Genomic DNA, 57,671 nt, shown 5'->3' with positions numbered 1-57,671 from the left:
GCGTCGGTGCGTGCCCGGCCGGATCACGCCGGCAACCGGGTCTACGAGGGCGGCCGAGACATGGCTGCCGCCGAGTTCGAGGACGGGGATCTCCGCGGGGAGTCTCACCGGAGCAGCGCCTTCACCACCCGGGCGCCACCCGCCCCCAGCGGTGTGAGGGTGTAGCCCCCCACCGTGGCCGGCAGGACCACCGTCTCGGCGTAGGCCAGTCGCAGGCGGTGCCCGCTGTGGGTCTCGATCAGGGCGCCGCCGCCTTCGACCACGTTGAGGATGTGAAAGCGGTCCATGGTGTCGTCCTCGACGCGGCTGCCGGGGCCGAGCACGGTGCGCCGTACCTCGAAGAACATCTCCGACAGGGAGCCGATGACCTCCTCGCGCCACCCGTGGCCCTCGCGCAGGGTCCGTGGGCGCTGGATGAGGGTGTCGGGGACGGCGGCGCCCGAGCGCTCGCGGTCGAGGTTACGGAAGGCGTGGTCGACGTGGACGGGGCGCTGCGCACCCTCGGCGTCCTTGCGGAGCCAGTCGTAGAAGCGCAGCGAGTACAGGTACGGGGTGGCGCTGATCTCCAGCACCACGTTGCCGCGCCCACTCCCGTGCGGTGTGCCGGCGGGGATCAGGAACAGCTGGTGTGCCTCTGCGGGGAAAGCGCCCACATAGCGCTCGATGTCGAAGGGCCGGCCGTGCTCGTTCGCCGCATGCGCCTCGCTCTCGAAACGCTCCAGGTCGGCGCCCTCGCGTAGTCCGAGATAGACCTTGGAGTCCTGGCCGCCGGTCATCACGTAGTAGGTCTCGTGCTGGGTGTAGGGCCAGCCGAACACCTCGCACATGTACTCGGACCGGGGGTGGCAGTGGACGGAGAGGCTGCCGCCGTCGACCGTGTCCAGGTAGTCGAATCGCAACGGGAAGGAGGTGCCGAAGGTGCGGTGCCCGGGTTCGCCCATGATCTCGCGGGGGTGCAGGCCGACCAGTACCTGGAAGGGAACCTCCACCTGGGCCTCGGGGCCGTCACCGATCAGCACACCGGATTCGGGGGCGATGAGTTCGTAGCCGAGGGCGGTGTTGCGGGCGTGGGGGTTCATACCGAGGGTGCGCTGGGCCCAGTGGCCGCCCCAGGAGGTGGAGTTGAAGGTGGGGCGGGTGCGGAAGGGGCGGGTGGCCAGCTGGGCGGCGGTGCGGCGCAGGGTCTCGCCGTCCAGGGAGGCAGGGCTGTGGGCGTCCTGCAGGTCGAGCCAGCGGTCGATGCGGGGCGCGAGGGTCTCTCGGTGCCGGTCCAGCAGCGGCCAGTCGATGTAGAACAGCCGCTTGGTGGTGGCTGGTCCGGTGCCCTCGGGCTGGCCCAGGTTCCGGCCGGTGCCCGCGGTGATGGCCGCTTCCGCGTGACGTTTGGGCAGGTCGGCGTACCACAGGACATCGTGCGGGAGGAGCGCCGCGCCGGGGCCGAGGACGATGGCGAAGCCGGCGCCGGGACGCGGAGGGCGGGGAAGGCCGGCGAAAAGGTCGGCGAGGGTGCCGTCGGCGAGGGGAGCGAAGTGGGGGTCGTCGGGGAGCCGGGCGGAACGGGTCGCCTTGTCGATCACCTCCCATGGAGCGAAGTGGTCGCGTACGTCCAGGAAGGCCAGGGGCAGGCCCAGTTGTGCCGCCGCTTCGCGCAGGCCCCCGGCGACGGCGCTCCAGTCCAGGATGGCGGGCCCGTCCAGGGCGAGAACGCCCGGTCCGTCCGGCAGAGCGGTGAGGGCGGGGGCCCACCCGCGGTCGACCGTGCCGCCGCAGGGGGACTGGCGGGGGGTGGCGTCGTAGGTGGGAACACCGGCGGGAGGCGTCATGGTGGGGTCTGCTGCTTCCTTGATCATGGGGCGGATCGCGGGACGGACCACGGGGTGCTGCCGGGGATGGCCGCTGAAGTGCCGAAGGTCAGGGGAACTGTCGAAATCGCCGCCCAGTCCTCCGGGCTCAGGTCCTCTGCCGCCCGGCGGGCGGCGGACCGTGCCTGCGCCGCCGAGCGGGCGCCGGCCACGACGCAGGCCACGGCCGGGTCGCGTAGCGGGAAGCGCAGGGCGGCGTGCGGCAGGGCGACCTGCCGTCTTACGCAGACCTCGGCCAGGGCGCGTGCGTCGCCGAGCACCGCCGCGGGGGCGGGTCCGTAGTCGAAGAACGCGTCGTTCGATGGCCAGGGGGTGGCAAGCACGCCGGAGTTGAAGGGAGCGGCGGCGATCACCGAGACTCCGCGTTCGGCACAGAGGTCGAGCAGCGGCCTGGCGGAGCGGTCCACGAGTGTCCACCGGCCGGCCACCATGACGGCGTCCACGTCGGTCTCGGTGACGATCCTCATCAGGGGGGCGACGGTGTTCATCCCCGCCCCGATGGCACCGATCACGCCCTGGTCGCGCAGCTCCGCCAGGGCGGGCAACGCCTGATCGATAGCGGTGTCCATGTGGTCGTCGGGGTCGTGGACGAGGACGAGGTCGACCCGGTCCAGCCCGAGCCTGCGCAGGCTGCCGTCCAGGCTGCGCAGGACTCCGTCGCGCGAGTAGTCCGGCTGCCTGGTGAGCGTGTCGGGTACGGCGAAACCACCGACGGGGACGTCGGAACCGGTGCGCGCGGGGTTGGGCACCAGCAGCCGCCCCACCTTGGTCGAGACGGTGAACAGCGCTCGTGGCCGGCCCGCCAGGGCGGCGCCGAGGCGGCGTTCCGACAGCCCGAGGCCGTAGTGCGGCGCGGTGTCGAAGTACCGAACGCCGCACTCCCAGGCGGCGTCGACGGTGGCCTCGGCCTCCGCCTCGTCGAGTGGGGAGTGGAGGTTGCCCAGGGGCGCGGCACCGAGGCCGAGGCGGCTGACGTGGACGTCGGTGGCGCCGAGGCGGCGGGAGTCGGAGTGTCGGCGGTGCGGATCGCGGGGTTCGCTGGGGTGGGCGTAGTGCTTCAACGGCTGCGCCTCTCGGTGGCGTTGGAGCCCGATACTTCCGAGGCATCTGCTTCATCCGGCGCGAGGACGATACGTATGAGGTCGCGATCGACGCAACGGCCGGAACCAAAGAATCGATTCTGTCTGCGAATACGGCGTCACTCGACCACAAGCGGAGGAATTCCCTCGACCAGATGCTTCCCATCCAGTAGGCCCGGTGCCATAGTTGCCGCGCCGATAGATCTGAAGCATTCGAGCCGCGAGGAGATCGTCCGGTGCCAGACGTGCCCGCCCCCGGTGCCGCAGGAGCGAGTGACCCGACGGACCGCTACCGCCCCGGGTACGAACTCGTCGCGGAGCAGTTGCTGACGTACATCGCCGAGCAGAACCTGCTGCCCGGCGACCGGCTTCCCACCGAACAGGGCCTCGCGGAAGTCCTGGGCGCATCCCGCAACGTCACCCGTGAGGCCGTCAAGGTCCTGGCCGCGATCGGCCGGCTGAGCGTCCGCAAGGGCGCCGGTATCTTCGTCGCCGCCTCGGCCAGCGCGCTGGCCGACGACCAGCTCGCTCACTTCCAGCCCACCAGCATGGAGCACCTGCTGATGCTCCTCGACTACCGTCGTCTGATCGAGGCCGAGACAGCGCGGCGCGCCGCGGCGCTCGCCACCCCGATCGAGGTGCGCGCCCTACGCGAGCACGCCCAGGGCTCACTCGCGGCCGCCCGGACCGGGGACGTTCAGGCGTTCGCCCGCGCGGACGCCCAGTTCCACGACGCGGTCGGCGTCGCCGCGCACAACGTGTTCCTGCGTTCGAGCGTCGCCAACATCCGCCGCTTCGCTTCCCAGTCGGACGTGCTGCTCTTCCACGGAGACGTTCCCGGGTCGATCGAGGTGGCCGGGAACCAGCACCTCGCCATCGCCGAGGCCATCGCGGCGGGCGAGGCCGAAGCCGCTGTGGAGCAGATGACCGCCCATATCGAGACCACCCAGGCACAGTTCGAGCGCAAGATCCGCGACCGGCTCTTCAACATGTCCGATCGCGCCGGCGCGCAGCAACCGGCACCTGCCCCTGCCTCCGCGCCCGCACGGCCGTCGCGGGGCGCGACCCCACCCCCTGGTACGCAGACCTCCGCGTCCTGACCGGTCCTCACGTCATCGAGCGACCCAAGCGACCCACCCGTACGACGGGCGGAGAGCCACCTTCCCCCCGGCACGTGATTGGAACTTTCAGTGTCGAGAATTCCTGTCCTTCTCCGCGCCCTGGTGCGGAGAACCACCGCCATCGCCGCCATATCCCTCACTGTCACCGCCCTCGTCCCGCCGGGCACCGCCTCGGCTCGAACTCCCTTTGTGCCCCCGGCCGTCAGCGTCTACGTCTCCCCTTCCCAGGGCCGCGACAACTGGCCCGGCACCCAGGCACGTCCGCTGCGGACCCTGCAGGGCGCCAGGGCGCACGTCCGCCTGATCAACCGGGACATGCACCGCGACATCCATGTCGAAATGCTCGGCGGCACCTACCAGCTCACCGACACCTTCGAGCTGACCAGTGCCGACTCCGGCACCAACGGGCACCGCGTGGTCTACGAGGCGGCAGCGGGCGCGCACCCGGTCATCAGCGGCGGCACCGCCGTCACCGGTTGGAAACCGGCCGACGCCGGCCACCGGATCTACAAGGCCCATGTCGGCGACCTCGACTTCCGCCAGATGTACGTCGACGGCGCACTGCAGACCCGGGCCCGCGGGCCCGAGAACCCGTCGGGCTTCTCCAAGACCGCGACCGGCTACACCATCACCGACCCGTCCCTCGCCGGCTGGAAGAACCAGTCCGACGTGGAGGTCGTCAGTGCCTGGGGCTGGATGCTCTACCGCTGCCCCGTGAAGTCGATCAGCACCACGACCATGACGATGCAGCAGCCCTGCTTCCACAACGCCAACCTCCACCAGGGCGAGGAGATCCAGACCCCGACCTGGCTCGAGAACGCCCGCGAACTGCTGGACACCCCTGGGGAGTGGTACCTGGACAAGAGCGAGGGTGAGCTCTACTACATGCCAAGACCCGGCCAGGACCTCGCGACCGCGACCGTGACGGTGCCCCGCGTCCAGGATCTGGTGGACCTGAACGGCACCATCGACCACCCCGTGGCCGATGTGACCTTCCGGGGCATCACCTTCTCCTACTCGACCTGGCTCGCTCCCAGCTCCGACGACGGTCTCGTCGAGGGCCAGGCCGGTTTCCGCATCGTCGGGAACGACAACCCCGACTTCGACTCCACCCGCCTGAAGTGGGTCAAGACCCCCGGCGCCGTCAACGTCGGCTACGGACAAGGAATCTCCGTCGAGGACTCCGTCTTCACCCACCTCGGTGCGGTGGGCCTGAACCTCGACACCGGTACCCAGGGCACCACGATCACCGGCAACGTCTTCAAGCAGATCGCCGCGACCGGCATCCAGATCGGCGGCACCGACGTCATCGACCACCACCCGAGCGACCCCCGGTCGATCACCAAGGACAACACGGTCCGCGACAACGTCGTCACGGGTGTCGCCGACCAGTACCGTGGCTCGGTCGGCATCCTCGCCGGCTACACCGACCACACAGTCATCACCCACAACAAGGTGTACGACCTGCCCTACAGCGGCATCTCCGTCGGCTGGGGCTGGGGCCTCACCGACCAGGGCGGCGACAGCAACTATCCGGGCAACTCCGGGGTCCCGGTGTACGACACGCCCACCACCAGCCGGGACACCCTCGTCACCGACAACGAGATCAGCGACATCATGAAGCACCAGGCCGACGGGGGCGCCATCTACACCCTGAGCGCCGACCCCGGCGGCGTGGTCTCCGGCAACTACATCCACAAGATCCCGGCACTGGCCTACGGCGCCATCTACCAGGACGAGGGAAGCCGTTACTGGCACACCACAGGCAACGCCATCTGCGAAGTGTCGTACCAGTGGCTGCTGATGAACCACGGCCTGGACATCACCGCCGAGCACAACTTCACCTCTCAGCCCGCCTACTCGGCGCAGTTCAACAGCACCGGCAGCACCGTCCGCGACAACCCGACCGTCGACGGCTGCGATCAACTGCCGGCCTCGATCGTCGACAACGCGGGCCTCGAACCCGCCTTCCGTCACCTCGACCCCGGTCCCATCTCCAAGGACCGGACCGCGCCCACCGCGCCCGGCGCACCTGCCGTGGACACCGACTTCCCGACCGTCGCCCGTCTCAGCTGGGCTCCCTCCCAGGACGACAGCGGCGTCACCGGATACGCCGTCTACTGCGACGGTGAGCTGCGCGGCGCCTCCACCGGTGCCCGCGCCCTGATCACGGGCCTCAGCCCGGGCACCACCCACACCTTCATGGTCACCGCCCGTGACGCGGCCGGCAACGAATCCCGCCCCGGACCCCCCGTCACCGTGACCATGGCCCCAGGCGTGAACATCGCGGAGGGCAAAGACGTCACCGTCTCCTCGTACTCCGGGCCCAACACGCCCGAACTCGCCGTCGACGGCGACCCGGGCACCCGCTGGGCGCAGGGCCTGGGGCTGCCCGACCCGTCCTGGATCCAGGTCGACCTCGGCGCCCAGTACGACGTGAGCGGCGCCCTCACCACCTTCGAGAAGACCGACGGCTACCGGTACCGCATCCAGGTCTCACCCGACGAGGCCCACTGGTCCACCCTGGACGACCACACCGGCAGCGCCACCACCGAGGCCACCGCCTCCTCCCCTGCCGCCACCCCCATCGCCGGACGCTATGTGCGCCTCACCCTCACCAATTCCAACCGGAACGGCGGCAGCATCTATGAACTCGCCGTCTACGGAAAGGCCCTGGCCCCCAGCGGCGACCACCAGGCGCCCGGTGCCCCCGGACAGCCCACCGTCACCCCCGTGCTGCCGACCGCCGCGTATCTGAGCTGGCCGACCGCCACCGACGACACCGGCGTGACCTCCTACGCGGTGTACCAGGACGGCACCCGCGTCGCCGTCACCGACCGCACCAGTGTGCACGTGGAGAACCTCGAACCCCGCACGCACTACACCTTCACCGTCGTCGCCCGTGACGCCGCCCTGAACGCCTCGCCACCCAGCCCCGCCGCCGCCCTCACCACACCCGACGACATCGATCTCGCCCGCGGCAAGGCCGCCACCGCCTCCTCCGTCTTCTCCGCCGACTACGGACCCGAACGCGCCGTGGACGGCGACCCGAACACCCGCTGGGCACAGGGCAGGAGCCTGCCCGACCCGTCCTGGATCCAGGTCGACCTCGGCGAGGTCACCAAGGTGTCGGGCGTGGTGACCACCTTCGAGCTGAGCGACGGCTACCGCTACCGCATGGAGTACTCCGTCGACGGCGTGAACTGGTCAACGCTCGACGACCACACCACCGACGCCACCACCACCTCGGCGAACACCTCCTACGCCGACTCGCCGGTCTCCGCGCGCTACGTCCGGCTGACCGTCACCGACTCCAGCTCGAACGGCGGCAGTGTCTACGCACTCCAGGTCTACGGCGGTTTCTGACCCGCAGCCCTCGCTCCTGCCCCGCAGCTCCCCCCTTTCCTCCCTTTTCCTCCCCTCCGTCCGAGCCGAAAGGCAGTATGAAGATCACCCATGTCCAGGTCCACCGCGTCGGGGTCCCGGCCGCCGACCCGCCGTTCCGCTGGCGGGACGGACTGAGCGGCAGCGCACCGGTGGGCGACGGCGCGGTCCTGCACATCGGTACCGACGCGGGCGCCGAAGGTGTCGCGCTGTTCGCCCGCCCGGGAGCGGCCGCGATGCTGGAGGACCTGGTCGACCGGGTCTTCCGCGAGGAACTCCTCGGTCAGGACCCACTCCAGCGGGAATGGCTCTGGCACCGGGTCTGGGAACTCGACCGCATCCAGGAACTGCCGCTGCCCGCCTTCGGCCTCGTCGACACCGCCCTGTGGGATCTCGCGGGCCGGATGAACGACCAGCCGGTCTGGCAGCTCCTCGGCGGCTTCCGCACCGAGATCCCCGCCTACGCCTCCACGTCCACTTTCGCCTCCACCAAGGAGTTCCTCCACGTCGCCGACCAGTGCCTGGCCGCCGGGTACCGCGGGATCAAACTGCACGCCTGGGGTGACGCCCGCAGGGACGCCGCCCTGTGCCTGGCCCTGCGCGAGCACGTCGGCCCCGACGTACCCCTGATGTACGACGGCTCCGCCGGATTCGACCTGCCCGATGCCATACACCTGGGCCGGGCGCTCACCGAGGCCGGCTACCTCTGGTACGAGGAGCCGATGCGCGAGTTCAGCATCACCGCGTACCAGCGGCTCGCCGAGTCCGTCGGTGTCCCCCTCCTGGTGGCCGAGACCTCCGACGGCGCCCACATGAACTCGGCGGACTTCATCAACGCGGGCGCCGCCACCTTCGGCGTAAGGGTGGGCGCCGCTCTTCGCGGCGGCATCACCGGGGCCATGCGCACCGCCCACCTGGCCGACGCCTACCGGCTCCGTGCCGAGGTGCACGGCTCCGACATCCCCAACCACCACCTGTGCATGGCCATCTCCAACACCACCTACTACGAGTCGCTCGTCACCGCCACGACGGTCGTGCGCGAGCGCCACGTCGACGACCGCGGTCTTGTGCACGCACCGACAGGACCGGGCATCGCGCTTCCCCTCGACTACGCCTACGGCAAGGAACTCAGCCGCTTCGTCGAGCCCGCCGCCGGCTGAACTACCTCGCCCGCAGTGAGAACAGAAAGGCAAGACAATGACGTCTTCCGCAATCCCGGGCCCCGCCCGCACCCGCCGCAGAACTCTGAGAACCGCCGCCGTCCTCGCCCTGTGCGCGACCACCGCACTGGCCGGCTGCGCCAGTGCCGACACGTCCTCCTCCAAGGAGGCCGGCACCGGCAAGTTCACTCCGGTCAAGCAGGACGGCACGGCGAAGATCACCGTGTGGGCGGACTCCACCCGGCTGCCCGCCGTGCAGGCGTACCAAAAGACGCACCCCGACGCGAAGTTGGACATCGTCACCTACGACGGCGGCGCCGACGGCTCGACCTATCTCCAGACGAAGGTGCAGCTCTTCGACCGTACGGGCAAGGGCTGGCCTGACGTCGTCTTCGGCACCCCCACCGACGTCACCTGGGCGACCACACCGACCAAGTCCGGAGCCACTCCCTTCGCAGCCCCCCTCGACCAGGGACTGGTACCGCAGCAGACTCTCGGCAACTTCGCCCACGGTTCCCTGGCACCCTGCCAGGCCGGCGGGCACACCTACTGCCTGCGCAACGACATCGCCCAGGTGGTGCTCTGGTACAACAAAACACTGCTGGACAAGTGGGGTTACCAGGCCCCCACCACCTGGCCGCAGTACCAGGCGCTCGGCCTGCGCATCGCCAAGGAGCATCCCGGCTACCTCGTCGGCTCGATCGGGGACACCAACTCCCAGGAGTCCTACCTGTGGTCCAGCCGGTGCCCGGCCTTCGACCTGCAGGGAACCGACCGACTGCGGGTCGCCCTGCAGGACGAGAAGTGCACCCGCATGAGCAAGCTGCTCGACTCCCTGATCTCGGCCAAGGCGGTCAGCACGCAGGGCTTCTTCAGCCAGGGCTTCGCCAAGACCAGCGGCCGCAAGGTCGCCATGGCCTACGGCCCCTCCTGGTACGGCCAGTACCTGTTCAACGCCGCCTTCAAGGTGCCCGCGGGCCAGATCGCGGCGGCCCCGCCACTGTCCTGGCCCGGCGAGACGACCCGCGCGACCGGCAACGTCGGCGGCGGCGTGTGGATGGTCTCCTCGCACAGCGCCAACCTCAAGGCGGCCACCGACGTCGTCACCTGGCTGACGACGTCCGACGCGAACCAGGCGAAGGCCCCGACCTACCCCGCCTACGCACCCGCGGCCAAGGCCTGGCTGGCCAACCCCGACATCAAGAAGTACTTCGCCGGTGACGTCGGCGATGCCTTCCAGCAGGCCGCCGACGAGGTCTGGACCGGCTGGGGCAACACCCGTTTCAGCGACGCCACCGCCTGGTCCAGCGTCGTCCTCCCGGCGCTGACGTCCGGCAAGTCGCTCACCGCGACACTGCCCGCCTGGCAGTCCGCCATCGCCGACGAAGCCAAGGCCCGCGGCTACCAGGTGACCACGCAGTGACGCTGCTCGACACCCGGCAGACCGCCGGCCCCGTCCCCCGCCCCGGTGTCGCATCGCGGCGGGGACGGGCCGGCGGCCCGGCCGGCTACTTCTTCGTCGCGGGCTACACGATCCTGCTGCTCACCTTCGGCGTCTTCCCCACCGGCTACGCCCTCTACCTGTCGGTGACCAACGATCGGGGCCAGTTCACCGGCATCAACCAGTTCGTCAAGGTCGCCCAGGACTACCGCTTCGCGCCGGCCTTCACCCACATCGTGGTCTACCTGGCGATGTGGCTGGTCCTGCTCGTCGTACTGACGGTCGTGACCGCCGTCGCGTTGCGCGGCCGCATGCGACCCGGCCTGTCCGCGCTGCTGCGATTCCTCTACTACATCCCGGGGGCGCTGGCCGGCGTGGCGAGCGTCCTGGTCTGGCTGTTCATGCTCGATCCCGACGTCAGCCCCGCCTCCTGGCTGGTGGAAGCGCTCGGCTTCCACACGTTCGCCGCGGTGCTCGCCCCCGGCAACCTCCCGGTGATCTTCGTCCTGATCGCCTTCTGGACAGGCGCCGGCGGCTGGATGGTCGTGATGTACGGGGCACTCAACAACATCCCCGACGAGGTGCTGGAGGCAGCGCGGGTGGACGGTGCCGGGCCGTGGCAGACCGCCTGGCACATCCAGATTCCCATGATCAGGCAGTGGATCGCCTACATGACGATCCTCGCCTTCGTCGGCGGCACCCAGTTGTTCGTCGAGCCCCAGCTCCTGCAGACCGCGAGCCTCGGCCGGGTCGACCCGACCTGGTCACCCAACCAACTGGCGTACACCTTCGCCTTCCAGCAGGGCGACTTCAACGGTGCCGCCGCCATCTCGGTCTTCCTGCTGGCGCTCGGCCTCATCTGCGCGGGCCTGCTGGTGTCGCGTACCAACATGTTCACGATGGACGAGAAATGACGCTTACCGCTTCCGCCGCTGCCCGGTCCTCAACCGTACGACGCCGGGCGCCCTCCCGTGCCCTGTCCGTGCTCGTCATCGGGGTGCTGCTCACGGCCCTGGTGGTCTTCTTCGTCCTGCCGGTGCTGTGGCTGCTGCTCGCCCCGTCGAAGACCGCCGATCAGATGATCCGCGACGCGCCGCTGTCCTTCGGGTCCTTCTCCCGCATCGGTACCGCGTGGCGGCACCTGTTCGCCTTCCAGGACGGCGCCATGCTGGTCTGGCTCCGCAACTCCGCGATCTACTCGGGCGCTTCACTGCTGCTCACTCTGCTGACCAGTGTGCCGGCCGGTTACGCGCTGGCACTGACCCGCTTCCGAGGCCGCCGGACCCTGCTCACCATCACGCTCATCACCATGATCATGCCTTCGGCGACGCTGGTCCTGCCGATCTTCCTGGAACTGAACCGCTTCCACCTGATCGGCACGGCCTGGTCGGTCATCCTGCCGTTCTCGTTCTACCCCTTCGGCGTGTACCTGGTGTACATCTACTTCGCGACCAGCCTGCCGCGCGAACTCCTGTCGGCCGCACGCATCGACGGCTGCTCCGAGTGGCAGATCTTCGCCCGGATCGCCCTGCCGCTGGCCAAGCCCGTGGTCGGGCTGGTGGCGTTCTTCAGCTTCGTCGGCAACTGGAACAACTTCTTCCTGCCCTACCTGGTGCTGCCCAACAGCGATCAGTTCCCGGTCCAGGTCGGCCTGAACCAACTACTGTCCTCCACGCCCTCCTTCAACCCGGTCGCCGGCGCCGGCCTCGACATCACGGTGCCGGAGCTGGCCCTCGCCATCATCGTGGCGATTCTGCCGGTCCTTGTGCTCTTCCTCTTCTCGCAGCGCACCCTCGTCTCCGGCATGCTCGCCGGCTCGACCAAGGAATGACCCGCGGTGCTCGACGTGTTCAACACATCCCAAGGGAGGCGAAGGCCGGCGGACACCCCGCGTGGTCGAGCCGGTCGTTGTTCATCCCGCAGGCGTGGCCCTCGGCGTGGGCAGCCGGTTCAGTGGGTCTCCAGAGGCGGGATCGCGGGGACCTCCGGGGCGTTGTCGATGTCCGCGGGCGTCATCCGGAACTCCTGGGGATAGGCGTCGCGCCGGGTGCGGCGGGCGGGTTCGGTGGTGCGCCACATGTAGAGACAGCGGCCGCACTGGAGCACGTCCCAGGCGCCGGGGACCGGGGAGGTGGTGACGGTCTCGATGATGTCATGTGCACAGCGGGGGCAGATCACGGTGGCTCCTGAAGGGGTTTCAGCGGGCGGCGATCAGGGACTGGAGGCGCTTGGTCCACTCCTTGGCCTCCGGCAGATCACGGACCGGCGTACTGAAGTTCCCGCGGTTGTCCGGGGAGACGGGCGTCGTGGCGTCGATGATCATCTTGCTGGTGATGCCGACCGGGGAGGCGGCCGGCGCCAGTTCCATGACGGACAGGTTCGGGATGATGACGACGTCGTCCCCGGGGTTGACCTTGGCCGACATCGCCCACATCACCTGGGGCAGGTCGAAGGGGTCGATGTCCTCGTCGACGACGATCACCTGGGTGACGTAGCCGAGGCCGTGGGGAGTGGTCATCGCGCGCATGCCGACCGCCTTGGCGAAGCCGCCGTAGCGCTTCTTCGTGGAGATGATCACGGTGAGGCCGTGGGTGTACATCGCGTTGACCGCCTGCACCTCGGGGAACTCGGCGCGCAGTTGCTTCAGCAGCGGGACACAGGTGTTCGGTCCGACCAGGTAGTCCACCTCGGTCCAGGGCATGCCCAGGTAGAGCGATTCGAAGATCGGGTCGGTGCGGTGGGAGACCCGGTCGACGCGGATCACCGGCATCCGCCGTCCGCCGGAGTAATGGCCGGTGAACTCGCCGAAGGGGCCCTCGATCTGGCGCTTGCGGCTCTCGATCACGCCCTCGATGACGACCTCGGAGCCCCAGGGGACGTCGAATCCGGTGAGCGGCGCCGTGGCGATGGGCGCGGGCGCGCCGCGCAGGGCACCGGCCATCTCGTACTCGGACCGGTCGTAGCCCATCGGCATACCGGCCGCGATGGTCATCACCGGATCGTTGCCCAGAGTGATCGCGATGGGCAGGTCCTCGCCGAGGCTCTCGGCCTTGCGCAGATGCAGGGCCACGTCGTGCATCGGAACCGGCTGGATGGCGAGCCGACTGCGGCCGATGACCTCGATCCGGTAGATGCCGACGTTCTGCTTGCCGAAGTCGTTCGGGTCCTGCGGGTCGCGGGAGACCACGGCGGCCTTGTCGAGGTAGAAGCCGCCGTCGCCGTCGTTCAGCCGGAACAACGGGAGGATCTGGAACAGGTCGACGTCCGTCCCCTCCACGGTGTTCTCACGCCAGGGCGCGTCCCCGCGTCGCTCGGGCGCGACGGGGAAGGCGTCCCAGCGGCGCGCGAACTCCTCGACCTGGTCCTTGACCGACGTGCCCGCGGGCAGTCCCAGCGCGAGCGCGTGGTTGCGCCAGGAACCGTGGACGTTCATCGCGATCCGGGCATGGGAGAAACCCGTCACGTTGTCGAAGTAAAGGGCGGGGGCTCCCTCGCCGATCCGGCCGGCCGCGTTGGCCGCGGCGGCCAGGTCGGGCTCGGGCAGGATCTCCTCGGTGATCTTCAGCAGCTGGCCCTCCGCCTCCAGCGTCGTCAGGAAGCTGCGCAGGTCGTCGTATGCCATTTCCGGCTCCTTCTCAGGCGGCTGGGTGGATGGGGGCGGTCCGGGCGGCGCGCATGCCCTCCCAGCGCTTGGCGGCGGGGGCGGGCAGTGCGAGCTGGTCGAGGACACGGACGGTGATGTGATCGACGATGTCGTCGACCGAGGCGGGGTGGTTGTAGAAGGCGGGCATGGGCGGCACGATCCGCACTCCCTTGCGGGCCAGGTCGAGCATGTTCTCCAGATGGATCTCGCTCAGCGGGGTCTCACGCGGTACGAGCACCAGAGGACGCCGCTCCTTGAGCACCACGTCGGCGGCGCGGCCGACCAGGCCCTCGCCGTAACCCGCACGGATACCGGCCAGCGTCTTCATGGAGCACGGCACGATGACCATGCCGTCGGTCCGGAACGAGCCCGACGCGATGGTCGCCCCCTGATCCTCGGGGTGGTGCACCACGTCGGCGAGATCCGAGACCTCGCGGACACTGTGACCGGTCTCCAGTTCGATGGTGGTCCGCGCCCAGCGGCTGAGGATCAGATGGGTCTCCACCTCGGGCAGCTCCGCCAGCCGCTGCAACAGGCGAAGCCCGAGCACAGCGCCCGTGGCTCCGGTCATCCCCACGATCAGTCGCACGTCGATCAACTCCTTGCTTCCGGGCTTCCCCTCGCCTTCGACGCTATGGGCCGCGCGGTCGGCCAGGGCGGTAACCTGGGGACCTGTCATGGGAAAAAACCGACAGCCTTCCGTTGCCGAGGTGTCGTACCGGCCCTCACTGAGCGCGCCGATAGGGATGGACATCCTCGACTTCGCCGAACTGTCCACACGCGGAGACCGGCGGGGACTGGACCTGTCCAGGCCGCTCCGGCCCGCCTTCCACCACCTGATCCACGTCAGGAAGGGCCCGGTCCGGCACACCGTGGACTTCCAGGACCACACACTGGACTCGGGCGCCTGGCTCTGGGTGCGGGCCGGCCAGGTCCACCAGTACGTCCCCCGGGATCACCTCGCCGCGCGGGGCACCATCATCATCTGGCAACCCGGTTTCGTGCCTGCGGAGCCCCTCCACGACGGCTCGCCCATACTCCTCACCGGCCGACACGCCCGCTCTGCCGGCCTCGCGCTGCACCACCTCGCCCACGAATACGGCGACCTGGCCTCCCTCCCCCTCGACGCCCACATCGAGACGCTCCGCCACCTCCTCAGCGTCCTGCTGCTGCGTCTGACCCACGCCTGTCCGGGCCCCGCGTCGCCCGGGTCGGGCGGCGATGTCTTCCGCGACTTCCGTGCCGCCGTCGAAGACGACTTCGCCGACTCCCACCACGTCAACGACTACGCCGCCGCGCTCGGCTACAGCGTCCGCACCCTGTCCCGCGCCGCCCGGGCCGCGACCGGCTCCACCGCCAAGCAGTACCTCGACGCCCGTATCCTCCTGGAAGCCCGGCGGCTTCTGGTCCACACCGACGCCACCTCCGCGGAGATATCCCGCCGGCTGGGCTTCCCGGACCCCAGCGACTTCACGAAGTTCTTCCGGAAACGTGACGGCGGGACGCCACTGCGATTCCGTGCGGTGGCCCGAGGAAAGGCTCCGGGGATGATCTCCGTCCCGGCGTCCGGCGAGTAGATCCTCCGGACCCGCTCCGACGCGTCCGCCCACCCTCTCTCCGTCGCTTGGCGGCCGCCCGTTACGGTGAGGTGCCCGATGTGGCCGAGACAGGAGAAACGTATGAGCAGTGCCCCGGCCGCCGCTGCGCCGTTCGACCAGTTCCTCGCGCAACTTGGCGCCGGCCTGGCTGCCTCCCGCCCCGACGACGACTCGGCGACCAGCCCCGAGCCGCCGACCTGGCTCCGACAGGTGATCGCCGTGCTGTACGACGGCCAGGATGCCGCCGCCGCGAAGGGCTGGGCGCTGCGCCTTCATGGCGAACTGGAACGCCTCGGTGGCCAGGTACCCCTCGCTGTGGTGCACGACTGGCACGTCCACGGCGTGGTACCGATGCTGGCCGAGGCGAATGCCCGGCATGGCGGGTCGGCGGAGCCGCAGCAGGTGGTAGGACGGCTGCATACCCGGGCGCTGGCGGGCGAGCACATCTCGGAGGCCGAGTGGAACGCGGCGCTCGTACCGGCGCTGCGGGATGTCTACCGCCTTGCCTACGCCTACGGAGACGCCTTCTCCAAGGCCTACGCCGGCGCCCACGCGTACGCGATCGACAACGACTACGGCCAGGAGCGGGCCGCCGAGTTCGCCCGCACCTACGCCGAACTCAACACCACCGCCAATGCCCGGTCCTTCGCTGACGCCAACGCCCTGGCCCACGCAGGTGCGGCGGCGGACGCCTTCACGGCGGCGGACGCACAAACCTATGCCGAAGCCTGGCCGTTCGCCCATGTGCAGGTTTATGCCCACGCCTGCGCCCACCAGGGCGGGTCGGCGGCCGACGGCCGGACGGCCGACCAGGACGAGCGGCTCCGGGCGACTTACCGACACCTCGCCGACCGGCTCACCGACAGCCTGGCCCGGGCCGCTGCCTGAGCTGGGCGAGTCCGCTCCGGGGGGCCGGTGCCGCCCTGTGGCACCGGCCCCGAAAAACGTTCCCGATGCCGCTTCGACAACCTCACATGCGGTGTCCGGCGAACTCCCGGGGTTCCGCCGCTCAGGCCTGCGGCGGCTGGCCCTTGATGGCAACCCGCTGCCCATAGCGCGCGTGCGGGTAATAGTCCCAGATGGCGTGGTGTTGGACGCAGCGGTTGTCCCAGAACACCAGTGTGTTGGGGGTCCAGCGGACACGGCAGCTCAGCATGGGCCTGTGCGCGACCACGTCGAACAGCATGTCGAGGAGCGCCCTGCTCTCGTCGCCGGACAGCTGCACGATGTGCGAGGTGTAGGCCGGGTTGACGAACAGCAGCTTGCGACCGGTCTCAGGGTGGCGTATCACCACCGGGTGCTCGTTCCTGGGCAGGACATAGCCTGCCGGCGGGGTGTGGCCCTGCCAGGCGACGGCGTCGTCATGGATCGCGGTCAGGCCGTCCAGGAAGGTCCTCATGGCCGGCGACAGCATCTCGTAGGCGAGATGCATGTTGGCGAACATGGTGTCGCCGCCGCTGCCGGTCTCCGGGATCCGGGTGATGTAGAGCATCGACCCCAGTGCGAGTTCGGGGTTGGAGGTCCCGTCGGCGTGCCACCCGTGGCCGTCGACGTCGGTGGAGTCCTTGCTCGCGCTGATCTCCAGGATGACGGGGTCGCGGTCCTCGGGGACGGCCACCGGCAGCGGGCGGAGCTCGCCGAAGTGGGCGGCCACCCGCTTGTGCTCCTCGGCCGACAGCGCCTGGTCGCGGAAGACCAGCACATGGTGCTCCAGGAAGGCGTGCCTGATGTCGTCCAGTTGCTGGTCCGACAGCTCCCTCGACAGGTCGATGCCGGACACCTCGGCGCCGATGACCGGGGTCAGCGGATCGATCGCGATGGTTTCGTAGACCGTCTTCGGTCTCGTGGTGATGCGCTCGAGCGCATCGAGTACGAACTTCTCCATGTCATCCTCCTGCGGGGGTCGGTTACCGCTCGCCGCACTCCATGACGGGGGCGGCAGCGGTGGTCTGACGGCGGGCCGGTTTCACAGTCCGCGCGCCAGCAGGTCAGCCAGGATCATCCGGCCGAAGGCCAGGTTGCCGTGGATGGAGTCGTTGGTCTCGCACAGTTCGGGGCGCTGGAACCCCGTCTCGTCGGTGGATCGGCTACGCAGGTCGACGACCTCGGTGCCGAGTTCGAGGAGCGCTCGGCGGATGGTGTCCTGCGCTGCCATGAAGACCTCTGGATCGGAGTGCCCGGGCACCCGTTGAGGCGGCATCACCGCGAGGACCCGGAGCCCGAGTTCGTGTGCCAGGCGGTAGAAGTCGAGAGCCCCGCGGGTCATGGCCCGGACTATGCCGTCGAACAGCCGACTCGACAGGAAGCCCGTCGGGAACTCACCGCGGACCCGGTAGACCTGCCAGTTCTCCAGAGTGGCGACGAAGTGGGCGCTGAAGCCGAGGGTCGACACCAGCGGGACGGTCAGCCCGCCGAGGGCGGATACGCCCAGCTCGTCCAGGAAGCCCCGGTAGTACCGGTCCGCTTCGGGCTTGCGGAACACCACGTCGTCCTCGCGGACGTCGAAGAACTCGGCGGTGAACTCGCGTCCGGCGCCGATCGGGCCGCCGTGGAAGGGGATGCCGCCCTCCTTCGCGGCCCGGCCGATCGGTCCGGCGTGCGAGTCGCCCAGCAGCAGGAACCTAGCGGACGTTGTAGTAGTCGAGTACGGCGTCATCGCACCAGAAGTCCTCTCCGTGGGAAGGCCCGGCGCCGCGGTCCCGCCGCGGTTCGGCCGGGCGCTGGGCAAGTGCGCCGAAGAACTGGCGCATGACGAAGGCGACACCTTCGGGCGTGACGGTGCGCAGGTTGGGCTCGAAGAACGCCGCCTTGAAGGGGAATCCGGCGATGATCTCGTACGCGGGGAAGTAGTCGATGTGGTCGTACTCCTGGGCCAGTTGCCCGGCGACGGCCCGCAGCACGGACTTGGAGTAGGTGGTGGCGGTCAGCGCGTGGCCGCCGGTGGCGGTGGCGGTCAGCGGCACCGGCGACACGGTGAGCAGGATGCGCAGCTCCGGATTGGCGGCGCGAGCCAGCTCGACGGCGGCCGACAGATCGCGGTACACCTCGGCGAAGGTGAAGTTACGGAAGGCGTGACGTTCGGCGTCGAAGGTGCCGCGCACGGTGCCCGGGCAGGCCGGGTAGACGGTCCCGTCGGCCCGGTTCTCCCATGCCTCGGTCAGGCCCAGGGTGAAGATGAGGCAATGCGCGTCGGCGAGGGCGCCACGCATCACCGCAAGGGTGGCCCGGCGGGCGGCCAGGGTCGCCTCGACCGAGTCGTAGCCCTCAGGTTCGATGGAGGGGCGGAACGGGTCGAAGAAGCGCCCGCCCTCGCTCCAGACCTCATCGGGCGGTGTGGCCTCACCGTACGCCCAGGACAACCACTGCAGCAGCGCGGCGGCGGTGTAGATGTTGCCCGTACGGAACGAGAACACGCCGTAGTGGCGGGCCTGGCGCTCGGCCTCGGTGAGTCCTGGCGGGGCCGGCTCGGAGTCACGCCAGTTCATGCCCTGGTCGAGCAGGGCGCGGCCGATGTGGCGGGCGAAGCAGGAGCCCGCGGTGAGGATGGGGTCGTCCTGCCCGAGGGAGAACTTGGGTGTCCAGAGGTCGCCGATGGCGGTCGGTTCCGGCTCGGCCACGGCGGTGCGCCAGAACGAGCGTGGTGGCAGGGACTGATACGGGTTCATGGTGGTTGCCTCGGCTCATCAGTGACGCGGCCTGCGGCCGACGGCAGGTGCGGCCGCGGGTCGGCCGGTGGGGGCGGCTCGGTGGACGGGCGCGGCGACCTGGTCGCCGGCCCGGGAAAGCGGGATCGGACGGGGGTGGCCCGTGCCGCCGGACAGGCCGGAGCGGAGGCCGGCGGTGTTCACGTGGGGTTCCTTCCGAGGACGCGTCAGCAGGTTTCGGGGACCGGTAGCGATGCCGCGTTGACAGCCTCGGCCACCGCCTGAACGTGCGGCGGGCGGACGACGTCGTAGTGCGTGGTGTCCAGGACCTGGCAGACCACCGGCTTGGGCAGGTGCTCCTGCCACAGCCGCTGCTGCTCCTCGGGAGAGCCCAGCGCGGGCAGCCCGGCGACGGGGCGGCTCGCCAGCCACAGCCGGCTGGGCGTGCCGGCCAGGCGAGGCGGCTCGTACTGCGCCATGCCGACGAGGTTGGCCCGGCAGCGGTGCGCAAGCCGCTCCGCGTAGTCCTTCGCCTGCTGGCCCACCGCCGCTTCCGCGCCGCCCTGGCCCAGCTCATGGGCGAAGACGGCCTGGAGCTGGGTCTCGTCGTAGTTCTGGAAGCGCGGACCGGAACCGGGCGGCGGCGGGTCGATCAGGAAGAGTCCGCTCTCCGGGAGACCGACCGCCTCCCCCTCGGCGGCCATGGCCAGTGCCACCCAGGCTCCGAAGGACCAGCCGGCCAGATGGCGGCGCCACTCGCCGTGCGGGAAGCGTTCCTGCAGCGCGGCGCGGTAACGCCGCGCCCGTTCCGCTATCGGCCAATCTCCCGACTCGGGCTGTCGCAGTGCGGGGTCGGCGATCAGACACACGGTGAGCCGCGGGTCGAGCGAGGACACCAGCGCACGGTAGGCCTGGATGTCACCGCCGACTGGATGGATCAGGCACAGCAGGTCGCGTCCGGTGCCCTCCTGCCACACCTCCACGGCCACCGGGTCCCCCGTGGTCAGGGCGGCGGATGCCGGTTCACCCACCCGCGCGAGCACCTCCCCCAGGCTCACCCGGTGGCTGAGTTGGGAGAGCTCGAGGTCGATGCCGAAGCACCGTTTCACCTCGCTAATCAGGTCGAGCAGGGTGAGCGAGTCGGCGCCCAGGTCGTAGAGCGAGGCGTTCGGGTCCAGCTCCTCAAGCCCGAGCCAGCGGCACAGGTACTCGGTGAGCTCCTGGGCGGCCGAGGCCGCCTCATCGGCGGGGGCCACGAGCTCTGCCGGTTCTTCGGACGGCGCCGCGTAGAAGCCGCGGGCCTGCTCCAGCGGGGTCGTGGACACCAGCAGTTGCGGCAGCTGCAGCCGTAGGGCCTGCTCGAACAGCCGCGCACCCTCCGCCACCCCGAGGCCGACCGCGAGGTGGGCCTGGTGGCGGGCGTCCGACTGCAGGGCCCGCCGGGCCATGCCGACCTCGTGCCAGATGTCCCAGTCGATGCCCAGCCGCAGCGTGGTCTCGGCCGGATCGGCCCGGTGGCGGGCGAAACCGTCCAGCAGGCCGTTGCCGGCGGCGTAGTCGAGCTGTCCGACACCGCCGAACAGGGCTGACATCGACGAGCAGTACGCGGCGAGGGCCGGTCGGTAGCACCTGATCAGCAATTCGACCAGCAGGGCGCCGTGCAGCTTCGCCGCCGTGGCCTGCCGCATCGCTGCGGCCTCGCGTCGGACGATCAGGCCGCCGGCCGCCACGCCCGCGGCGTGGACCACGCCGTCGAGCCGGTCGGTGTGCCGCTCGATCAGGGCCAGCACCGCCTGCGGTGTCTGCTCGGCCAGGTCGGCCTCGATCACCTGGACGCGGTCGGCCCACCGTTCCAGACCGACCGGCAGGGACGGCCGCCGGGCCAACAGGATCACCCGGGAGTCGGTCTGCTCCAGGAGCCAGGCCGCGATGCTGCCGCCGATGCCGCCGGTGCCGCCGAGGATCAGGTGGACGCCCTGTTCGGCGGTGAGGACGGAGGGCGCCTGCGTGGCGGGCGGCGCCACCGGCAGCAAGGTCGGCTGCCACCAGTAGCCCTGCCGCAGTGCCAGCCGCCGGGGTACGGACGCGGGGGCATCCGTCTGGACCAGCGCCGACGTCAGCTGCGGTGCCCAGTCGGCCAGTTCGCCTCCGGGCAGGTCCAGCCAATGGCCTTCGACGGCGGATTCCTGCGGTACCACCTCACAGGCTCCGGCCAGCAGGCCCAGTTCCGGCCGCTCCACGGTGCCTTCCACGGGCTGGGCCTGGTGCGAGAGCCACCAGACACGCGCTCGTGCGGCTTCCGGCCTGCCGGCCAGTGCGTGGATCAGCGCGGCAGGGGTGTCGAGGCAGGCCCAGCGGGCGCGGGCCAGTGTCTCCTCGCCCACCGCCCCGTCGACCGCCAGCGGCAGTGCGTGCATCCAGTCGATGCCTGCCTGGCCCTCGTCGGCGGATGCGTCGGCGAGCGCGTCGAACAGCAGCCTGAGCGAGTCCGCGTCGGCCGGGTCGACCTGGTAGGCGTCATCCGCCAGTCGCGCGAAGGTACCGGCCGCGCTGACCCGTACCACCCGGGCGTGAGCCGCCCGCAGGGGCCGCACCGCCCCTTCCGCCAGCGGCTCGGCCGTCATCACCACCAGCAGGCCGCGTGTGGGCGACCCGCTGTCGGCGGGGACGGCACGCCGCAGCCGTACCCAGTGCGGCTGGTGCAGCCACTCGGCCTCGGGCAGCCGCTGCGGATGCCCGTCGAGGGCCGACGAGGCCGGCTCGGCCGCCGGGGCGGCGCGCTGGAAGTCGTAGTCGGCCAGCTGGAAGGCCGGCGGCGGGAAGTCCCACGGCGCCTGCGCCGGTCCGGTCGGCCAGTGGATCGACCGACCCGCCAGCCAGGCGTCGGCCAGTTCCTCGGTCGTACGGCCCTCGGCGGGGCAGGTCGCCTCGTCCGGTGCCACCTCGACGCCGGCCGCCGTACGCAGCCAGGCCACCGCGGCGGCGGCATCCGGGCAGGCCGCGGCCATCCGCCAGGGCCGCGGCGGGCGGCCGGCCTGCAGATGCCGCAGCACCTGGCCGTAGGCCTGGGGCCGGGCCTGAAGGTAGTCGGCGATGCGCGAGGCGTCGCTGCGCAGGCCCTCGGCGCTGCTGCTGGACAGGACCAGGCAGGGCACGGTGGCGGAGGGGGCCGCCGGGCCCTCGGTCTTCTCGAGCAGCAGATGGGCGTTGGTACCGCCGATGCCGAAGCTGCTCACGGCCGCCACGCGTGGCCGGTCTGCCGGCCAGGGCCGGGCCTCGGTCGGGATGTAGAACGGCGCCAAGGAGCCGATCTGTGGGTTGGCGCGGTTGAAGTCGACGTTCGGCGGGATCACGCCGTGGTGGACCGCCAGCGCGGCCCGCACCAGCCCGACCATCCCGGCGGCGGCGCCCAGGTGGCCGATCTGGCTCTTCACCGACGTCAACGCGCAGTGGTCGGACCCGTCCAGGTCCAGCGCCTGTCTCAGCGCGTTGACCTCGACAGGGTCGCCGAGCTGGGTGCCGGTGCCGTGCGCTTCGACGTAGCCCACGTCGGCTGCGGCGCGGCCGCTGCGCCGCAGCGCGGCGCGGATCACCTCGCGCTGGCCCGCCAGCGAGGGCGCGCTGTAACTGAGCTTGCCGGCGCCGTCGTTGTTGAGGGCCGAGCCGGTGACCACCGCGTAGACGGTGTCGCCGTCGCGCCGCGCGAGCCGCAGCGGTTTCAGCACCACCACGCCGACGCCACTGGCGCCGATGGTGCCGCTGGCGTCGTCGCTGAACGGCCGGCAGTGTCCGTCCTTGGAGAAGATGTGCTGCGGCCGGTAGCGGTAGCCGTCGGTCAGCAGGGGGTCGACCAGTACTCCGCCCGCCAGCATGACCTCGGCGTCGCCCTGGCGCAGCAGGCCGGCGGCGAGGTGGACGGCCACCAGAGAGCTGGCGCAGGCGGCCTGCACGGTGAAGGCCGGTCCGGTCAGGCCCAGCTGGTAGGCGGCCTTGGTGGCGAGGAAGTCCTTGTCGTGATGCAGCGCCATCTGGAAGCCGTCGGGCAGCTGCGCCGGATCGGCCTCGCGGAGCATGGACTGGAAGTAGGTGTTCTCGCCGCAGGCGGCGATCAGTCCCACCCGCTGCCGGACCGGGTCGGATATACCGGCGTGCGCCAGCGCCTGGACGCAGCTCATCAGTAGGTGGCGCTGCTGCGGGTCCATCAACCGGGCTTCCTGCCGGCTGATGCCGAAGTGCTCGGGGTCGAAGGCCAGCAGACCGGCCATCTGACTGCGGGCACCGACCAGACCGTCCGCGGCGTCGAAGTGCTCCATGCCGCGTCCGCCGGTCTCCACCATGTGCCAGAAGGAAGCCAGGTCACTCGCCCCGGGCAGCCGTACCGCCATGCCGATGACGGCGATCGGCTCATCGGCCGCGCTGCCTGGAGTCACGGCCGGGGTCACGTCGGTGGGCTGCCCCGCCGCGATCGGCCGTCCCTCCAGGAAGCGGGCCAGACGGCTGATAGTGACGTGCTCGAACAGATCGGGGATGGTCAGCGGCAGGTCGAGTTCGGTGGTGCAGCGCAGATGGAAGCGCATCAGGTCGAGGCTGGAGGCGCCGGCGTCGAAGAAGCGCTGGTCGGGCCCGACCGGTTTGCCGATCACGGTCTCGAACAGCTCCGTCAACCGCGACTCCAGCGGGGACAGGCGGGGGGCGGCGGCCATCTGCGGGCGCAGTTCCTCACCCGGTGCGGTCAACGCCCGGCGGCGGTCCAGCTTGCCGCTGGGCGTGCGGGGCAGCACCTCCAGCCTACGGAAGCGCTGGATGCGTACGTAGGACGGCAGCAGCGGCGCCAGGTGGCCTGCCAGCTCCTCCGGGGTGGGGCACTCGCCGCGGCACTGCACACACGCCGCCAACTGGTTGCCGTCGCGTACGACGACCGCATTGACGATCTTCGGGTGTTGCAGCAGTGCGGCCTCGACCTGGCCGAGCTCCAGCCGGTGACCGCTCAGTTTGATCTGCTGGTCGTCCCGGCCCAGGTAGTGCAGCAGGCCTTCACGGTCGAAGCGGGCCCGGTCGCCGGTGCGGTAGAAGAGCCCGAGGCCGGGCAGTTCGACGAAGCGGGTCCGGTTGAGCTCGGCGTCGCCCAGGTAGCAGGGTGAGGCGACCGGCCCGCCGATCAGCAGCAGGCCGGGGCAGCCCGGGGGTACGGGCTGGTCGGCCTCGTCGACCACGAGCAGCCGGGCGTTGGCCACGGGCCGCCCGATCGCCGGCCGGGTCGGCCACAGCGCGGGGTCGCCGTCCAGGCACAGGCTGCTGACGACATGGGTCTCGGTCGGGCCGTAGTGGTTGAACAGCCGCGCGCCGGGCATCCCGGCGAACCACCGGCGGATGGCGTCGGTGCACAGCAACTGTTCGCCGGCGGTGATCACCTCACGCAGCCGTGAGGGGTAGCGGCCGAGGTGGACGGCGTGCTCCGCCAGGAGTTGCAGTGCAACGTAGGGCATGAAGATGCGTTCCACGCCGGATGATTCGAGTTGCTCCAGCAGTGCCGGCGCGTCCTGCCGCCAGCCGGGCCGGACCAGGTGCAGGCAGCCGCCGCCGCACAGAGTGCCGAAGACCTCCTGGAAGGAGACGTCGAAGGACAGCATGGAGAACTGCTGGGTGACGGCGGGCGCGGCCAGACCACCGGCTTCGCTCTGCCACTGCAGCAGGTTGCACAGGGTGCTGTCGGGCACCTGCACGCCCTTGGGAGTGCCGGTGGAGCCCGAGGTGAACAGGGTGTACAGCGGCCGTCGGCCGTTGTGGGGCGGCAGCGGGGGCGCGACCGCGGTCGAGAGGCTGACCGGGTGGCGCGGAAGACCTTCCGGGGCGATGGCGTCGAGTGCGGACTCGCCGCCCGGTGGTACCAGGACGCAGAGCGGCTCGGCCTGGTCCAGGATCTGGCGCAACAGGGCCGGCGGATAGCCGGGGTCGAGCGGCACGATGGTGATGTTGAGCCGTGCCAGCGCGAGCAGCGCCACCACGTGCTCGACCGAGGGTTCGAGGTGGAGCGCGATGCTGCGGGGGTGTTCGTCGTCTGGCGGCAGCGGCCGGCGCTCGAGGAGTTCTGCGGCCAGCGCCGCGGCATGGGCGTCGAGTTCGGCGTAGCTGAGGGTACGGTCGCCGGCCGCCAGCGCCGGTGCGGTGGGGGTCAGGCGGACCTGCCGCGCGAAGCCTTCGGCCACCGTGGTCCAGGCCGGCTGCGCCGAAGCTCCGTGTCCGGGGTCGGGCAGGCCCCGGCGGTAGGGGGCCACCAGGTGGGACACCGTGGCGTCCTGGTCCTCGGCCAGCCGGTCGAGGCCCTGCCGGAACAGTTCGGCCATCGCCTGCGCGTCGGCGGCGTCGAAGTGGTCGTCGGAGTATTCCCACAGGCAGTCGAAGCCCGCCTCGTGCTCGACCACGGACAGCGTGAGCGCGCATTTGGCCTCGGTCGGCGTGAGCCATTCGGGGCGGGTGTCGCAGCCCGGCAGTGCCAGCGTCGAGAAGTCGGTGTTCTCCAGAACGAACAGGAAGTCGAAGGGCGCGCCTTCCTGGTGGGATTCCCGGGCGGCCAGTACGTCCGCCAAGGCCACGTCCTGCCGGTCCAGCACGGTCTGTGCGAGGGCACCGTGGCGCAGCAGTTGTGCGCGCAGCGCCTCGCGCGGCGTCACGTGCAGGGGCAGAAGCACGGTGTTGGCGAACATGCCGACGCTTGCCTCGAACTCCTGCACAGGCCGGTTGGCGACCGGGCTCGCGATCCGCAGCCGCGAGCGGCCGGTCACGCCGTACAGGCTCCAGGCGAAGACGCCCAGCAGCAGTTGGAAGCGGGTGAGCCCCAGCTCGGAGCAGAGCCGGTCGAGCATGGCACGGCGCACCGGGTCGAGCGAGGTGTGCAGAAGCCGGCCTTCGGCTCGGGCCGCTGAGCGGATCGGTTCCAGCGGCGCCGCCTCCTCTTCGTCCTCCGTCGCGGCGTAGTGGGCCTGGAGTTCGGCCTGCTGCGTGAGGTAACTCGGGCGGGCGAACCAGTCGGCCTGCCAGAGGGAGAAGTCGAGCGGCGTGGGGATCGCCGGGTGCCCGCCTTCCTCGCCGCGCAACGCGGCCTCGTACTCCTCGGACAGCTCCCGGAAGAGCACGTTGAGCGACCAGCCGTCGACCGCGATGTGGTGCAGACTCAACAGCAGTACACCGCCGTCGCCCTGGGGCAGCCAGCCGGCCCGCAGCAGCCGCGGGTCGGCGAGGTCGAAGGGCATGGCGAAGAAGCGGTGGGCGTGGTCGTGCCAGTTGTGCTCGGCGTGGTCCAGGTCCGCGGGCGGCTGCGTCCATGGGTCGTACGGCTCGGCCACCACCTGGCGCAGTTCCTCAGCCGTGGGCTCGGAGGCGGTCCGCAGCGCCGGGTGGCGTACGACCAGGCGCCGCAGCGAACGCCGCAGCGCGTCACTGTCGACGGTGCCGCGCACGCGGAAGGACAGTCCCACGTTGTAGGCACAGGACTGCGGGTCCTGCTGCTGCAGCAGCCACAGCCGCTGCTGCTCGGAGGTGGCCGGTGCCGAGCGGGCGCCCGCCGGGGTGGGCGGTGCCGGGTAGGGTGAGGCGTCCGCGGCCCGGCCGGCCTCGATGGCGGCGGCCAGTTCCGCGAAGTCCGCCTGCAGGACCAGGCTCTGGGGCAGTTCGCGGTCCCAGCGCCGTCGCACCTCGAAGCGCAGGCGCAGGGCCTTGAGCGAGTCGCCGCCGTTGGCGATCCAGCGGTCGTTCAGCCGCAGCCCCGTCACGCCCAGCACCTCGCCCGCCAGCTGAAGCACCTCACGCTGCCACTCCGTGGCGTCGGTGGCCGTGCCGGCGGCCTCGGCGCGCCGCCAGGGCTGGTGGTCGCCCCGCAGCAGAGCGGCCTGGTCGACCTTGCCGTTGGCGTTGAGCGGTAGTCCGTCGACCAGGTGCACGTGGTGGGGCCGCATGTACGGGGGCAGACTGGCCGACAGATGGCGGTCGAAGTCCTCGAAGGACAGGTCGTCTCCGAGCACCAGGTAGGCCAGCAGTTCGTTGACCCCCTGCGTCTCGTCGCGACGGGTGCAGACGTAGGCGTGCCGGACCGCAGGGTGGGCCAGGATCTGCCGTTCCAGCTCACCGGGCTCGATCCGGAAGCCGCGGACCTTGACCTGGCGGTCGGCGCGGCCCACGTACTCGACGAGGCCGTCGGCACCGCATCGCACCAGGTCGCCCGTGCGGTAGTACGGGTTCTGGCCGCCGTCGTGCCAGGGGAGCCGGACGAAGCGGCGCGCGGTCTCGTCCGGCAGGTTGCGGTACCCGGCCGCCAACGCCTCGCCCGACAGGTACAGTTCGGCCATCTCGCCGGGCGCGGCCGGTCGGGTGCCGTCGACGACCAGCAGCGCCTCGGTGCCCGGCAGCGTCCGCCCGATCGGTACGACGTCCCCGGAGAAGTCACGCGGGATGGGGTGGCACAGGGCGAAGGTGGTGGTCTCAGTGGGGCCGTACGCGTTGTGGAGCCGGGTGGAGCTGACAGCGTTGTCGCGGTACCAGCGGCGGATCAGCGGGGCGTTGAGCTGCTCGCCGCCGACCAGCACCTGGCCGACGCCGGCGAAGCAGTCCGGAACTCTGCCGACCACCGTGTTGAAGAGCGCCGCCGTCATGAAGAGCGCGTCGATGCGCCGGTGCAGCAGCTCGGCCGCGAGCAACTCGGGCGTCTGCACAACCTCGTCACCGAAGATCACACAGCAGCCGCCGGTGAGCAGTGGTACCCACACCTCGAAGGTCAGGGCGTCGAACGCGGGGTTGGACAGGCAGGCGTAACGCGCGCCCTCGGACAGCTCGATGTAGCCGGGCCGCGCCAGGCGCAGGACACCGGCGTCCCGCACCTCGACGCCCTTGGGCCAGCCGGTGGTGCCCGAGGTGTAGAAGATGAAGGAGACCGGTGTGGCGGTGGGGACCGGCGGGGCAGCGTCGTCGGTGGCCGGAACGGCTTCGAGCAGAGCGGCCACCGCCAGCGGCTCCAGGCCGTCGGGCAGGCCGTCGGGGATCGCCCCGCCGTGGATCAGGGACACGCTGGCCGAGTCGGTGAGGATGTGGCCGCGGCGCTCGGGCGGGCTCTGTGCGTCGAGCGGTACTACCACCGCGCCCAGACGCAGGATGCCGAGCATGGCGCAGACCAGTTGCCAGGATCGGGGCAGGCAGACCGCCACCGCCTGGCCGGGCCGCACGCCATGGCGGCGCAGGGCGTCTGAGACGGCGGCGCTGGCCGCGTCGAGTGCGGCGTAGTCGAGGTGCCGTTCGCCGTCGACGACCGCCGGGGCGGTCGGCGTGCGGCGGGCCCGGGCGAGCACGCTCTCGGCCAGTCCCGGGGTCTTTGACCGGGCCGACGTGGTCGATACGGGTTCCATCATGCCTCCTGCGCCAGAACTGGCTCGGCTTGCCGGCCCTCTGGCGGCAGCGGACGGGATGCCGACCAGCGGGCCACCTCTGATCCGAGCAGCGCGGCCACGCGCAGTACCTCGGCGGATTCCAGGATTTCCCAGTGGTCGCAGGTGAGTTCCTCGACCAGGAGACCGGCGTCGGCACGACGGCGCCAGAAGTCGCCGGCCTCTTGCACCGAGGCGGCGTCGAGCCCCTCGGTGGCCTGCAGCAGGGTCAGCCGGGCCGACGTGGACGGCGCCACATAGTCGCGCGCGGTCAGCCGGTTGTGGTTGTAGACGCGGAAGTACCGGTCGATCTGGTCGTCGTCGATACCGGGGTACATGCCGTTGAACTTGACCAGCTTCTCGCGGAACTCGGCGATCTCCACCGGTTCGATCTCGGCGCGTCGGTCGGCCTCGTCGCTGCTGTGGGTGTCGAGAAGGACCACGCTCAGCTCGGTGTGCCCGGACAGGGCCAGGCGGCGTCCCATCTCGTGGGCGACCAGGCCGCCGAAAGACAGGCCGGTGAGCACCAGCGGCCCGTCGACCAGTGGTTCGATGAGCCCCAGGTAGTGGTCGGCCATGGCCTCGATCGAGGGCAGGAACTCTTCCCCGGGATTCAGCCCGGGAGACTGGATGCCGTAGACGCCGCAGTCCTCCGACAGCGCCTTGGCCAGCGAGAGATAGCAGAAGGCCGTGCCGCCGCCCGGGTGAATACAGACCACGCTACGGCGGCCGTCGCCCTTGCGGAACTCGATCAGGCTGCCGGGGGGCTGGGCCGAGGCTCCCTGCCGTAGCCGTCCGCCCAGCGCTTCGATGGTCGGGTGCAGCATGATGTCGCGGATCGGCAGCGTCTCGCCGAACGACTCCCGGATGGCGTGGGCCAGTTTGATGGCGGAGATCGACGTGCCGCCGATGTCGAAGAAGTTGTCGTCGATTCCGATGTCCGCCTGGAGCAGCAGCCGCTTCCATATCTGATAGAGCGTCAGCTCAATGTGGTCGCGCGGGCTGGCGGTGTTGACCTGGGCCGGGCCGGCTGTCCCCGCCCGCTCCAGCAGCGCCGCGCGGTCGAGTTTGCCGTTGGCGGTCTGCGGCAGCCGCGGCAGCTCGACGAAGAGCGACGGAATCATGTAGCCCGGCAGCCGCCGCGCGAGTGCGGCGCGCCATTCGCCGGCCGTCCACGGCGCGTCATCGCCCCGTCCGACCCCGGCCACCAGGCGCGTCTGGCCGGCCTCGTCGCGGTCGGCCAGTACCGCGGCTTCGAGGACGCCCGGCTGGTCGAGCAACGCCGCCTCAACCTCACCGAGTTCGATCCGGAAGCCGCGCACCTTCACCTGGTGGTCGGTCCGTCCGACGAACTCCAGCTGCCCGTCGGCACGCCACCGCACCAGATCGCCGGTGCGGTACATACGTGTACCGGGCGGGCCGTACGGGTCGGCGACGAACCGCTCTGCCGTCAGTCCGGGACGGCCGAGGTAACCGCGGGCCAGACCAGCACCGGCGACGTACAGTTCACCGGACACGCCCGGCGGAACGGGCCGCAGGTGTGCGTCGAGCACATAGACCCGGGTGTTGGCCACGGGCGTGCCGATGGGCGGAGTGACGGTCCCGGACAGCGGGCCGCTCATCGTGGCACAGACGGTGGTCTCGGTGGGACCGTACGCGTTGATCATGCGCCGGTCGGACGACCACTGCCCGACGAGGGCCGGCGGGCACGCCTCACCCGCCACGACCAGGGTCGTCCCGTCCGGCAGGGCGTCCCCCGGCAGCACCGCCAACGCCGCCGGCGGCAGCGTGGCATGGGTGACAGCGTGGCGGCGGAGCACCGCCACCAGGCCCTCACCCGGCATCAGTTCATCCGCCGGGGCCATCACCAGCCGCGCCCCGGACAGCAGCGCCATGCACATCTCCCAGGTGGCGGCATCGAAACTCGGCGAGGCGAACTGCAGCACCCGGCTGCCCGGGGTGACGTCCAGGCGCTCGATCTGACTTGCCGAGAGGCTCGCGATGCCCGCATGAGTGACGACCACGCCCTTGGGCCGACCGGTCGACCCCGAGGTGTAGATGACGTATGCGGGCGATTCCGGCCGCAGCGGCGCGCTGCGCTCGGTGTCGGTCAGGTCGATCGCGGCCGGGCCTTCGACGGCAGGGCCGGGCGTGTCCGTCGGGTGGTCCGTGTCGGTCGCCGCCACAGGGTCGGCCGCGCCCGCGATCGCGCTCCGGATATCGTCCAGGACGAGCAGGCCGTTCGTGACGGGCAGGGTGTGCGCGGTGGCCGCGTCGGTGAGAACACAGACGGGCCGGGCATCATCGAGCATGTAGGCGATCCGCTCGGCCGGATAACCCGGATCGATCGGCAGATAGGCGCTGCCGGCCTTCATCACGGCCAGGGCTGCCACCAGCCACTCCACCGAACGGGGCAGGGCCACAGCCACCACCCGCTCGGGCCCCACCCTCGAACCCACCAGATGCCGGGCCAGCCGGTTGGCCCGTGCGTTGAGCTCCGCGTAGGACAGCGAGAGCGTACCGAATTCCACCGCCACCGCCTGCGGAGACCTGCGCACCCGGTCCTCGAACAACTCCGGGAAGCAGGCAGCGGGGACCTGACGGGCGGAGTCGTTCCACCCGTCCAGTATCTCCACGCGCTCCTGCTCGGACAGCAGCTCCAGCGCGTCCACCGGACCGTCCGCCGCGGCGGCCATCTGGGTCAGCACCTGCCGCAACTGCCGGCAGTGCCGCTCGACCGTCTCGGTGTCGAACAACGCGTCGGCGTAGTCCAGCGTCCCGACGATGCGGTCGCCCTCCTCCCCCAACGACAACGCCAGGTCGAACTTGGCCGCGGTGTACGGCGGGTTCAGCGGAGCCACCTCGATGTCCGGCAGAGCCAGCTCGCCACCCTCGGTGTTCTGCCAGGCGAACATCACCTGGAACAACGGTGTGTGGGTCAGGCTGCGGGCCGGATTGACCGCTTCCACCACCTGCTCGAACGGCAGGTCCTGATGTGTCAGCGCCGACAACGTCACACCGCGCACCCGTTTCACCAGCTCGTCCACCGTCGGCGCGCCGGCGAGGTCGATCCTCAACGCAAGGGTGTTGACGAAGAAACCGATCAGCCCTTCGAGCTCGGCACGGCGGCGATTGGCCGTCGGTGTGCCGATCACCACATCGGTCTGGCCCGACCAGCGGGACAGGACCAGCGCCCACCCGCTCAGCAGGGTCATGAACAGGGTGCTGCGGCTGCGTCGGCTCAACAGCTTCAGGGCGGCGGTCAGCTCCGCATCGAATTCGAGCCGTAGCTGCCCTCCCCGGTAGTCCTGCTCGGCCGGACGCGGCCGGTCGGTCGGCAGGTCGAGCAGGGTCGGTGCGTCCGCCAGGGCATCGCTCCAGTAGGAGGTCTGACGGGCCGCCTCGCCCTCCGACAGCCACTGGCGTTGCCAGGCCGCGTAGTCGCCGTACTGGACCGGCAGGGGCGGCAACGGATCGGCCGTCTCCCGGCTGAACGCCGTGTACAGCTCACCGAGCTCGCGGGTCAGCACACCGGTCGACCAGCCGTCCGACATGATGTGGTGGGCGGTCAGCAGCAGCACGTGCCGGTCCGGCGCCATCACCACCAGACGGCCGCGGACCAACGGGCCCCGAGCCAGGTCGAACGGCTCGGCGGCCTCCTCCTCCTGCAGGGCGACGCACTGGGCCTCCGTGTCGGGCCGGCCGGACAGGTCGTAGACGCGCAGAGGGAATCCCTGGTCGGGCGGGGCGATCTGCTGGAAGACCTCACCGGCCACGGCGACCAGACGCGTACGCAGTGCCTCATGGCGGGCCACCAGCCTGTCGAGCGCACGCGTCAGCGCGCCACGGTCGAGCGGACCCCGCAACTCGAACGCCATCGGCATGTGGTAGGCCTCGCTGGCGCCCTGCATCTGCGCCAGGAACCAGAGTCGCTGCTGCGAGAACGACGACACCAGTGGCTCCGACCGGCTCACCGCCGGGATGGTCGTGGCGATGGTCTGTTTCAAAGGGGCATCCGGACGGGCGGAGGTCAAAGCGCGGAACGTCTGGTTCGCGGGCAAGGCTGGTCTTCCCCCTCGGCGGGACGCCTGTGGTGAGGTTGATCGTTCGGGAGGCCGACAGAGCGGCGGAGTCGGTCCGAAGGCAGGACGACAGTCTCGGGTGCCGGATTCACGCGTCGAGGAGTACTGTCCGGGGGCTGGGGGCCATGCGGTCGCGGCGGCCGCGGGGAGTGGACGTTCCAGGTGCCGTGCGGACCGGGCAGTTCTCGACGTGGTGTCACACGCTTCTTCCCGCAGCGGCGGGGCCCGGCCTCCGGCGCGGCCCGGTGACGGAGCGCCGCCGGTCGCCGGGGTGGCGCCGGGCACGGAACGCCCCCTCGACGCGGTCGCCCCACATCGGCTGCCCCAGCGCGGCACCCGGGAGGGCGGAGGCGCGTGAAACGCCCGGAACGCCGACGGTGGCGCCTGACGTGTGCTGCGCAGATTCGCGGTGATCACGAGGGTACGGTCGTACCGTCGACCGGTGGCGGCATGCCCACCGTGTTGGGGTGGCCATGGTGCTGACGCCTCCTCAGTTGTGCTCGGACCCACAGATCCCTGAACGCGAACCCTTCGGGCTGCGACGTCTCGGACCTGCTTGACCGCGATCATTGGCCTACCACCCATAACCGGTCAATCATTCAACGAACTAAGGTGCCCAAAAGTACAAGGACGGTGGGACTTTGAGGCAGGAGGTGCGGCGACCGGGGAGTGCACTCCGTGATCGGACGCTGGTGACCGAACGGGTTGGCCCAGTCGGAACAACCCGGTGGACAAGCGGAAGATTGCACGATGTGGCGGTGATCAGGCAGATTGAGCTCTCCGTCGGCTCGGGGTCGCCCCCAGCCGCAGTCCCCGGGACGTCTTCCCACCGGGACCTCCCACGATGGTGACAGGATCTCTTCGATGCCCGATGCTCCTGCCCGCCCGCACGTCTCTCTCCAGAGTCGACCGGATCCGCGCCCCGCCTCCGCCGCGCAGAGCGCTCTCTGGTTCAACGAGTTGCTGGAGGACTGCGGTGCCGCGCACCACCTGCCGTTCGCCGTGCATCTCCACGGCGGCCTGGACGTTGCGGCGCTGGACCGCGCGTGCGACGCCGTACTGAGCAGGCACCAGGACCTCTCCGGAGCCTTCGAGGACCGGGCCGGCGCACCCTTTCTGGTCCCCGCCGCGGTCCGCCCCCGGCTGGTGATCGAGGACGAGAGTCCGGAAGCCACACAAAGGCATCTGCTCGCCCCGTTCGATCCGGTCCGGGGGCCGCTGGGCCGCCTGGTGCTGCAGAGGATCGGACCGCGCGAGCACCGGCTGCTGGTCGTCTTCCACCAACTGGTCTTCGACAGGCGGTCCGCGGAGTTGTTCGTGGCCGATCTCACAGCCTTCTACCGCGCGGAGGTCGAAGAGCGGAAGCCCGAACTGCCCGCACTCTCACCGGTGGAACCGGCAGGCGGTGAGGAGGAGCGGATCGCCGCCGCGTTGCCTCAGGCGCAGCGGTACTGGACGGAGAACCCGTTCGACGACGAGGTGATGCTTCCCGGTCTCGAGCGGACCGCGTGGGGAGCGCGGCCGGGCGAGTCGCTGGAGTTCCGGATACCCGCGGGCCTGCGGAAGCAACTCACCGACGTGGCGGACCGGATCAGCGTGTCCCCGTACGAACTGCTTGTCGCGTCCGTGCACGCCGTACTGTTCCGCTACGGCAACACCACACCGGTCACCGCGCTCGACCTCGACACGCGCACCCCGGACCAGCGCGAACGTATCGGAGCCCACGTCAGCGAATTGCCCTTCTCCTCCTCCCCTGAGGGCGGCATGCCGTTCTCGGACTTCGCCCGCCTGATCAGGTCCGGGCTGGGAGAGCTCCAGCGGGTGCGCGACGTCCCCGTCGGACGCGTCAACGCGGGCGTGAAGCCGGGCCTGGCACTCGCGCCGGTCCATCTCACCTATCACCGAGGGACCACCGCCCCGCGCTTTCCCGGGGCCGAGGCCACAGTGGACCGGCGCCCGCTGGGACGCACCGTCCGCCACACCCTGCACATCGCCCTGCTCGACGGCCCTGACGGGCTCGACGCCGTACTCCAGTACTCGCCGGAGTCGGTCACACGAGGCAACATCCAGAGCATCGGCCGGCACTGGCTGTCCGTACTCACCCACATCGCGAGCGCGCCCGGGACCGCGCTGGCCGAACTCCCTCTGCTGGACCGGGAAGAGAGTGACAGCCTGCTCATCGACGGGAGCGGCGCAGCTGTCGACCATCCCGTACGGACCGTCCCGCACCTGTTCACGGAACAGGTCGCGCGCACTCCTGACGCCATCGCAGTCATCCACGCGGACCGGCACCTCACGTACGCACAGCTGGACGCCGCCGCGGAGCGGCTCGCGGGCCGGTTGCGCAGCAAGGGCATCGGTTCGGGAGCGCTCGTAGCGGTGCGGGCGAGCCGAACGGAGCGGCTCCTCGTCGGCCTGCTCGGGGTCCTGAAGGCGGGTGCGGCGTACATTCCACTCGACCCCGAGTACCCGGCGGAACGGCTCGACTTCATCACCGGCGACTCCCGCGCCGTACTGGAGTTGGGAGACGCCGAGCTCTCAGCCGTCACCGAAAACACCGGCGAGCCGGACGAGGCGGCCACCGCGTCGCCGGCACCGGGCGACCTGGCCTATGTGATCTACACCTCCGGTTCGACCGGCCGCCCCAAGGGCGTGCAGATCGAACACGGTTCGCTCGTCAACCTGCTGCTGGCCATGCGCGACCTGCTCGACGCCCGGCCGGGTCACCGCTGGTTGGCGTCGGCCTCGGCGGCGTTCGACATGTCCGTGCCGGAGCTCTACCTCGCTCTGGTGACCGGCGGCACGATCGTCATGGCGAGCGAGACCCAGACGCGTGCGGGAGCGGCGCTTCGCGAGCTGATCGCCCGGCATGAGGTCACCCACATGCAGGCGACCCCGACCGGCTGGTCGATGCTCTTGGACGCCGGCTTCGACGCGCCTGGGATCACCGCGATCACCGGAGGCGAGGCACTCACTTTGACGCTCGCTCAGCGGTTGCGCCCGAAAGTCGGCAGACTCGTCAACCTCTACGGGCCGACCGAGACGACGGTCTGGTCGATGGCGGACGAGATCGGTCCCGAAGCCGACCGGGTGACCATCGGCGGCCCGCTGGCGAACACCCGGGTATACGTGCTCGACGAGCGCCTGACGCCCGTACCGCGTGGCATTCCCGGCGACCTCTACATCGCGGGGGCCGGTCTCGCCCGCGGCTATCTCCGCAGGCCCGAGCTGGACCAGGAGCGGTTCCTGCCCGATCCGTTCGGGGCACCGGCCAGCCGTATGTACCGGACCGGAGACCGGGTGCGCCGTCGTGACGACGGACGGCTGGAGTTCCTCGGCAGGATCGACGACCAGATCAAGCTCAGGGGCTACCGGATCGAGCTCGGCGAGATCGAGTCCCGGCTCCTCGCGGTGCCCGGGGTGGACCAGGCAGCCGCCACGGTACGGGAGGGCAGGCTGGCCGGCTACTTCGTCGGCAGTGTGGAGGCGGGCGAACTACGGCGCGCACTGGCGGCGTCGTTGCCGGCGTACATGGTGCCCGAGGTGTTCGTCGCCCTCGACGCCCTGCCGACCACACCGAACGGCAAACTCGACCGATCGGCGCTGCCGTCCCCGCCGGAGGCGGTCGCCCTGCCCTCCATGGACACCGGAAATGTCCTGGAAACGGTACGGCAGATCTGGTGCGAGGTGCTGCGGATCCCCGAACTGGGCGACACCGAGGACCTCTTCGACCTCGGTGGCCACTCGATCACGATGACCCAGATCTCGGCCAGGATCCTGGGCCGGCTGGGAGTCGAGGTTCCGCTGCACGCCTACTTCGACGCCCCGACCGTCGAGGGCATGGCCGCGGTGGTCGCCGACCTGCGCGTGCGGATGTGACCGTCACTGCCGAGGGCTGCCCGTACGGCGGTACGGGCCTCGGCAGGACACAGGCGTCGCTCTCGGGGCCGTAAGCAGCAGAAAGCGGTGCCAGCGGCACTGACGCACCGTCAGTGCCGCCCAGTCGCCGTCTCAGCCTGTGAACTCTGCTTGGGCCACGCTCTTGGGACGCATGTCGGTCCAGTGCTCCTCTATGTAGTCGAGGCACACCTGGCGAGGCGCCGCTGGGAGGGCCACGGACCACCCCGCGGGAACGGCGCCATCGATCGGCCACAGCGAGTACTGCAACTCGTCGTTGACCAGGACGACATACTGGGCATCGGACTTCTCGAACGGGTTGCTCATCACTGTTCTCCGAGCTCGGGGGTCACAGGTCACGGACGGAGCCGTCCGCTTCGGCTGCCGGACCGCGACACGGCCGATCTCGGCGGCGAGACAGGATAACCGACCCGGCGAAATGGGCTGTGTGGGCGGCGGATCAGGTGCTCGTGCCCGGACGGGGGGCTCGCAGGTGCTGGCACCGGGCCATCTCTTCGTCGTCGACCAGGGTGAGCATGGGCTGTCCCGGCACACACATCATGGTGACGAGGAAGCGGCTCCAGGAGTCCGCCCGAAGAGCATCTCCCCCAGGATTCCGTCGCCGGCACCCACCTGGTCGACCAGGTAGCCGCAGCCCACCCCGCCCATCCGCAAAGTCGGGATGGGCGGCGGCTACCGCCAGCATCTCGTCGCGCACGCCGCCACCCTCGGCATCGACAAGGAAGCCGTCCAACGCGCCCCTGGCGCCAGGGATTCACTCCGCTGCCAAGGCGATGGACCGTCGAGCGAACCCAGTGGGTGGCTGATGTTCCACCGCCGCCTGGCTCGCGACTACGAAGCCCTACCCGCCCGCTCCGAAGCCATAATCCACCTCGCCATGAGCGACCCGATGGCCCACCGCTTCACCGGCGATCCACCCCCGACCGGCGCGACACCTGAACCTCGAACCAGACACTACTGGCTGGACAAAACGCCCTTTGAAATGGATCCGAGCGCGGATCAGAACCGTACGCGAAGCGAGGCTGCATGACGTCCCGAGACCGCGGAAATGGTCCCAGTCGACCTGCCGCTCCCCATACGGCGGCTTCGGGCCTGCCAGAGGATCGCATGCGACGGCCGTGACCGCGGCGCCGATGGGGACCGCCTCGCCACTGAGTAAACTCGCTTCAGCATCCTGAACTGCCGCGACTCCGTTAAGTAACTGGTTGGTCGCGGCATTCCGTACCCTCTTTTCGCAATTCTTGATTATTTAATCCACAACTTGTTACGGTTGAGCGCAGTAAAGATGTGCGGGACCCCAGGGTCGCCCCAATATTGGATCAATAGATCCACAATCGGCCCGCGCGGCCGCATCAGAGGTAGCCGCGCACCCTTCGCTGATCACCCAAGGAGTTGCAGCATGGATCTGAATCTCGCCAACAAGGTCGTCGTCGTCACCGGCGCCAGCCGAGGCGTCGGCCTTGCGACTGTGCAGTCCTTCGTCCAGGAGGGCGCGATTGTCGTCGCCGGAGCCCGCACCGTCTCGACGGCATTGCAGGAACTCGCCGCCCACGCTCAAGTGCTGTCCGTCTCGGTGGACCTGGCCACCAGCGACGGGCCGCAACGGCTCGTCGACGCAGCCGTTCAGCGGTTCGGCGGAGTGGATGCCCTCGTCAACAACGTGGGTGCCGTCAGCCCTCGGCTGCAGGGCATCGCCTCCATTACGGACGAACAGTGGCTCGAAACGATGAATCTGAACCTGATGAGCGCAGTCCGCGCCTCCCGCGCCGCCCTGCCCAGCCTGCTGGAACGCCAGGGCACCATCGTCAACATCAGTTCGGTCAACGCCTTCCTCCCCGACCCCGGTGTCGCTGACTACACCGTCTCCAAGGCCGCGCTCACCAACTACTCCAAGGCGCTCTCCAAGGAGGTCGGCCCCCAGGGCGTGCGCGTCAACACCGTCAGCCCCGGCCCGATCACGACTGACATCTGGACCGCAGAGAGCGGCCTGGTCGGCACCATCGCTGCCGCCATGGGGGTCGACATGGAAACAGCGACCGACCAGTTCGTGGCCGAGCTCGGTGGTTTCGCAACGGGCCGCTTCACGCGCCCCGAGGAAGTCGCGGACCTCATCGTCATGATCGCCAGCAGCCGCGCCGGCAACGTCACCGGCGCCGACTTCGTCATCGACGGCGGACTCATCAAAACCCTCTGATCCTCCCGCGTGCTTCGGCCGACCCGGACGGCCCGCGCTCCAGACAACGGCCTGCGCACCGGGCATCGACATGCGGCGCCGATCTCGAAATCGCTCATTGACGCGAGGCCCACCGCGCCGTCCGGTCGGCGAGCTGGGGGCACGCGGTCAAGCAAGGCAGGAAGGGCAGCCGACTCACCCCGGCCCCTGCCGAGGGCCAGTTACGGCGCCCTGAGCCCTACCGAGGGCCGGTTACGGCGCCCCCGGACCCGCACAGGTTCCGGTCCATCCCCCTCGCGCACCGATGAAGCCGATGGTTGACCGTTAAACTTTATGGGGTACAGTGAAGGAGTCGGAGGGAGCAAGACCGCTTCACTCTCCGGCCACCCGGATACTGCCGTCGCCCGCGTCACGGCACGCGACGAGCACTCGGGTCGACTCACCATTCGTCCGCTCCCTGCGGCCATTCCATCTCCGTATCTTGATTGTGGAATGATCAATCCTGAACATCTGGGAAGAGAACTATGCCTCACCTGCTCCACATCGACTCCAGCTCGCGCGGCGCCGACTCCCTCACCCGGCAGATCAGCGCTCGGTATGTCGCCGCCTGGCGCCGGCAGAACCCTGAGGGCACCGTGACCTACCGGGACGTGACCGTAAACGTGCCGAACTTCGTTTCGGCGGACTGGGTCACCGGCGTCTTCGCTCCGGCCGAGCACCACACCCTGCAGACCAAGGCCGCAGTCGACGCATCCTCTGCACTCATCAGCGAGGTGGAGGCCGCCGACGTGCTGGTTCTCGGTGTACCGATGTACAACTTCAATGTCCCTGCGACCTTCAAGGCCTGGATCGACCAGATCTGCATGGCCGGTCGCACCTTCGCATACGGCGAGGACGGCCCGCGCGGCTTGCTCGCCGGCAAGAAGGCCGTCATCGCGCGTGCGTCCGGCAGCGACTTCAGCAACCCCGCGTTCGCCTCCATGGACTTCCACGCCCCTTACCTGCGCGGCGTCCTCGGCTTCATCGGCATCACCGATATCGAGTTCATCTCTGTCAGCGGAATGACCCCCGAGCAAGTCAACGCCGGACTCGCCGAGGCCGACCAGGCCATTGACGCGTCCCTCAAGGCTCTCTGACGACTTCGGCCAGGAATACGGGACCATCCGGCGCGGCAGCCGAGGACGAGTTGCTCGTGCAGCGCGCTTCCCTCGGCTACCGCGTCGTCCGGCTTTCTCAGCAACGCTGGGATGCCCGGGAACTGCCTCGCAGACCTCTTCCGCCCGCCTCCCGTCAGGCTCTGCTCAGACGACTGCAGGGCCGATGCCACCTCTTCCGGATGGAGGAACGCGTACGCATCGGCCCCCAGTGCGAGGTACAGCCAGCCGGGGCGACGCGGTCTGACGCGCCGGATGGGGCAACCCGCCACGCCCGGCGGCCGACGGGCCGTCGACAGACATGAGCCGACTGACAGGAACCCACGCACGAGGGCTGCCGTCGTTCTTGATGATGCAGACCATAACCATTAGCTTGGCGCCCATGGCTCGCCCCCGGGAGTTCGACAGAGACCAGGCGATAGACCGCGCGATGGGTCTGTTCTGGACCCGCGGATACGCCGCGACCTCCCTGCAGGACCTCACTGCTGAACTCGGCATCGGCAGCGGCAGTCTGTACGCGGCGTTCGGCTCGAAGGAAAAGCTCTATGCCCTGGCCCTCAAGAGCTACTGCTCCCACAACTCCGGAGCGCTCATCGCCGAACTGGAGTCGGCTGCCGACGTGCGATCCGCGCTGCGAACGGCACTCACGGCCATGGCCGAGGCGGACCTGTGCGACCCCGAACGGGGCTGTTTCCTGGTCAATGCCGCCACCGAGCGCTCCGCCGATCCGGCAACCGTGGACCGCGTCGGAGGGACGCTGCGCCTGGTGGAAAGCGCCATCGCCGGCGCGTTGGAGCGGGTGCAGGCGCGTGGGGAGCTGTCAGCCGACAAGGACCCCGCAGGGCTGGCCCGGTTCCTCACCACCTTCATCCAAGGGATGCGTGTCATGGGCAAGGCCCGCGTCGGCCGGGCATTCCTGGAGAGTGCTGTCTCCAACGCTCTGACTGTCCTGGACTGAGCAGCCGGTCGGCTTCGTTCCGTTCGTCGGCCAGGGGGCTCGGGCTTACGACGGCCCACTCCATGAGGTGGGCCGGTGCGGAGGGTCGTGTCGGAGCTCCGGCGCCCCTCGCCCGCGCGGCCGACCCGGGCGAAGGACGAGGCCGCCTTCATGCTGAAGGAGGTGCGTCAGTACGGACGGCGACAGGGCCGTCGGGGCCGCCGATGCGTCCGAGCACTTACATACATACGTGCAGGGTGCAGCGCAGGGCCGCCGGCGATCGCGACGCGCGTCATACCTGCGGGCGACCAGCCGCAGACAGCAGAAGGTCGTCCTCGGACTCTCTCCGCCGTCTCGGACGTACGAAAGTGCTCGGTCCGATGGCCAAGTGTCCAAAAATTCCACCCACCCGCCAGTGACAACATGCTTCCGGGAAGAATCGGCGCTCTTTCGCGTGTGTCTCATGACGTCAGCGTGCCTGGCCGTCGCGACACCGGCAGCGGCATGAAGACGAGGGGTTCATGAGACACGAAGGTGCAGTCATAGGCCGCGAGCGGGAGCAATCCCTGCTGGCCGAGTTCGTGGACGCGCGGGACAGCCGTGCGCTGCTGCTCCGGGGCGAGGCCGGCATGGGCAAGAGCGTGCTGCTGGACCGACTGGCCCGGTATGCCGCGCAGCGCGAACACCATGTGGTACGAGCCATCGGGGTCGAGACCGAGTCAGTGTTGCCGTTCGCCGGTCTGCACCAGGTCCTGCACCCGCTGCTGCCCCGGGCCGGCGAGTTGCACGACGATCACCGCGCGCTGATCGAGACGGTGTTCGGCCAACTGTCGGGCACGGTGCCGTCGGTGATGACGCTGGGTGTCGCGGTGCTGGATCTACTGGCACTGGTCGCCTCCAAGGCGCCGCTGCTGATCGTGATCGATGACGGGCACTGGTTCGACGCGCCGAGCGCCGAGGTACTCTCCTTCATCAGCCGCCGCCTGTCCGGGGACACAGTCGGGATCGTGATCGGACTGCGCGAGGAGATGGAGTCGCCGTTCGACGATGTGGGGCTCCCGGAGATGGAGCTGACCGCGTTGTCGGAGCAGGCGGCCGGCGAGCTGCTGGACGCCGGCTTCCCGGGGTTGAGCACGGAGGTCCGCCGTGCCGTACTGGACACCGCGGGCGGCAACCCGCTGGCCCTGGTGGAACTTCCGCGGAGCGCGTCCGGGATCGTAGGCGACCCCGCGTACCGCGGCATGCCGAACGCGCAGACCATTCCGCTCTCCCGTCGCCTGGAGCGCATGTACCGCGGCCGGGTCGAGCACCTTCCCTCCAGCGAGCGCGGGGAACTGCTGCGGGGTGCCCTCGACGGCATCGAGACGGCGTCTGCACCACGCCGGGTGACGGCAGACCGGTACCGCATGGAGAACGTCGAACGCGCCCTCGCCCAAGGCCTGGTGACCATCGACGCCGAGACCTACGAGTACGCCTTCCGTCACCCGCTGGTGCGCTCCGCGCTGGTGCAGATGGCGACGCCCAACGAACGCCGGGCGGCGCACCTGGCCCTCGCCGAACTGCACCACTCCGACATCGAGCGCCGAGCCCGCCATCTCTCCGCGGCCACGGTCGACCCGGACGAGGCGGTCGCCGTCGTGCTGGAGGAGGCCGCCGCTTCGGCGACCCTGCGCGGTGGTGCGGCGACCGCCGTCACCTGGCTGACCCGCGCCGCGGAGTTGAGCCAGCACTCCAAGGAGAGGGCCAGACGGCTGGCCGAAGCCGCCTTCACCGCGAGTCAGGCCGGGCTGCTGGACCGGGCGCAGCGGCTGAGCGACGAGTTCGTCCGCGACTCGCAGAGCGCTCAGGCGCCGGCGGCGGTCACCTCCGCCTACGTGATGCTCTATCGCACCGGTGATGTGCGCTCCGCGCACCGCCTGGTCTGCGCAGCGCTCGACGCGCTGCCCGCCGAGGTCTCCCCGGAGACGGCGTCCAGGCTGGTCAACGTCCTCCTCCCGGCAAGCATGTTCGCCGCCGACCCGGTGCTGTGGCAGAGGGCGGAAGAGGCCATCGACAGGTTTGCCGACCATCTGGACCCGCTGACCCTGGTGCACCGCGACTCCTGGGGAGACGTCGCCCGGCGCGGCGCCGGACTGGCCAAGCGCATTGAGGAGGCTTTCGCTCGGCCCACTGATCCGGAGCCCTGGGAGGTGATGCGGCTCGGTGTCTCCGCGTACTTCGTCGACGCGCTCGGCGACTTCCGTTCATACCTGCATCGGGTGGTCGATCGCGAGAAGGACAGCGGCGCCTTCACCAACTACATGACGCTGCTCCAACTGGTCATGCTGGACCAGATGTCCCGCGGGTCCTGGCAGGCGGCGGAGGAGACCGGACGCCGCGGTCTGGAGCTCACCCAGAGCCGTGGGTACGAGTTGTTCGCCTACCAGTTCCACGGGTTCCTCGGTCTGCTGGCCGCCTGGCGCGGGGAGTGCGCGTTGGCCCGGGAGCTGCAGACGGCGACCGACGCCTGGGCCCGACCGCGCGGCATCGGCAATCTGACCCAGTACGCGGAGGCCATCGGCACCGCCGCGGCGCTCAGCGAGGGTGACTACGAGGCCGCGTATGTCTACGCCTCGGGCATCACCGAACCGGGCAGCTTCACACCGTACTCCGCGCAGGCCCTGCGGACCCTGCTCGACCTCGTGGAGGCGGCCCTGCACACCGGCCGGACCAGGGAGGCACGGCGCCATGCGTTGGCCGCCCGGGATCTGGGACTGCCCGCCGTCTCTCCACGCCTCTCCCTGCTCACCCAGGGTGCCCTGGCGATGACCGCGGAGGAGGACGAGGACCCGGGCAAGCTGTTCGACCTGGCCGTCGGGCATGCGGCCGCACCGTCCTTCCCCTTCGAACACGCCCGGATCGAACTGGCTCAGGGGATGTGGCTGCGCCGCTCCCGGCAGACACGCGCGGCACGTCAGGCGCTGGCCCATGCCGCCGCCACCTTCGACCGGATCGGCGCCCGGACCTGGGCGGAGCGGGCCAGGGCGGAGATCGGCGCGACGGGCGCCGCGGGCCGGGTCTCCGCCGAAGCCGCGTTCACTCTGACAGCCCAGGAGCGGCAGATCGCCGGACTGGCGGCCGGTGGCATGAGCAACAAGGAGATCGGGGCGCAGTTGTTCCTGTCCCCGCGCACGGTGGGTTCGCACCTGTACCGAATCTTCCCCAAGCTCGGGATCACCTCGCGTGCGGCACTGCGGGACGCCCTGCCCCAGGAGGAGACCGCCTCCGAGTGAGTGGGCCCGACCCGCGACCGGCAGCCGTGACGGTGGCCGGCCGCGTCGGTCCGTGCCGGGCGGGCAGTCACGGGGTGAGTCACGGACGCAGTCACCGAGGCGGGCATTGAGTTGCCGAGCGAGTAATTCGACTGATTCAAAGTGCACGACTGCTGGACGAATCTAGAGGCATCGCTCAGCGCAGCCCGTGCAGAGAATCCGCCTCCAGGAGGTTCCGATGTCCGACAACCGCACTCCCGTCGTCTTCATCCACGGTCTGTGGCTGCACGCCTCCTCCTGGACGCCCTGGGAGGAGCTGTTCACCGCCCACGGCTACCGCACGCTGGCCCCGGGCTGGCCCGGTGAGCCGGACACGGTGGAGGGGGCACGGGAACACCCGGAGGCGGTGGCCGACCGCGGCATCGAAGAGGTCACCCAGCACTTCGCGGAGATCGTCTCCTCCCTCGACCAGCCTCCGGTGCTCATCGGTCACTCGTTCGGCGGACTGATCGTCCAGAAGCTGCTCAGCCAGGGCGTCGGGCAGGCCGCCGTGGCCATCGACCCGGCCCAGATCAAGGGTGTCAAGCCGCTGCCGTTCGCCCAGCTGCGGTCCGCCTTCCCGGTCCTGGACAACCCGGCCAACAAGCACCGTTCCGTCTCGCTGTCCCGAGCGCAGTTCCGCTACGGCTTCGGCAACGCCCTCACCACCGAGGAGTCGGACGCCCTCTACGACCGCTACACCGTTCCATCGCCGGGGCGGCCCCTCTTCGAGGCGGCGTTCGCCAACTTCAGCCGTCATTCCGCGGCCCATATCGACACCGCCAACAGCGACCGCGGCCCGCTGCTCCTGATCTCCGGCCAGGAGGACCACACCGTCCCCGACGTCGTGACCCGGGCCGCGTACAAGCTCTACGGCGACTCGACGGCGGTCACCGACCTCAAGCAGTTCGCCGACCGTGGCCACTCGCTCACCGTCGATGCCGGCTGGCCCACGATCGCGGAATTCGTCCTCGGCTGGCTCGCCTCGCAGAACGTCAACCCCAGCACCACGGGCACCCTTGCCTGACCGGGTGGCGTCCCCCTCCCCCAACCACCTTTACCCCCCTACAGCAGCGTCACGTCCGGGCCTAGTGCTGGTCCGGACCTCACTGAGGAGTCACAACATGAAGAAGAAGGTCCTGCTTCCCGCTCTGGCGGCCACCGCCGTCGCCGCCGCCCTGGTCACCACGGCGCTTCCCGCATCGGCGGACGGCTCGACGGCCAAGCCGACCACGGTGTCGAGCAGCGCCGGCGGGCACACAGACCCGGGCGGCGAGAAGGTCCCGGCCGGATTCACCGAGCACCGGGCCAAGGCGGGAGACGTCAACATCGACTACATCGCCGGCGGCCACGGCAAGACCCTGGTCCTGCTGCACGGCTACCCGCAGACCTGGTACGAGTGGCGCAAGGTGCTGCCCGAGCTGAGCAAGCACTACTACGTCATCGCCCCCGACCTGCGCGGCGCCGGCCGCAGTGACGCACCCGCCACCGGCTACGACAAGAAGACCCTCGCCAACGACATCCACGGGCTGCTGGTTCGGCTGCACCGGGACAAGGACGTGCGCCTGGTCGGGCATGACATCGGCACCATGGTCGCCTACTCCTACGCTGCCGCCCACCCGCAGGACGTGACCAAGCTCGTGCTGAGCGAGGCCCCGATCCCCGACCAGAGCATCTTCAACTGGCCGGCTCTGACCCCGGCTGGCCCCGGCCTGTGGAACTTCGGTTTCTTCAACGTCACCAACGGCCTGCCCGAGCAGACGGTCCGCGGCCGTGAGGCCCAGTGGGTCGCAAGCTTCAGTGACATGCTGGAGCACAACAAGAGCGGCATCAGCCGCAAGGACGCCTCGGTCTACGGCACCTATCTGAAGGACCCCGCCCACCTGAGCGCCAGCTTCAAGTGGTTCCGCACCATGAACCAGGACGTCGCCGACGACGCGGGCTACGCCAAGAACAAGCTCACCATGCCGGTCCTCGCCATAGGCGCCCAGTACAGCCTGGGTGACCTCGTCCCCGACCAGGTCCGCAAGTACGCCACCAACGTCACCAGCGCGGTGGTGCCGAACTCGGGCCACTGGATCTACGAGGAGCAGCCGGTCGCGGCCACCAAGATCCTGCTCGACTTCCTGGGCAGGTGATCGGCTAGCCGGCCAAACCGCCAGGCGGGCCCGGACCACCAGGTCCGGGCCCGCCTCCACGGCTGGGCATGGGGCCTCTCAGAGCCGTACGGGCGGGTACCGGTGCCACCGGTAATGAAGGATTCCAAGGGCACGAGCCGGAGTTCGGAAGCGGTCGAGCAGCGCGGGAAGGGCGATACGGGCCTCCAGCCCTGCCAGCTCGGCTCCCCGGCCGTGGCATCGCGACCGAGGAGAACGACCGGCTGCTGGTGGAACTCGCGACCGAGGCCCTGACGAATCGTCAGCTCTCTGCCGTCCTCGGGGTGAGCGAGGGAGCGGTGGGCAACCGTCTCATGCGGCTGTTCGCCGGGACCGGTACCCCCACGCCTGGAACTGGCCACGGCGCTGGGCGACAGCCGGCGACCGCACGCAATTCCCCGTGCCACACCTCATATAAGCCCACACCTCACGGCGTACGCCACGGCGTGGGTCCGGTTACGGAGATTGAGCCGCTTCGTCAGGTTGTAGAGAATGTTCTTGACCGTCCGCTCGGAATAGCTGAGCTTTTGGGCTATCTCCTGCAGATCGCAGCCCTCGGACACCAAGCGCAGGACGTCAATCTCTCGGGGAGTCAGGCCAGAGGCGGTCAGTCCGTGCAGGGCGAGCACGTCGCGGTTGGTCCGCAGTACCTGATCGAACAGTTTCCCCTGGAGCTCGGGCGGGAAGTCACCGTGTCCCTCGCCGACGCTCACCACGGTGTTGGTGAACGCCGCCGGAGTAAACTCACTGCGCCACATCACGGCACGCACGCCGCCCTCCAGCGCCGCATAGAGGTCCGCCTGCCACTGATCGCCGACGATGAGCAGGAAGCGAGGGTCGGTCATCCCTGCCGACAGTTGTCTGAGCATGTCCAAGGTGGCCACGACCACGGTGTCCACAGCCACGACGACAACGTCGGCCTCCTGCAGTTGGGCAGGGGCGACCAGGCTCAGTCGGGGCTCCATACGGATATGTCCGATCAAACCCAGTCGGGTGATGGGGTCGGTCGCATGGACCGCCACGCTGATCAGGCTCATGGTCATCTCCTGCGGTAGGAATCGTGCTCGATGAAGACGAACAGGCAGAAAGAGCCTCTTTTCGGTGCTGCCCGGCTCCTCGTCAGGCGTATGTATGGCAAAGGTTCACGGGATCACCCGAGCGCCGGTTCCGCCCCCCGTTTTCGGTCGGCCCCCAAGAGGGGGCGGGCTTGCCCATGCGCACGGGTCCCACAGGCATCCCGACGCCTCGGCCAGGGGTGCGGCTGACGTAGGGAAAGTTCGCGCGAGTCACACCGGGGCCGCAGCCTCCCGGGCACCCCGCTGACCTGCGGCGTCGTGCCGCGGGTTCCGGCATGGGTGTCCGCGTTCCCGGGGTCGCCGGTGCGCAGGGCGCGGGCCTGCTCGACGAACCGTTCCACGAACCCGTCAAACACGGAGTCGTCGATGATGACGCGATTGGGCGCCATGCAGATCTGGCCCTGGTGGTAATAGCTGCCGAACACGGTGCATTCCACGCCCCGTTCGAGGTCGGCGTCGTTCAGCACCACCAGCGGTCCGTTTTCGCCCAGTTCCAGCGCGAGCTACTTCAGACCCGCTTTGGCGGCGATGCCACGCCCCATGGGGTGGAACCGGTGAACGAGATCCCCCTGGGGGCCTCATGCTCGACAAGACGGTCGCCGACGTCCCGGCCGCGGCCGACCTGACTCCGAGCTTGACGAAGATGTGCTTCATGTGCGTGTTGACGGTGTGCACGGACACGGGGAGACGCTCAGCTTTGGCCCGATTGGTGAGGCCGTCCACGACGAGCGGGATCAGATTCCGCCCGGGCTCCGTCAGACACTCCCACCCCCGGAGGACCAGCCGTGGGGTGAGGTACCACGCCGCTGCGCACGCCGAGCTGCCGAAGACGCCGTCGGATCCACTCGTGATCGCGCACGGCTCCTGAGGCCGACGCCAGATGCCCTGCCACTTCGAGGTACGGTCCGATCCGGCCAGGAGCACCCCGAGGTCCTCACAGGCGGTCGCCAGGGCCAATAGCCTGCCGCTGCTCCGGTAGGCGGTGATGGCGGAGGACAGTTCGCCTGGCGGCGCCGTCGAGGAGGCCGTTGACATGGACCAGGACCGCCCCAATGATCTGCTGGCCGTCGTTCTGCGCGTCCAGGCCGCGGAGTGCTTCGGACACCGCCCGCACAGCCGCCGAGACCGCCTCCCGCAGCATCGCCTTCGGCCTGCCCATGGCCCAGTTCCTCGTCCCCGAGCTGCCCTTCGGCGGTGTGGGAGAGGTGGGAGAGAGCGGTCTGGGCAGCTACCACGGCCGGCACAGCGTCGTCACGGTCAGCCACCGGCGTTCGGTGGTGGCGGCCCAGTCCTGACGTCAGGGCGTGGTTCGGAGATTGCGGGGCCCTGCGGTGCGAATGGCCCCTGATCTCACGCGGAGCCCTCGCCGAGCACGGCGAGGAACGTCTCGTCCTCTACGTAGATCTCGAGAGCGCTGATCAGGCCGTCGGTGACCCGCCAGATGTGAACTTCGGGGGAGTCAAAAGGACGGCCGTTGGCGCGGACGGTGCCCCTGGTGCGTCCCACCTGGACCACGCGGTCCCCGGCCTGGTAGACCGCCTCGGGCTCGACGGTGCTGCTGATGTGGGAACTGACGGTGGTGAAGAACTCCCGGAACCCGGCAAGCCCCTCGTAGAAGCCCCCCCAGGGCAGCCTGTCGGACTGCCGGATGGTGATCTCCGGATGGACGAGCGCAGCCGCTGCCGCCGCGTCTCCATTCCTGATCGCCTCATATGCCGCATAGACAACTTCCATGCCATCCCGCTTCATTGGTGCCCGTCTCTCTGTGTCAGGGGCCGGACGCGCCGGTCGCACGTCCGATCTCCGCCCAGAGTGATCGATCCGCCCCCGCATCGCTTCGGTCATTCGACTGAGCCCGGATCCACCGGCTTGATGCCTGTGGATAGTTCTTCCGGAAACGAAGAAGTGCCCTGTGACCTGCGATGATGGGGTTTCTCTAGGACCACATCAGGCACGATCGACAAGGCACTTCCGAGATGCAATCCTCCCATGCCGCGGCGGCGGTCTCTTCCACGTTCGATGATCCGAACCTGGTCGCGTACGGCGGGCTGGAGCCGGTGGTGCGGCTGGCCGAACGGTGCGGTCTGCCCGCGCTGGCCGGGGAGCACATCAGGCTGCCGGTCTCGAAGGACGGCACCGGCGCCTTCCCCGCCGCGAAGCTGATGTCGCTGGTGGGCGGTATGGCCGCGGGCGCCGACAGCATCGAGGACATGGACCGGCTGCGGCACGGCGCGATGGGCCGCCTGTTCTCCGGAGTGCGGGCCCCGTCCACGCTGGGGTCGTTCCTGCGCTCCTTCACCCACGGGCATGTGAAGCAACTGCATGCCGTGGCCCGCCGGTTGTTGCCCGAACTGGCCCGTCACACCCCGTTGCTGCCCGGCGCGGACCAGGTGGCCTACGTGGACATCGACGACACCATCCGACGCACCTACGGTTACGCCAAACAGGGCGCCGGCTACGGATACAGCAAGGTCAAGGGCCTGAACGCACTGCTCGGCATCGTCTCCACACCCCTGGCCGCCCCCGTGATCGCCGCCACCAGGCTGCGTAAAGGGCCCTCGAACTCCGCGCGCGGGGCGGCAGCGTTCGTGGCCGAGACCATCCGCACCGCCCGCGCCTGCGGCGCGAGCGGCCTGCTGGTGATGCGGGCGGACTCCGCGTTCTACGGCGCCGACGTCATCAACACCTGCCGGGCGCTGGGCGCGCGCTTCTCCGTCACCGTGCGGATGAACGCCTCCGTCAAGGCCGCCATCGCCCACATCGACGAGACCGCCTGGACGCCGATCAAGTACCCCAAGGCTGTCTGGGACGAGGAGGGCCAGTGCTGGATCTCCGACGCCGAGATCGCCGAGGTCCCCTACACCGCGTTCACTTCCAAGCCGAAGAAGCAGCAGGTCACCGCCCGTCTGATCGTGCGCCGCGTCAAGCGCCTGAACCCTGACGCCGTCCCCGCCGGGCAGGGCACCCTCTTCGACACCTGGCGCCACCACGCCGCGTTCACCGACTCCCCGCTCGCCTTGAAGGACGCCGAGCGTGATCACCGCCGGCACGCTGTCGTCGAGCAGGTGATCGCCGATGTCAAGAACAGCGCCTTCGCCCACGCACCGTCCGGTCATTTCCAGGCCAATGCCGCATGGCTCGCCCTGGCGGCCCTGGCACACAACCTGACCCGCGCCGCCGGCGCCCTGGCCGGAACATTCCATGCCAGAGCAACCACCGCCACCATCCGTGACCACCTGATCAACGTGCCCGCCCGCCTGGCCCGATCCGCCCGCCGCCTCACCCTGCACCTGCCCGAACGCTGGCCCTGGAGCGAGGACTTCACCCAGCTCTTCAACACGGTGCATGCACCGCCAGTCCTCTGACTCCCTGACCGACCCGCCCGAAAGGGCCCGAGACCTGTGGAAAAAGTGGAAGAGCTGGGCAGACCAGCGGCCACCCCATGCCCGAATCCGCAACTCAGCCCCGACACGGCCTGCGCGACCCCGAAACGATCAACCGGGAATCAAGCCGGTGGATCCGGGCTGAGGGGTCCGCGTACGTCGCGATCAGTTTTGCCTTCCAGCCGGGCGGCAACCTCCGCGCCAAGCCATGTACAGGACACCCTCGCGGACCTGAGTCATGTGACTGCCCGTTCACCCGTGACCGCCGCGCAATCCACGGTTGCTCACCAGGAACAGAACTTCCCCCCGCTGCGGGCACGTTGCTGCCATCGACGACGCGGGAGTTACCGCACCCTTCCGCGACGACTCCACACGCCGTCGCGGCCTGGTTTGTCTCCATCAGTCAGCGATCCGCTCAGTGAGCGACTCCGCCGTTTGCTACACCTCCGTGCCGTCTTCGACCAAGCGGCGGTGGAGTTCCTTGGTCATGGCGTGGATCGCGCGCGTCAGCTCGGTGTTGGTCTTGAGTTCCAACTCCTGCTCGACGAAGTCATGGTCGGCCTTCATCTGCTGGAAGGCGGCCTGCCGGTTCTGGCCGATCATGACAAACGTGGACAGGAAGATCGCCTCCAGAGACACCACCAGGGTCAAGGTGGGCCAGGGACTGGCCTCGAGGAACACCATCCAGAACGCGAAAACGATCGCATGCAGATAGACGAAGGGCATCGAACCGGCGAACCGTGTGATCGCGTCGGCGATACGCAGTTGGACATCCTCCGTACGGTGCTTGCGATGCGCCACCACCGCCGGGTGGTGGTCCATGCCATCTTGCTCGCTCATCTCAGCGTGCCTTTCGCGTACCGGGGTGTTCTGGGCCCTGCCGACGGCACGATCGGCAACCGCCAGATCCTCCGCAGCGGAGGGACGCGGCGCCGGAGACCTCACCTCACGGTCACGTCGGTGGTCCGGTGACGCCTGCGCCGGGTCATCCTCGCAGCAAGGCCGTTCTCTCCGCCGGTCAGGTCACCGGTACGTCCTCGGCCGGCCGGGGTCGTCCGGTGCGGCGGTGGCACGGTCGAGGCACGCCGATGCGGTTGCCGCAAGCTCGAATGGCTGCGCGGTGAGCTCGCGAACGCGACGCTCGAACGGGCCCGGATCAGCAGATGCGCCCCAGCCCCGGTAGGAAGTGGCGCCTCGGCGCCCCCGCCATCGGCTGGAAATATCCGCCAAGCGGGTGCGGCTGACTGACGGCGACGAGATCGAGTACGACCGGCTGCTGATCGCCACCGGCATACGGGCGCGGCCGCCCAAACGCTGGGCGCTCATTCTCGACCTGGTGGCCTGACCGATGCCAGCACCTCCGTGACAAGGCCCACAAATATGCATACCAAATGCATATTTTGTTAGGCTTGGGCTGCACTCTTCCGGCACGTGCGGCCGAGGGCACCCGCCCCGACGTCGAATCCGGAGCTCGCGGATGTTCCACCTCGTCGTCGCCGCGATCGGCGCCGTACTCGTCCTGGAAAGGCTGTAACCGTGCCATCCGAACATGACCTCTCGAGCCGCGACGATGTGTCTGCCCTGGTCACCGAGTTCTATCGGCGAGCCTTCGCGGACCCGCTGATCGGGCCGATCTTCACCGACATCGCGCATATGGATCTCGCCGCCCATCTGCCCGTGATGTGCGACTTCTGGGAGACGGTGCTCTTCCGGGCGGGTCTCTACCGTCGCAACGCCCTGCAGGTCCATGTGCGGTTGCACCGGCTCGCTCCGCTGGAGGCCGAGCACTTCGCGCGTTGGCTGACACTGTGGACAGGCACGGTGGACGACCTGTTCAGCGGCGAGAAGGCCGAGCTGGCCAAGGTCCAAGCCGAGCGTATCGGCGGATCGCTGCTGCGTAGGGTCCATGGTGCGGACGCCGGTGAGCTGGTCACCTTCCACCGCCGCCCGGTCATGCCCCCGGCCCCGACCGGCCTCGGGCCCGAGCCGGCCCAGGAGATGTGAACGGCGGCAGACCGTCCGCGCGCTCGCCGTCCGCGCCCGCCTCGCCGACCTCCTGGAAGCCGAACCCTGCCTGGACGTACTCTCCTGCTACCCGCGCCTGCTCGCCTGGGAGCTCACCCGCCTCTCCAAGGGCAAGCGCGTCACGCTGGTCGTCCTGCTCGACACGTTCGAGGATCTCCCGGAAGGAGCTCCGCCGCCGCTACTGCGACGGTGGATGGTGGCCCAGAGGCCAGGAGCGGGAGCTGTTCCACACCGGGTTGGTGCGCACGACCCGATACCGCTACCGGGGATCGATGATCCCCTCACCCTGGCCGCTGGCAGCGGCATGAGGATCGGACCACGGCCCTGACCGGGGCTTGTGGAGAGCCCGTTGCGGGGACGACTCGCACGGCGGGTTCGGGAGGCGGTCCGGGGAAACGGGCTGGTCGCAAGGCCAGCACCGCGCCCCGGGCCGACCTTACAGTTGTGCGCCCTGTCCGGTGCGCTGCTGGCGGACACCGACGGGGTCTACGACCCGGCCGAGCATAATGACCAGTTGCTGCTGGGGCTGAAGGGGACGATGGCCGGTGCGACGCGAGGGCGCACGTTACGAGTGAACTCACCAATGAGGCCTCCGCCGGACAGCAGCAGCGGTCCGGCGTCCTTGCCCTCGGTGCCGTTCACGAGGCCCGCCACCAGCCGGACCGCCGCCCAGCCGTTGGCGAGGCTGATGACACACATCAGGGCCAGGCCCAGCAGGCGCAGCCACCGGGTGCGGGGTTCGACCCGCCGGGGGTTGCCGGCGATCACGCCTGCCAGCATCACCAGTTCCAGGGCCGGCAGGACCCAGTACGGCTGGAAGGCGAGCCGGTGCAGCAGCATCAGCTGGATCGCCACCGCCACCAGGATCACGGCGATCACCGCCCACCGCGGCTCGCCCTGCGTCGCCCTGCGCCACGCGGGCACCACTTCCCGCTCGCCGTCCGCCAGCAGCCGATCGATCCTGGCCAGCCGGTTCTCGGCATCGGACATTCGGTCGGTCATGGCGACGATTGTCCCGATACCGTTTGCCGATCGGACGTCCGGCACAGGAGGTATCCCGCCGTGCCGGATGTTGCGCCGCCGTGTCGGGCGGTCGCGGACGACGGTCAGCAAGGCGGCGCTGCGGGTTCGAGGTTCCATCCGCCGACGAAGTCGCGGTGCAGGCGCCGCAGTTCGATCCAGGCCTGGTCAAGAGCGAGGTAATTGCGCCTTCCACGCTCGACGGGAGTCTCGGCCCGGTCAGCGGCGATCTGCCGCGCCTGCTGCTGGTCCGAGGCGTTGTCGACCAGGTAGAAGCACCGGACAGCGCGGTCGGGAGCAACGTGGTAGCGGAATCCGATCAGCCATATGACGGTTTCACTCATTGTCGGCTCCTCGGCTCCAACGATGGAGAGCACGGCGTTTCCTACTTCGTTTCGCTACGGTTCTCCTGACCGGCCGCCAGCCATGCCGAAAGCCAGGGATCCAGCCCGCGGGCGAATATCCGACTCGGCTCATTCTGAGGAGAGTCGAGAGCAGCGGTGACGCACTCCGGGGTGCGTGTGCGACAGGACGAGGCGGGTTCCGATTCGGCCGGCGTGTGCCCTTGGGCGGTATGCGTGGCGCTCATCGTGCAACACACTCCCTATTCCGACGGAGCAATGACCACCAACACAGCCAGTGTTGATCGGGAAGGCACGCAAGGCATCGCATAGTCTGGTGATTGGTCGGCGTACGGTCAGGCGTTCCTGTGCCTCACCGCATGGCCATGAGGCTGTCGCCGGATGCGCGGGTCTTCGCTCGCTCGCGAGACAGGTCATGCGTCGAAGCGGTCGGGATCCGCGGCCTTCCAGTCCGCCGCCCAGGACTCGGGCGGTTCGATCAGCAACTGCCCGGGAGCCAGCCATTCGTAGAGCTCCGCATAGGACCGGACAGTGACCGGGTCCAGACGCCGGCGCAGCATGTGCGGACGCAGATCAGCGGGTTCGCGCACGCCCAGCGAGGCGATGATCTGCTGTGCGCTCTTCACGGTAGCGGACTGGAAGCGGTGGACCCGCGCTGATTTGTCGTGGACGTTCAACGCGCGTGCGCGGCGCGGGTCCTGGGTGGCGACGCCGACGGGGCAGGCGTTCGTGTGGCAGCTCTGCGCCTGGATGCATCCGATGGCGAACATCATGGCGCGTGCCGAGTTGGTGAAGTCGGCGCCCTGCACCAGGCGCTTGACGATGTCGGCTCCCGTGGCGACCTTGCCACTGGCCCCGATCCTGATCCGGTCCCGCAGGCCGGTGCCGACCAGGGCGTTGTGGACGGTGATGAGTCCCTCGGTGAGTGGACTGCCGAGGTGGTCGGCGAACTCCAGCGGAGCTGCTCCGGTACCGCCCTCCGCTCCGTCCACGATGATGAAGTCCGGCGCGGTGCTCTCTTCGATCATGGCCTTGCACACCGCCAGGAACTCGCGCTGGGAGCCCACGCACAGCTTGAAGCCGACCGGCTTGCCCCCGGCCAGCTCACGCATCTCGGCGATGAACCGGATCAGCTCGCGAGGCGTGCCGAAGGTCTGATGGTAGGAGGGCGAGATGACGGTCTGCCCCTCGGGAACCTCGCGTACCCGGGCGATCTCGGCCGTGACCTTCTCCCCCGGCAGCACTCCCCCGATGCCGGGCTTGGCGCCCTGAGACAGCTTGAGCGACACGCATTTCACGTGGTCGTGAGCAGCCTTCTCGGCGAACCTCGCGCGGTCGAAACCGCCGTCCGCGGTGCGGCAGCCGAAGTATCCGGTACCGATCTCCCAGACCAGGTCGCCGCCGTGGCGCAGGTGGTACTCCGACAGGCCGCCCTCACCGCTGTCGTGGGCGAAGCCTCCCAGGGCTGCCCCCCGGTTGAGGGCGAGGATGGCGTTGGAAGACAGCGAACCGAAGCTCATCGCCGAGACGTTGAGCAAGGACATGTCGTAGGGCTTGGTGCAGTCCGGGCCGCCGATGCGGACCCGGGGCTCTTCGACACCTACCGGGAGTGGTCTGATGGAGGTCTCGAAATATTCGTATCCCTCGGCATAGACGTTCCGCTCGGTGCCGAACGGAAGCTCGGCTTCGTTTCCCTTGGCGCGCTGGTAGACGAGACTGCGCACATCCCGGTCGAATGGCCGACCATCGTAATTGCGCTCGATGAAGTACTGCTGCAACTCCGGCCGGATCGACTCCAGCGCGAAGCGGGCATGCCCCAGTACCGGATAGTTGCGCAGGATTGAATGGCGCCTTTGGAGCAGGTCGTGAGTACCTGTTCCGGCTATCGCCGCACACAACACGGCGGCCGGCCACCACCATGGGGAGACGATCGATGCTGTGGCACCAAGGGCGATTGCGGCGGACCCGATGGACCCGATCACTGCGGTTCTGATCATGTGCGGAACGTGTGTCTTTCGCGGTACGGGCGAACCTCCGCCCGGGGTCGAGTGGCTGACGGTGTCGGGCTTACGGGTCAGCTGACGTACCCGAACGCCACGAGCTGGCCCCGGATCCAGGGATCGTGCGCCTCCGCGACGGCAACTGCCCTGGTGGGGGCAGAAGCTGCCGGTGGAAGGGTGGCCGCTGTCGCGGTACCTCCGGCGGTGAGGAGAGCGCCTCCGACGACGGCGAGAGAAGCGGCCGCAGTTGCGATGCGCCGTACGAGCTTTTCCATTGCCATTCCTCCTTGTATTAGCAATCGCTAACACAACAAGTGTTGACCGGGACGGCGGCGGGCACATCGCACAATCTAGTGATTGGCCCGTACACCTTCAGGCGTCTCCATCCGGGCACTGTGTCATTCGAGGTCGTCTCTCCCCAGGTGCTCACGTACATACCTGGAAAAGTCGCACCCCTCACCGATCGCTTCACCCCGGGAGTCAAGGACGAGGGCGTAGTCTTCGGTATCCACCAGATAGACACGGCCGTCCAGCACATAGGCCCCGGGATGCTTCACCGACATGCGTTTCCTCTGCGTTCGCTGGGGCTTATCAGTGGTGTCGGCGAACCGCGAAGCAGTGGAACTGGACGCTGACACCGAGCAGGTACACCGCCGTCGTGGTCGCTCCGACGAGCCCCCACAGGAGGGGTCCGGAACAGCACCAGGTCAGCAGCAGGCCCACCAGCGCGGCGCAGGCTGCCATGGGCAGATGGAAGGCCGCCCATATCCGTGTGCCGGTCCGACTGGGCCCGTCCGGCGTCATGGCGGCACCGCCGTACGCGACAGCGCTGAGCGCGACGAAGGCGAGCGTCGCACCGGCGAGGAGCGCCAGCACTTCGGCGGGCCCTGGGGCACCGCGCTCGGAAGACGTGACCGTGGTGGCGGTCCACAAGGCGAGGGTGTAACCGTGTGGGGCCGCGCTCGCGGACACGGCGGTGCGGAGCTGGTCGCGGTATGTGCGCTCCGGGCCCGTCTGGGATCCGGATCCGGCTGTCCCGGGCCGCGGCCGGTTCGTCTGCGACTTGGACGACCGTCCGGTCACGCCGATGCTCCTGTCGGTCTCGCTCCGCCGGCTCATCTCCGGTCACGCTCGGATCCGGCGGGGTTGCCGGTCCTGACGACGCCGTGCCGGAGGCCGCTCCGTCGCGTCCAGCGTCACCGGTGCGGCCGGAGTCGGGCGTCACCCATTCAGGGGATCTCTGCCACCGCGGCCCGCGTTCGGTGCACCGGTCAGTCGGCCGCTTCGGCGCCGGTACCCCGCTCGATCGCCAGCCTGGTCAGCTCGACCCGTGAGTTGATGCCGAGCTTGGCGAAGATGTGCTTCATATGGGTGTTGACGGTGTGCACGGACACGTAGAGCCGGTCGGCGATGGCCCGGTTCGTGAGTCCCCCGACGACGAGCGGGATGAGTTTCCGCTCGGATTCGGTCAGGTCCTCCCATCCCTGGGGGCCGGCCGTGTGGGTCCGCACGGGGGCGGAACGCACGCCGAGCCGCCTCAGACGCCCCCGGATCCGTTCCTGGTCGCGCCCTGCCCCTGAGGCCGACGCCAGGCGGCCCGCTTCTTCGAAGTACGGGATCGCCGATGCCGTGTCGCCTGCTTGCGTCATCAGCTCGGCGAGGTCCTCACAGGCCGCAGCCAGGGCCAATGGTCTGCCAGTGTTCCGGTAGCCGGTGACGGCGGACGCCAGTGCGCCGGAGTCGTTGTAAAGCA

General features: G+C 69.5%; 40 protein-coding genes and 2 pseudogenes (2 of these 42 cut by a window edge). 19 read left to right on the top strand and 23 right to left on the bottom strand.

The features are described from left to right. The 3 genes in view from OG747_RS34190 to OG747_RS34180 are tightly spaced (each overlapping or abutting the next) and all read right to left on the bottom strand, a layout consistent with a single transcriptional unit that may run on beyond the window. Positions 1-108, bottom strand: the 5' end (the start) of a protein-coding gene (locus OG747_RS34190; protein ID WP_405883220.1) for an ROK family protein. Its footprint begins 819 nt before the window's first position; the window shows 108 of its 927 coding nt (coding positions 1-108); it begins with the start codon at positions 106-108; its stop codon lies off the left edge, out of view. After that, positions 105-1,850, bottom strand: a complete 1,746-nt coding sequence (locus OG747_RS34185; RefSeq protein ID WP_405883219.1) for a class I mannose-6-phosphate isomerase — start codon at positions 1,848-1,850, stop codon at positions 105-107. The genes OG747_RS34190 and OG747_RS34185 overlap by 4 nt, the downstream gene beginning before the upstream one ends. After that, on the bottom strand, positions 1,847-2,923 hold the full coding sequence (locus tag OG747_RS34180) for an aldo/keto reductase (protein ID WP_405883218.1): 1,077 nt from the start codon (positions 2,921-2,923) through the stop codon (positions 1,847-1,849). The genes OG747_RS34185 and OG747_RS34180 overlap by 4 nt, the downstream gene beginning before the upstream one ends. Positions 2,924-3,177: 254 nt before the next feature. Between OG747_RS34180 and OG747_RS34175 the strand changes: the two genes are divergently transcribed. The 6 genes from OG747_RS34175 to OG747_RS34150 all read left to right on the top strand — a co-directional run bounded on the left by OG747_RS34175 (position 3,178) and on the right by OG747_RS34150 (position 11,878). Next, positions 3,178-4,041, top strand: coding sequence for a FadR/GntR family transcriptional regulator (locus tag OG747_RS34175; RefSeq protein WP_405883217.1), 864 nt, complete (start codon positions 3,178-3,180; stop codon positions 4,039-4,041). Positions 4,042-4,131: 90 nt separating this feature from the next. Then, positions 4,132-7,428: a discoidin domain-containing protein gene (locus OG747_RS34170; protein ID WP_405883216.1), complete on the top strand. Its 3,297-nt coding sequence runs from the start codon at positions 4,132-4,134 to the stop codon at positions 7,426-7,428. Between the two features lie 77 nt (positions 7,429-7,505). Beyond that, positions 7,506-8,606: an enolase C-terminal domain-like protein gene (locus OG747_RS34165; protein ID WP_405883215.1), complete on the top strand. Its 1,101-nt coding sequence runs from the start codon at positions 7,506-7,508 to the stop codon at positions 8,604-8,606. A gap of 37 nt (positions 8,607-8,643) precedes the next feature. After that, complete coding sequence (locus OG747_RS34160) at positions 8,644-10,029, top strand: ABC transporter substrate-binding protein (RefSeq protein ID WP_405883214.1); 1,386 nt, start codon at positions 8,644-8,646, stop codon at positions 10,027-10,029. Then, complete coding sequence (locus OG747_RS34155; RefSeq protein WP_405883213.1) at positions 10,026-10,961, top strand: carbohydrate ABC transporter permease; 936 nt, start codon at positions 10,026-10,028, stop codon at positions 10,959-10,961. The genes OG747_RS34160 and OG747_RS34155 overlap by 4 nt, the downstream gene beginning before the upstream one ends. Then, a complete protein-coding gene (locus OG747_RS34150) occupies positions 10,958-11,878 on the top strand; it encodes a carbohydrate ABC transporter permease (RefSeq protein WP_405883212.1) in 921 nt (306 codons plus the stop codon). The genes OG747_RS34155 and OG747_RS34150 overlap by 4 nt, the downstream gene beginning before the upstream one ends. 119 nt (positions 11,879-11,997) lie before the next feature. Here OG747_RS34150 and OG747_RS34145 read toward each other — a convergent pair whose 3' ends face one another. The 3 genes from OG747_RS34145 to OG747_RS34135 are packed head-to-tail and all read right to left on the bottom strand — an operon-like array spanning position 11,998 to position 14,279. Next, on the bottom strand, positions 11,998-12,225 hold the full coding sequence (locus tag OG747_RS34145) for a non-oxidative hydroxyarylic acid decarboxylases subunit D (RefSeq protein WP_405883211.1): 228 nt from the start codon (positions 12,223-12,225) through the stop codon (positions 11,998-12,000). Between the two features lie 19 nt (positions 12,226-12,244). Then, positions 12,245-13,669 carry a non-oxidative hydroxyarylic acid decarboxylases subunit C gene (locus tag OG747_RS34140; RefSeq protein ID WP_405883210.1) on the bottom strand — a complete coding sequence of 475 codons (1,425 nt, stop codon included), beginning with the start codon at positions 13,667-13,669 and terminating at the stop codon, positions 12,245-12,247. 13 nt (positions 13,670-13,682) lie between these two features. Beyond that, a complete protein-coding gene (locus OG747_RS34135) occupies positions 13,683-14,279 on the bottom strand; it encodes a non-oxidative hydroxyarylic acid decarboxylases subunit B (RefSeq protein ID WP_405885831.1) in 597 nt (198 codons plus the stop codon). Between the two features lie 88 nt (positions 14,280-14,367). Between OG747_RS34135 and OG747_RS34130 the strand changes: the two genes are divergently transcribed. Both OG747_RS34130 and OG747_RS34125 read left to right on the top strand, forming a co-directional pair. Next, entirely contained in the window at positions 14,368-15,267 is a 900-nt protein-coding gene (locus OG747_RS34130) for an AraC family transcriptional regulator (protein WP_405883209.1), read from the top strand. A gap of 102 nt (positions 15,268-15,369) precedes the next feature. Further along, entirely contained in the window at positions 15,370-16,176 is an 807-nt protein-coding gene (locus tag OG747_RS34125; RefSeq protein ID WP_405883208.1) for a SpcZ, read from the top strand. Between the two features lie 121 nt (positions 16,177-16,297). Here OG747_RS34125 and OG747_RS34120 read toward each other — a convergent pair whose 3' ends face one another. The 6 genes from OG747_RS34120 to OG747_RS34095 all read right to left on the bottom strand — a co-directional run bounded on the left by OG747_RS34120 (position 16,298) and on the right by OG747_RS34095 (position 32,349). Beyond that, positions 16,298-17,173, bottom strand: coding sequence for a TauD/TfdA dioxygenase family protein (locus tag OG747_RS34120; RefSeq protein ID WP_405883207.1), 876 nt, complete (start codon positions 17,171-17,173; stop codon positions 16,298-16,300). 81 nt (positions 17,174-17,254) lie between these two features. Further along, positions 17,255-17,944 (bottom strand): hypothetical protein, encoded by a 690-nt coding sequence (locus tag OG747_RS34115; protein WP_405883206.1) that lies wholly within the window; start codon positions 17,942-17,944, stop codon positions 17,255-17,257. Then, the gene (locus tag OG747_RS34110; protein WP_405883205.1) at positions 17,910-18,953 is read right to left on the bottom strand and encodes a GSCFA domain-containing protein; all 1,044 of its coding nucleotides are present in this window, start codon (positions 18,951-18,953) and stop codon (positions 17,910-17,912) included. Before OG747_RS34110 ends, OG747_RS34115 begins: the two co-directional genes overlap by 35 nt. An 18-nt stretch (positions 18,954-18,971) precedes the next feature. Further along, positions 18,972-19,136, bottom strand: coding sequence for a hypothetical protein (locus OG747_RS34105; RefSeq protein ID WP_405883204.1), 165 nt, complete (start codon positions 19,134-19,136; stop codon positions 18,972-18,974). Positions 19,137-19,159: 23 nt separating this feature from the next. Next, positions 19,160-28,327: an amino acid adenylation domain-containing protein gene (locus tag OG747_RS34100; RefSeq protein ID WP_405883203.1), complete on the bottom strand. Its 9,168-nt coding sequence runs from the start codon at positions 28,325-28,327 to the stop codon at positions 19,160-19,162. Beyond that, a complete protein-coding gene (locus OG747_RS34095; RefSeq protein WP_405883202.1) occupies positions 28,324-32,349 on the bottom strand; it encodes a non-ribosomal peptide synthetase in 4,026 nt (1,341 codons plus the stop codon). The genes OG747_RS34100 and OG747_RS34095 overlap by 4 nt, the downstream gene beginning before the upstream one ends. Positions 32,350-33,288: 939 nt before the next feature. Here OG747_RS34095 and OG747_RS34090 point away from each other — a divergent pair. After that, the gene (locus OG747_RS34090) at positions 33,289-36,303 is read left to right on the top strand and encodes a non-ribosomal peptide synthetase (RefSeq protein WP_405883201.1); all 3,015 of its coding nucleotides are present in this window, start codon (positions 33,289-33,291) and stop codon (positions 36,301-36,303) included. A gap of 132 nt (positions 36,304-36,435) precedes the next feature. Here OG747_RS34090 and OG747_RS34085 read toward each other — a convergent pair whose 3' ends face one another. Then, entirely contained in the window at positions 36,436-36,648 is a 213-nt protein-coding gene (locus OG747_RS34085) for an MbtH family protein (RefSeq protein WP_405883200.1), read from the bottom strand. A 282-nt stretch (positions 36,649-36,930) separates the two neighbouring features. Between OG747_RS34085 and OG747_RS34080 the strand changes: the two are divergent. The 7 genes and pseudogenes from OG747_RS34080 to OG747_RS34050 all read left to right on the top strand — a co-directional run. Then, positions 36,931-37,291 (top strand): annotated as a pseudogene (locus OG747_RS34080) (IS5/IS1182 family transposase); the annotation flags it as partial. A gap of 450 nt (positions 37,292-37,741) precedes the next feature. Further along, complete coding sequence (locus OG747_RS34075) at positions 37,742-38,536, top strand: oxidoreductase (RefSeq protein WP_405883199.1); 795 nt, start codon at positions 37,742-37,744, stop codon at positions 38,534-38,536. A 503-nt stretch (positions 38,537-39,039) separates the two neighbouring features. After that, the gene (locus OG747_RS34070; protein WP_405883198.1) at positions 39,040-39,651 is read left to right on the top strand and encodes an FMN-dependent NADH-azoreductase; all 612 of its coding nucleotides are present in this window, start codon (positions 39,040-39,042) and stop codon (positions 39,649-39,651) included. A gap of 400 nt (positions 39,652-40,051) precedes the next feature. Further along, positions 40,052-40,627 carry a TetR/AcrR family transcriptional regulator gene (locus tag OG747_RS34065; RefSeq protein WP_405883197.1) on the top strand — a complete coding sequence of 192 codons (576 nt, stop codon included), beginning with the start codon at positions 40,052-40,054 and terminating at the stop codon, positions 40,625-40,627. Positions 40,628-41,127: 500 nt separating this feature from the next. Then, entirely contained in the window at positions 41,128-43,878 is a 2,751-nt protein-coding gene (locus OG747_RS34060; protein WP_405883196.1) for an AAA family ATPase, read from the top strand. Positions 43,879-44,095: 217 nt separating this feature from the next. Next, complete coding sequence (locus OG747_RS34055) at positions 44,096-44,923, top strand: alpha/beta hydrolase (RefSeq protein WP_405883195.1); 828 nt, start codon at positions 44,096-44,098, stop codon at positions 44,921-44,923. A gap of 97 nt (positions 44,924-45,020) precedes the next feature. Continuing rightward, positions 45,021-46,034, top strand: coding sequence for an alpha/beta fold hydrolase (locus OG747_RS34050; protein WP_405883194.1), 1,014 nt, complete (start codon positions 45,021-45,023; stop codon positions 46,032-46,034). Between the two features lie 428 nt (positions 46,035-46,462). Here OG747_RS34050 and OG747_RS34045 read toward each other — a convergent pair whose 3' ends face one another. From OG747_RS34045 to OG747_RS34035, 3 genes and pseudogenes are all read right to left on the bottom strand, one after another. After that, on the bottom strand, positions 46,463-47,089 hold the full coding sequence (locus tag OG747_RS34045; protein ID WP_405883193.1) for a response regulator transcription factor: 627 nt from the start codon (positions 47,087-47,089) through the stop codon (positions 46,463-46,465). Between the two features lie 113 nt (positions 47,090-47,202). Then, positions 47,203-47,619, bottom strand: coding sequence for an aldehyde dehydrogenase family protein (locus tag OG747_RS34040; protein ID WP_405885829.1), 417 nt, complete (start codon positions 47,617-47,619; stop codon positions 47,203-47,205). Between the two features lie 136 nt (positions 47,620-47,755). Next, positions 47,756-48,163: pseudogene (locus tag OG747_RS34035) on the bottom strand (LuxR C-terminal-related transcriptional regulator); the annotation flags it as partial. On the opposite strand from OG747_RS34035, the gene OG747_RS34030 reads away from it, so the two are divergent. Beyond that, complete coding sequence (locus tag OG747_RS34030) at positions 48,157-48,423, top strand: hypothetical protein (RefSeq protein ID WP_405883192.1); 267 nt, start codon at positions 48,157-48,159, stop codon at positions 48,421-48,423. The pseudogene OG747_RS34035 and the gene OG747_RS34030 overlap by 7 nt on opposite strands. Positions 48,424-48,478: 55 nt before the next feature. On the opposite strand, the gene OG747_RS34025 is transcribed toward OG747_RS34030, so the two are convergent. Next, positions 48,479-48,862 carry a nuclear transport factor 2 family protein gene (locus OG747_RS34025; protein WP_405883191.1) on the bottom strand — a complete coding sequence of 128 codons (384 nt, stop codon included), beginning with the start codon at positions 48,860-48,862 and terminating at the stop codon, positions 48,479-48,481. Between the two features lie 242 nt (positions 48,863-49,104). On the opposite strand from OG747_RS34025, the gene OG747_RS34020 reads away from it, so the two are divergent. Next, positions 49,105-50,493: an IS1380 family transposase gene (locus OG747_RS34020; RefSeq protein WP_331743605.1), complete on the top strand. Its 1,389-nt coding sequence runs from the start codon at positions 49,105-49,107 to the stop codon at positions 50,491-50,493. Positions 50,494-50,949: 456 nt separating this feature from the next. On the opposite strand, the gene OG747_RS34015 is transcribed toward OG747_RS34020, so the two are convergent. Continuing rightward, positions 50,950-51,351 (bottom strand): DUF1003 domain-containing protein, encoded by a 402-nt coding sequence (locus OG747_RS34015; protein WP_405883190.1) that lies wholly within the window; start codon positions 51,349-51,351, stop codon positions 50,950-50,952. 696 nt (positions 51,352-52,047) lie between these two features. On the opposite strand from OG747_RS34015, the gene OG747_RS34010 reads away from it, so the two are divergent. Beyond that, a complete protein-coding gene (locus OG747_RS34010; protein ID WP_405883188.1) occupies positions 52,048-52,515 on the top strand; it encodes a group III truncated hemoglobin in 468 nt (155 codons plus the stop codon). A 507-nt stretch (positions 52,516-53,022) separates the two neighbouring features. Here the strand turns inward: OG747_RS34010 and OG747_RS34005 are convergent. From OG747_RS34005 to OG747_RS33985, 5 genes are all read right to left on the bottom strand, one after another. Then, the gene (locus OG747_RS34005; RefSeq protein ID WP_405883187.1) at positions 53,023-53,538 is read right to left on the bottom strand and encodes a hypothetical protein; all 516 of its coding nucleotides are present in this window, start codon (positions 53,536-53,538) and stop codon (positions 53,023-53,025) included. Between the two features lie 104 nt (positions 53,539-53,642). Continuing rightward, on the bottom strand, positions 53,643-53,900 hold the full coding sequence (locus OG747_RS34000; RefSeq protein ID WP_405883186.1) for a hypothetical protein: 258 nt from the start codon (positions 53,898-53,900) through the stop codon (positions 53,643-53,645). 431 nt (positions 53,901-54,331) lie between these two features. Next, positions 54,332-55,915 (bottom strand): FMN-binding glutamate synthase family protein, encoded by a 1,584-nt coding sequence (locus OG747_RS33995; protein ID WP_405883185.1) that lies wholly within the window; start codon positions 55,913-55,915, stop codon positions 54,332-54,334. Between the two features lie 594 nt (positions 55,916-56,509). Next, a complete protein-coding gene (locus OG747_RS33990; protein WP_405883184.1) occupies positions 56,510-57,001 on the bottom strand; it encodes a hypothetical protein in 492 nt (163 codons plus the stop codon). 188 nt (positions 57,002-57,189) lie between these two features. Beyond that, a protein-coding gene (locus OG747_RS33985; RefSeq protein ID WP_405883183.1) for a helix-turn-helix transcriptional regulator crosses the window boundary here: on the bottom strand, positions 57,190-57,671 show its end. 2,371 nt of this gene lie beyond the right edge of the window; the window shows 482 of its 2,853 coding nt (coding positions 2,372-2,853); its start codon lies off the right edge, out of view; its stop codon occupies positions 57,190-57,192.

The sequence above is a fragment of the Streptomyces sp. NBC_01384 genome (genome assembly GCF_045040035.1).
Lineage (GTDB): Bacteria > Actinomycetota > Actinomycetes > Streptomycetales > Streptomycetaceae > Streptomyces.
The sequence above is the reverse complement of the archived record's forward strand: the minus strand, read 5'-3'. Positions and strand labels throughout refer to the sequence as shown.

Bases quoted from the DNA above. Each gene is read 5' to 3' on its own strand.
- OG747_RS34115 (WP_405883206.1), bottom strand. From the start codon at position 17,944: ATGACGCCGTACTCGACTACTACAACGTCCGCTAGGTTCCTGCTGCTG.
- OG747_RS34100 (WP_405883203.1), bottom strand. From the start codon at position 28,327: ATGATGGAACCCGTATCGACCACGTCGGCCCGGTCAAAGACCCCGGGA.
- OG747_RS34160 (WP_405883214.1), top strand. From the start codon at position 8,644: ATGACGTCTTCCGCAATCCCGGGCCCCGCCCGCACCCGCCGCAGAACT.
- OG747_RS34140 (WP_405883210.1), bottom strand. From the start codon at position 13,669: ATGGCATACGACGACCTGCGCAGCTTCCTGACGACGCTGGAGGCGGAG.
- OG747_RS34085 (WP_405883200.1), bottom strand. From the start codon at position 36,648: ATGAGCAACCCGTTCGAGAAGTCCGATGCCCAGTATGTCGTCCTGGTC.
- OG747_RS34065 (WP_405883197.1), top strand. From the start codon at position 40,052: ATGGCTCGCCCCCGGGAGTTCGACAGAGACCAGGCGATAGACCGCGCG.
- OG747_RS34165 (WP_405883215.1), top strand. From the start codon at position 7,506: ATGAAGATCACCCATGTCCAGGTCCACCGCGTCGGGGTCCCGGCCGCC.
- OG747_RS33995 (WP_405883185.1), bottom strand. From the start codon at position 55,915: ATGATCAGAACCGCAGTGATCGGGTCCATCGGGTCCGCCGCAATCGCC.
- OG747_RS34185 (WP_405883219.1), bottom strand. From the start codon at position 1,850: ATGATCAAGGAAGCAGCAGACCCCACCATGACGCCTCCCGCCGGTGTT.
- OG747_RS34025 (WP_405883191.1), bottom strand. From the start codon at position 48,862: ATGGAAGTTGTCTATGCGGCATATGAGGCGATCAGGAATGGAGACGCG.
- OG747_RS34005 (WP_405883187.1), bottom strand. From the start codon at position 53,538: ATGACCGACCGAATGTCCGATGCCGAGAACCGGCTGGCCAGGATCGAT.
- OG747_RS34060 (WP_405883196.1), top strand. From the start codon at position 41,128: ATGAGACACGAAGGTGCAGTCATAGGCCGCGAGCGGGAGCAATCCCTG.
- OG747_RS34015 (WP_405883190.1), bottom strand. From the start codon at position 51,351: ATGAGCGAGCAAGATGGCATGGACCACCACCCGGCGGTGGTGGCGCAT.
- OG747_RS34070 (WP_405883198.1), top strand. From the start codon at position 39,040: ATGCCTCACCTGCTCCACATCGACTCCAGCTCGCGCGGCGCCGACTCC.
- OG747_RS34055 (WP_405883195.1), top strand. From the start codon at position 44,096: ATGTCCGACAACCGCACTCCCGTCGTCTTCATCCACGGTCTGTGGCTG.
- OG747_RS34000 (WP_405883186.1), bottom strand. From the start codon at position 53,900: ATGAGTGAAACCGTCATATGGCTGATCGGATTCCGCTACCACGTTGCT.
- OG747_RS34120 (WP_405883207.1), bottom strand. From the start codon at position 17,173: ATGGAGAAGTTCGTACTCGATGCGCTCGAGCGCATCACCACGAGACCG.
- OG747_RS34125 (WP_405883208.1), top strand. From the start codon at position 15,370: ATGAGCAGTGCCCCGGCCGCCGCTGCGCCGTTCGACCAGTTCCTCGCG.
- OG747_RS34090 (WP_405883201.1), top strand. From the start codon at position 33,289: ATGCCCGATGCTCCTGCCCGCCCGCACGTCTCTCTCCAGAGTCGACCG.
- OG747_RS34075 (WP_405883199.1), top strand. From the start codon at position 37,742: ATGGATCTGAATCTCGCCAACAAGGTCGTCGTCGTCACCGGCGCCAGC.
- OG747_RS34150 (WP_405883212.1), top strand. From the start codon at position 10,958: ATGACGCTTACCGCTTCCGCCGCTGCCCGGTCCTCAACCGTACGACGC.
- OG747_RS34130 (WP_405883209.1), top strand. From the start codon at position 14,368: ATGGGAAAAAACCGACAGCCTTCCGTTGCCGAGGTGTCGTACCGGCCC.
- OG747_RS34050 (WP_405883194.1), top strand. From the start codon at position 45,021: ATGAAGAAGAAGGTCCTGCTTCCCGCTCTGGCGGCCACCGCCGTCGCC.
- OG747_RS34045 (WP_405883193.1), bottom strand. From the start codon at position 47,089: ATGAGCCTGATCAGCGTGGCGGTCCATGCGACCGACCCCATCACCCGA.
- OG747_RS34110 (WP_405883205.1), bottom strand. From the start codon at position 18,953: ATGAACCCGTATCAGTCCCTGCCACCACGCTCGTTCTGGCGCACCGCC.
- OG747_RS34020 (WP_331743605.1), top strand. From the start codon at position 49,105: ATGCAATCCTCCCATGCCGCGGCGGCGGTCTCTTCCACGTTCGATGAT.